The sequence below is a fragment of the Acinetobacter pullicarnis genome, assembly GCF_006352475.1.
GTDB classification, from domain to species: Bacteria; Pseudomonadota; Gammaproteobacteria; order Pseudomonadales; family Moraxellaceae; genus Acinetobacter; species Acinetobacter pullicarnis.
The window spans coordinates 519045-576715 of the sequence record NZ_VCMZ01000001.1 but is presented as its reverse complement, the minus strand read 5'-3'; the positions used below and the strand labels follow the sequence as shown (position 1 = coordinate 576715).

The following is a 57671-nucleotide window of genomic DNA, read 5'->3' as shown; positions in this document are numbered from 1 at the left end:
CCATAACAATTAATAAAAAGGTTTTCATTGAATCTGATCTATTCCAATGCCTGTATATTCGGCATATTTTCATAAGCGCGTAAAATTGTTTCATATGCAGTTGTGGTATGCCCCTGATCCCAGTAGACGATTTTCAGCCATGTAGCAGCATGACGATAAAGTCCCATTCTGAGCCAAGGTTCTTCTAAGTATTTACTTAGCATTACTCTACCCGCTGCTAATAACTCATTTACATTATATTTAGGTTCAAAATGGTTTCTACAAAGGACATAACCATATTCTCGTGCGCTCATTTTTTTCTTTATTGAAATTTCTTTTTTTCCATAATATTGCTCAAAACGCTCAACACCAGCCTTATATTGTCCACTTTGTACACATAGCTGCATAAAGTCATCTAAGAAATCTGTTTTTAATGAATTTTTTGCATACATCTTATATTTAGAATCAAAATCACTCCATAATTCGAATGCTTTCTGCCAATAGGCTGTTGCATTAATATGATCTGACATCCAAATCGCTAAAGCTTTACTTTTAAACAGGTTGGCATGATGAAAGATAAGGTAATCCCCTTCGCCTAATATTTCTTTTCTTTCAATCGCTATATCTAACCATTCATGCACTGTCGGTAAATATATATCGACCTCATCTTTAAAGTTAACCAAATAACCTGAAATAACATCATTTAACATAGATATTGCAAAATTCCCCACAGGATTTTTAAGATCAAATCAACTCAACGTATGCTGCATATAGTCAAAAGTAAATTCATGAAAAACTTCTCTCTTTCTTTTGGGATCAAACACTACAAGTGCTCCAGATTATTGACATACACGATTGACACAACTATAGATTACAGAATTTTTAGAGTTACCCGTTGCGGCGGTAGAGGTCGTAAAGGTTCCATCTTTAAGATTATTAATAGCTTGTTCTTTCACATATTATGTCCATTATCAGAATAGATGACTCCACTTAAGTTTTTACTCCAACCTTGTGATTAATAATCAGGTAGATCATCATTCCTGTAAAATAAATTACTTAAAGAATAGAACATGTTGTTTAGTGAAAGAATGGCTGACATGTCAGCTTGTCTTTAACTTCAGAGCCAAATGAACTCGACCATTTAAAAAAAGCTGATATTGGATATTTAGCGCAACGAGATATTGGTAGGTTTTAGAAAAATAATCAGTGTCTTTTCCCAACTGTTTTAATGTATAAAATGGCATTTCATCCATCTCTTATTTATTTAACTTTTTGAATTTAGCAAAGGCCCTCTGACTTGAGGGCTTCTTTATGGGGATGAAATACCTTTAAAATGCTGGTGTGTATAAGTGCAGTGTTATCCTCATTTTTGTCGATCCTCCTCCCATGAGAAAGATCGAACTATTGGGGTGAAAGTTCTTTTGTCTTAAATGAATTAAAAATAGGTTCAGAAATGGCTAATGATTCTTCTATCGAATCACTCCAATAATCCATAAAAGTTACTTTTATTAAAAATTTTTCAAAGATAATTACTTTTGTTGCTATGCGAAATAAATTATGTTCTTGCTGCTCAACCTGATCTAAATAAATCACAGAATAATCATCATTATGCTGCACACTCTGCTTTAAACATTCCCACACTGTCGTTACAGCTGGATAATGATCAAGTAAAGTGATTAGCGTAGATTCAGCATAATCCGCCCTACTTTGCGTATCCAAATCAATTCGATCCCATCCACCTATGAATAACTCTTTTTCAATGGGCGCATCATAACCTTCAGGTCTATAAAAATAAGCTATTTCTTCAACATCACCATGACTATATGTTTCACCATAACCTGGCGCTGATGTGTCAAAAGGTCGCGACAACCACCATTGAGAAAGCTCAAGCTCCCAAGAGGTTGTTTGCAGTTTTTTTAGTTGATTTAAATACAGATACATATTTTCAGGTGGTGCTTCTGCTTGCATATAAGCATCAGAAATTAAATTAAAATGAGGCACGCGAAAAGTGTCCGTATAATCTGTCTGCTTTTGAGACCAGATTATATTATCTTCTGAAAGCCCGATTAATTTACGCCGATCTGATCGAGGTTCATAATCTTTTTCTACTGAGTAAAAAGCATCATAGCCTAGATGAACTTTTACTTTTTCTCTAGCTTGATCAACTACTTCAGTCTGTTCGTATACATCTTGGACAGCAGCAGAAAGCTGAATATATACTGCTTTTTCAGATAACTTTTCCACCCTATACGCTGGTGTACTCATTAATATCTCTAATCCAAATAAGTTAACATAGGCTTCACCAAATACGACCCCCCAATACATATCACTTAGCCAATGCTTTAATACATGTGTACTTGGCGTAAAGTCAATCCATCCGAAATTAGGATGAACTTCTTGAACCCGATTCATATCAATAATTGCTAAATCAGCATTAAATTCGACAGATACTTTTTTAACATAGTTAATTAGTTTATCTTGATCTACCTGTTCTAATTCTGGTTGAATCGATTCCAGACTATGTGTTCGACCATGATACGACGGTGAAAACCCTCCCCAAAACCGAGTTTTTTTATTACGCTTGCACCACAACGAATCTGCAGCTCCACCACGATCATCTGGTATTAATGTCTCAATGATATCTGGTGAAAATTCAATTTTTAAAGGTTCCCAAAATCCACATTTTTCTGGGATAAGCTCTGGATAGTGCTCACAACGATATCTAATCCGCTGAAAAAAGTCCCGAGGTGCTGCGAGCACTGCAGGTGTGTATATCGTTACATATACTGGATGTTTAAATTTCATATTTTAACCTTTCTTTCTAAAATCAATAAAAATTTTCATTGTTTGGGTCTTCAAATCAAATTTATGAATTACACCTTTAGACCCCTTGATCTGCGCTATAACTGTTTTCAATTATTGAGTAATCACTTTTAATTTATTTTTTATTTTTTATTTTGATGAGTCATATTTTCCAGTTTAAAACTAGCACTATAGATTAAATAAAAAATACAACCCAACAGATTAGACTTTTAAAATCATTATAAAATATCAACACCACCCTCTCTAAAACTTCATATTTTAATATTTAAAATTAAATCTTTTTTTAAATTATTTTACTTGAACTTCCCATGTATCCAAGAAGATTTTTATTTGTTGAGCAACTTTAGGAAAATCACCAGCAATAATCATATTGCTACTGATTAAACTCTCTATATATAAATTTTTAGCAGGGTAATCTATATTTAAATTACAAATAGTATTCTGGTCCATGACCTCACTGTAACTGTGACATATTATTGTAAAAGGACCAAAATTTTGAATTTCTCCAATATAGTTATAGTATCTACCTTTATATTTGTAATGGCAGTTCTTAATATCAGACCACTCACAATTATTCCCATCTCTAACAAAGTTAATCTCTTCGCTTAAATTAGTTAAAACTTGTCGAGCCGTAACAGGTTGTTGATCTAGTAAGTACCATTGTATTTGTATAATATCGTGATTAAATCGACCAAAACGTTGTTGATTATCTGACTCACTTAAACCAGCTAAACTCGGCCAATTAAAATATGCAATCATACTGCCGCTTCGATCAAAGACCAGTGGACTTTCAACTGGCTGAGAAGGGCTATCAATATACTTCTTCGGTACTGCAAAATTTCGATCTGCAATAACAACCTGCACATTTTGTTCGCCCTCATAAACTTGCTCTAGTTGTGGCGAACACCCCGTTATAAAAGTTAATACCATAACAATTAATAAAAAGTTTTTCATTTAATCTGATCTATTCCAACGCTTATGATCTTATTCCATCCTTGTATGGTGGAAGTGGGTACGCTTTTAGCTATATAGACTAATCGCTCATAATCCTAATCATGATAATTTTTTATCTTTCCAACAACCACCTTCTAAATAAATACTTTGATATCCCACTGTATAACGTTGAAATAATAAAACTAAGCTTTATAAAAATTAATTTTATATAATTGAAAAAAACATACTAACCATATAACACCCTAAAGCTAATCCATACACCGTAAATATCTACCATCCTTTTAACAAAAACTCCCCCTTTACAAAAAAAGAAGTTATAAAAAATATAAAGTTAATAAATACACATAAATATATGTATAACAGCACTCCAAAAAGACCAGAAATAGCTCTATGTTCAATCCTAAATAACAATGAATCCATATCACTGTATAATAAAAACACTCCAATAAAAGCATTAACTCTCAAAAAAATAAGTTTACTTTTATTTGAGTCCTTATTTATAAACAAAAAGATAGGAAGCAATATATAAAATATAAAATATAAACTAATATTCCACCTGGGTTACCAGTAACAGTCATGTTACAACTCCATCTTGCAATCCAAGGCTGATTCTTTTATACCCTGCATCGATATACGCTTCGATATTTATAACTTTATCTACTTATACTTCGCTAAATAATTCACTCTATTTTTATTCACCCGATCGTTGCACTGTGTAATATAAAAAACAGCGATCATCAATAAGAAGGTTAAAACATAAATACCTATCAGATACTGAATGCTTAAAAACCAACTACCGCACCTCCCCCCTTTCCCCTTAAATCCATTTCAAAAACTTGATTGACCCGTCAAAAATACAACATAAATACTACTTCTGATAGCTTAAGCCTTTATAAATCCCAATTCACTATTAACTTGAAATGAATAATTAATCGCACACTAAAAGAGAAAAAGGCCACAAACACATTATTTATCAATTAAAATCAACAAGATAAAGCAAAATATTTTAATTAATTTTAACAAAGAAATCCATTTAAGTACATTTACTTAATAGAATAATTCAACTTATTCAACTTATTTAACTTATTTAACTTATTTAACTTATTTAACTTATTTAACTTATTTAACTTATTTAACTTATTTAACTTATTTAACTTATTTAAATATATATATAAATCTCTTAAAATTAACAATATTTATTTTAAATAACAGCGAACCATTAGAAACCACAATTCAATCACATAAAATAAGAATGACAAATTAAAATATGAGAAGTATTTTTCAATATTATAATTTTTTAAAATATAAATCAAAAAAAATAACTTATATGATTAAATCTATGACTATTTACACACAAACTAAATATTGAAGCAAGCTATCACATCAAAATAAAAACAACTAAACCATTATATTTAAAATAAAAATAAACTTCATAAAAAATCTTACTAATACATTATAATTCATGTATTTTATTATCACATGCATGTTACGTTGCATCAAAAAAATATAAATAAAAACAAATTATTTCAATTGGTTAGCGACCATATTAATGAACATAGCATTCCTTACGTTTTTTATAATCAGAAAAAGCCCAAGATAAAATCGTGCCATCAGGGGAAACAAGTAATGAATACTGGCATCGCTTACTCCAATTGAAAAAATAGCGCGTATTTGGAGGCTCCTGAGTTTCTTTATAAAGTAGCCCATCTTTCTTCGCTTTTTCAAAGTTTCGCCCACCCGTCACGTCTATCTTTGAGTTGTAAATGTTTTGACCAACATTTTCATCAATACTAGTTGTCCAGTAGAGATGATAGCAACCTGAAAGAATTTGAATACTAAATAAGATAACCAGCCATTTAAAGTAATATTTTCTTTTCATTTATTTCCTCGCCCAAGTTGATTTACTAAATAATAATACTCATTTGCTAATGCACTATAAGTTATCAATAATGCTGTGGCCATCATCGGAAGATTTCCTGCCTTAAATAGCAATTCACTTTTGTCCGTCATCCAATTTGCCCAAATATCATGTAAGGTCGCCATTCCATCCAGGTATTTGATTCAAGCCATTACTGATCCACTGTTCTTCACACAAGGCAAGACGACAACCTAGTCCCATCATTGCATTTAATCCAATATTATTAATAAAGCTGCCTCTAATTTGAGCCTGTGGTACGCCTGAACCTTCTACTTTCAATAAAGAAGAAGCTTCTAAACGTTTAACCCCAATCCGTAACAACCTTCAAGTTAAATGGATTTCCTAATTTATCCTTAAGCATTACTGTTTCCTTACCCCAATTTTGAGTTGTATTACTGATCCCCGCCAGAGCCATTGCAATTGCTAAATTTTTAATAGCACTTTTGCTTGTGACATCTTTAAGAATAGCGCTCAATTTTTCTTTGTTATTGACTGCACTAATTGATGCCTGTGTTGCTAAACTTGTCAATGCCGCATTAAGCATTACACCAGCAGTTGTGATAGTTGTTGCCTCCCCCACCGTTGCTATCGTAATACCACCAAAGGTTGTTACTGAACCACCACCCGCAACAGGTGTTGTCGTTCCTAATCCAGCAATCCCTCCATCAGCTTTAAAGGTTGGTAGAGTTGGGCCATTAAAACGTGGCAAATTAGCAGTCTCAGTAATAGAGCTTTTATCTTGCATTGCTTGCCAAACAACTGAGTTTTTCTCTTTTTTAAATAACTCAGTAATGCTTTTTTTTGCAGCAATCAACTCCAGTTTTCCACCAGCTTCAATTGTGGCACCCTTAAGATACTGAAACTCCGTTCCTTCTAAACGTGTATCAAAACCAGATTTCGTTCCAATATAATCTGCTTGTAGTATTGCAGGCAGCTTAGCCAGAGCATTCACCACTAATAAATACCCCACTGCACTTAAATCCGTTTCGAAAATTTGATGTAGCCATCAAAAGTACGGCATAAATGTCATTTATCACCGCATAAATCATCTTGATAAAGCCCAAATCCCTATTAACTTAAAATACATAATAAATCTCACTTTAAAATATATAAATGATAGCCACATATTATTAATCAATAAAATCAACAATATAAAATAAAAATAATCCAATTAATCTTAACAATCAAACTAATTTATGTATATTTACTAAATAAAATAATTTAGACCGTTTCAATCTGAAGCTTTTCAATTCAAATGGAATAAATGTGTAATGAATAATAAAAATATGATGACAATGGTGATTACCATCATGATCAGTGGCTATAGTGCGATTAAAGTTTCACTGAGTCAGAATTAAACCGATCAAACGCTTTAAATCCTAGCGTTAAATAAAGATTCCGAAATCAAGGTTGTGCCCTTTGCTCGAATTTCATTTAGCCAACAGCCAAAGATTATGATCAGTTTCGCAATGCATACCCGTTTTAAAAATGTCTTAGATAATCACAAAGAAACTAAACGTACGTATCATTACTTCTCGACCTATACCGCACCACTCGCTGCATGGGGTGAAAATAATAATGTACTGTTCCATAAAAAAGCGGCTAGTGCATATAAGGACCTCGCCAAAACTTTTGTTTTAGATGTCCAAAATCAACTCAATGTAAATAAATTCAGTGTGAGTGAACAAAATCGTGGTCAAACACAGTTCAATGCAACAAGCTATCGTTTTATAGATAATCCAAATCAACGCTGTATCGCGGTGCTTAAAAATCAAAAAGGACCAGTTATCGAAAATAATATTTACATTTTTGAAAGCAATCCATCCTAATATTGATCGCCCGTTTGGCGCTTTAGGCTTTCTCTCAAAGCTGGTTGGCAAACTGCTAAATCCCTTATCCCAAACACAAAAAAGCGAGCCGAGGCTCGCAATTTTAATCTTATTTTAAGTGCTTAAATTAAGCTTCAGCCCACTTGCCATTTTCATAATGTAAGCTCCATTTGCTGGCTTTGCCTTCAGCAGTTTCAGAACCCACATATTGGCACTGATTTTTACGGCTGAATTTCACAATGGTGGCATTGCCTTCAGGATCGGTATCTGGTGCTTCCAAGATAAATTGATACTTCGGATCAATTTGAGCAGCAACACTACGGAGCTCAGCCACTTTAGGGGCACGGGTTTCACGAATTTTCGGGAACTTACTTGCCGCTAAGAATAGTCCAGCAGCGCCATCTCTCAACACAAAATAATCATCGTGCTTGGTTGAACGCAGATGTTCCATTTTAATTGGATCGACACGTGGTGGCGCAGGTTGGCCATTTTTAAGCACTTTACGGGTGTTGTCACAGCTGGTACAAGAGAAATATGGGCCAAAACGACCGGTTTTCAATTGCATCTCGCCATCACACTTGTCGCAAGGAATGCTTGGGCCATCATAGCCCTTAATTTTAAACTCGCCTTCTTCCAGCTCAAAACCGTGACAGTCTGGGTTATTCCCGCAAATATGTAATTTGCGTCCACCATCAATCACATAGCTGTCCATTGCAGTACTACATACTGGACAGCGGCGTTTTGACATTAAGTCTGCAGTTTCAGCACCATCATCATCAGACAACACGGCCAAAGACTCAACCGGTGCCAGATTCAGCGTACCTTTACAGCGTTCTTTCGGTGGCAAGTTATAGCCTGAACAACCCAAGAATACACCTGTGGTTCCGGTACGAATTTGCATCGCACGGCTACACTCTGGGCAATGTACGGGTTCAACTTCAACCGGCATATTACGACGCATACCTGCTTCGCTTTGTGCATTGCTCAAACGTTTTTTAAAGTCACCGTAGAAACTATCGAGTACATCTTTCCAATCACGTTCCCCCATGGCGACTTTATCGAGCTGACCTTCGAGGTCGGCCGTAAAGGCATAGTTCATGAGGTTGTTAAAGCTTTCATCCAATCGGTCGGTGACGATCTCGCCCATTTTCTCGGCAAAGAGACGACGATTTTCTAATTTCACATAACCACGGTCTTGAATGGTCGAAATAATCGCAGCATAGGTCGATGGACGGCCGATACCACGCTTTTCTAACTCTTTCACCAATGAAGCTTCAGTAAAGCGCGCAGGTGGCTTGGTAAAGTGTTGTGATGGATCTAGTTTTTCAAGTTTTAGAATCTCACCGACTTTCACGGCTGGCAATAACACATCATCGTCAGATTTGTTGACACCACGAACACGGGTAAAGCCATCAAAGACCAAAGTACGACCTTTGGCTTTAAGTTCAACCCCATTGGCATTGACCAAAATTGTTGATGACAAGTATTCAACTGGTGTCATTTGGCAGGCGACAAACTGGCGCCAAATTAAATCATAGAGACGCTGTGCATCACGTTCAGCACCAGCCAAGCTATCGCCACGGAGTGCAACATTAGAAGGACGAATTGCTTCATGCGCTTCTTGGGCATTGGCTTTGTTGCCATAGAAAATCGGTTTTGCCGGCAGGTACTTGTCACCAAATTCAGTTTGAATATGATCACGCACCATGGCCACAGCGTCATTACTCAAAAAGGTTGAGTCAGTACGCATATAAGTGATAAAACCAGCTTCATACAAGCGCTGTGCCAACATCATGGTTTTCTTTACAGAGAAGCCAAGACGGGTACTTGCAGCTTGTTGCAGGGTTGACGTGATATACGGTGCGCTTGGATTAACCTTAGTTGGTTTATCTTCACGGCTTGACACTTCAAACGCTGCATCCTTAATTTGATTGAGGATCGCATCGGTTTGCGCTTTGTTGGTTAGCTTGAGGGTTTTGCCCGCTTGTCTAACCGCTTCTAAGCGAATTTCATCTTTTTGTGAAGTGGTATCTGCAAAAATTTGCCAATATTCTTCAGGGATAAAGGCACGAATACTGCGTTCACGCTCTACCACCAATTTCACTGCCACCGATTGCACTCGACCTGCCGATAAACCGCGGGCAATTTTTTCCCACAGCAATGGCGAAATCATAAAGCCAACCACACGGTCTAAGAAACGACGTGCTTGTTGCGCGTTCACTTTAGCAATATCTAGACGTTCTGGACGCTTAAATGCTTCTTGAATGGCATTCTTGGTAATTTCGTTAAATACAACACGTTGATAACGTGATTCATCACCGCCGATGACTTCTTTTAAATGCCAAGCAATCGCTTCACCTTCGCGGTCCAAATCCGTTGCGAGATAGATTTCATCAACTTGGGAGGCCAGCTTTTTGAGCTCAGCAACCACATGTTCCTTACCTGGCAAGACTTCATAATGCGCACGCCAATCGTGTTCAGGGTCAACCCCCATCCGATTGATCAAGGCATTTTGTGCTTTGACGGCTTTCTCTTCGTCCGTCAGTTTAGTGCGTGTCGCTGGTTTTTTTTCTGTTGATTTAGAACCACCTGTTGGCAAGTCGCGGACGTGCCCCACAGATGATTTCACAATATACTGTGAACCCAGATATTTATTAATCGTCTTCGCTTTAGCAGGCGACTCCACAATCACTAGTGCGCGTTTTTTCCCAGCAACCGGCGTTTCGTCTGCTGCTGCGTTGCTTTTGGATGTGGACCGAGGAGCTTTGGCCATAATCTACTGTTATTCCTGTTTATATCTAAATTAATGTTCAGCCAAAGAAATCAAAAATGCTTTCATAGCATCAAGCTGTGTGGCGCGGAGGTCACAAGACTCGTCCCAATAAATGCCGACACAGTTTGCCTGCATATCAATAGCATAAATTCCCTGTAATGCAATGAGAATCTCATTAAATTTCTCATCGCCCTGCACAACCTGTAACTGTTCATTCTGAATCAGCGCACGCATTAAAGGCAAACGTGCATCAGGAATCAATACACTATAGTAGGCCACCATGCTGGCACGATTTTCTGTGGCTTTTGGGATTTTGGTCCAATCAGGCGCAACAACTAAACGCGGATGTAGCCCTATTTTTCTGGCTTTTTCACGCATCAATCCGAGCGCCTTTTCTCTCGGGCTCACTCTTAGGCCAAAAATTGAACCTAATACAAAAACGACGATAATAATCGTTATCCAAAGCCCCATGCGTTCCATAATCCACTTGTGTCAATCCCTATTAGAGTTGCACAAGCTGAATATAAAACGCAAGTTTCAGCTTGAATTTAATTTAAAACCATCTCATGACTATAGATAACTTCGTGACCATTCCAGTATATATAGCCCTTCTCTAGCAATTCTTTGAGCAACATCCCAATATCAGACTCAGGAAACTCTGCCGCTAAAAAATCACGGAGTGCATAAATATCTTTTGGCTTTTCAGACTGAAGCTGATTGAGCTTACGCAGCACCGCGACTTGCACCCGATCCACTTTACTAAAATTTTGATAGAGCTTGGCTTGCACTTGTTCAAGACTCGGCTTGGCGGGCGCATGAATAACGTCTATTACGGCTGGTGCAGGCTCAGGTACCCGAGTAGGCGCGGGCTCTGCTTGTTGCATCAGACTTGGATGGTAACGCAGACTTTCCAACCAGCGGGACAATGGACGTAATGCATTGACCGGTTGCTGATGTAATTTATCAATACAGCGATTTAACAGTTGATCAACACGTGGATGCTGGCGAATCGGTTGTAATGCTTTGGCGACACTGGCTCTCGCTGCACGCTTAAATTCCTGCGCTGATTGAACCTGAACAGGAATTGACTCGCTCAACGGCGTGAGATGACAATTAAATTCTGCATCTTGCATCAACTGCAATAAAAGCGAGCAACTTGGCATCGCAGACAGTAATTCAACTTGGGTGTAGGCATCGACCAACGCCAGCAGTTGCCCAACCAACATCGCGTATTCATATTCTTTTATTGTCGACTTGGCTGTTTCTAAAATCACCACCTCGCCACTGCAAATCCAAGTCGCAAGTTCGGTTAAATCTGCCAATGCATAATGGAACTGACCACGGCAATCAAAGAGATACACCACATCATTTTGTTCGAGCAAGTCTCTAAGACTATGGGCAGTAGGAAGATGCTGTTCAAGATCAAGCAAGGCGACTTTATTCAACATGGTCTGAGGGTTCAATCAAAATCGGCAATTCAACATTACACCGAGCTTAATCATAAAGGTCAAATAAAATCACATGAATTTTGCAAAAAAAGTCATAATAGTCGCAGCCAAATATCAGCACAGTATTAATCGGCCCAAGTCACTTAAGCGAATGAACACACGGCTTTGACACATTAGGTTGATATATTGCGTTGATAGATTGGGTTAATACCGCGATATAGCAGCTCAAATGATGGCTGCGATCACGCGATTCACTGCGATTAATAATGGGGTGGTCGATCATTCGAAGGATCAAAGCTAGCAATACCATCAGAACGATCTGAACTATCGACGCGCTGATACAACAATTGCATTTGTTTCTTTAAATCGGCGATATCGGCACCCTGACGGGCAACTTCTGCATCTAATTGTTCGACTAAATCGTCCAAAAATGCAATTCGCACTTGCAAATCTTCTATGGGTGCGGAGAATGACGCCTGTTCATCAATATTTTTTGCTTCAGTCATTTTTAGTCCTCATTTGAGATTTCAGGAAACACTATGGCCTATATTACCCTAAGGGACGTCCAACTTGCATTCGGGGGACCTTCTCTTCTCGACGGCGCAAGTTTCAATTTAGAACGTGGCGAACGCGTGTGTTTAATTGGTCGAAATGGTGAGGGTAAATCGACACTCCTCAAACTCATCGAAGGTAGCCTCTTCCCAGATGCGGGTGAAGTCACCATTCAAAATGGTTTGACTGTTTCTATGCTTGCACAAGACGTGCCAGTTGATTCGGGTAAAGTTGCAGACGTGGTTGCTGAAGGTGCAGGCGAAGCCGCAAAAGTGCTCAAAGCCTACCACGAAGCCAATGATGCCTGCGTGCTTGGTGATATGCAAGCCTGTGAACGCATGGGTGATTTGCAGCATGAGCTCGATAAACACGACGGTTGGTCATTAGAAACCAAGGTCAATTCGATCCTCAGTAAAATGGGCTTAGACCCGGAAAGCGATTTGGCTGAATTGTCAGGTGGACGTAAGCGTCGTGTGCTTTTGGCCCAAGCACTGTTGACCCAGCCTGATGTGTTATTACTCGATGAGCCTACGAACCATTTAGACGTTGAAAGTATTGAATGGTTAGAGAAATTCTTACTTGATCAAAACAACTTAACGTTATTGTTTATCTCGCATGACCGTGCATTTGTCGATAGCGTTGCAACGCGTATTGTCGAACTCGATCGTGGTGTATTGCGTAGTTATGAAGGTAACTACACGCGCTATATCGAATTAAAAGCGCAGCAAATGGAAGCTGAAGAAAAACAAAATGCATTGTTTGACAAAAGATTGGCCGAAGAAGAAGTTTGGATTCGCCAAGGCATTAAAGCACGACGTACCCGTAACGAAGGCCGTGTTCGTGCATTAAAAGCATTGCGTGAAGAATCAAAAGCACGCCGCTCGCAGCAAGGCAAGGTCAATATGGGCGTGCAAGAAGCTTCTCGCTCAGGAAAATTGGTCTTTGAAATTGAACACTTGGGCGTTAGCTATGGCGACAACCAATTGATCAATGATTTCTCTGCAGTGGTGATGCGTGGCGATCGTATTGGTCTGGTCGGTGACAACGGTGTGGGTAAAACCACGCTGATTAAAGCGATTTTGGGCGATATTGAACATCGTGGTGAAGTGAAAGTCGGTACCCAGTTAGAAGTTGCCTACTTCGACCAACTGCGTAACCAACTCGAATTGAACAAATCAGTTGCAGATAACGTTTCTGAAGGTTCTGACTTTGTTGATGTAAATGGTCAACGTCGTCATATTTATAGCTACCTGCAAGACTTCTTATTCTCACCAGAACGCGCACGTACGCCAGTCAAAGCCTTGTCTGGTGGTGAACGTAACCGTATCTTGTTGGCCAAACTGTTGTTAAAACCGTCGAACCTGATTGTGATGGATGAGCCAACCAACGACTTGGATATGGTGACCTTAGAGTTACTTGAAGACATGCTCGGTGAATATAAAGGCACCTTGCTACTCATCAGCCATGACCGTGCCTTTATGGACAACGTGGTGACGTCGACTTGGGTCTTTGATGGTCGTGGTGGCATTCAAGAATATGTCGGAGGTTATCAAGACTACTTACAACAATGCCCGGATCAAACCGTGGTCGATCAAAAAAGTGATGTGAAAAAAGCCATTGCCAAAGCAGAAACCACTGCTGGTGATGCGGCCCCTGCCAAGAAAGTCAAACTTAGCTATAAAGATCAACGTGAACTTGAACAGTTGCCTGCTGAAATCGAAGCATTGGAAACTGAGCAAAGCACGCTCTCTGAAAAGCTTGCTGATGGTGCATGGTTTGTATCCAATGCAGATGCAGCGACAGCGGCCTCACAACGTTTATCAGAAATTGATGAACTGTTGCTTGAAAAGCTAGAGCGCTGGGATTTGCTTGAAAACATGACCAAAGCCTAAAAACCGCCTAGACACGCGTCTGCAATTCAAATTGCAAGACTGTGCCTTAGACAACAAAGCCCGCAAAGATTGCGGGCTTTGTCCATCTCCAACGCTTTTTTATTGTGAAAACCCAGCGAAATTGCATGTTTTTTCTAGCGTTCTGTATTTCCACAACACTATAATAACCTTGCTTAAAACTTATATTACAATGCGTTGAATAGCGCCACCAGCGCAGGTTTGTGCAGCTTATAATCGTGACTCACCATGTAAAACAAGACCATTGTCACTTTAAACCAATGCATCAGACCACGCTAAAACGGTAATGCAACTTCGAATAAAACCATACGCAGCAAAACAACAATGACAGTCATCACCGCAGCAGAATTTACAGCCCTAAAACCAGATAACAGCGCAGCGTCAAAGCAGTTTCACCGCGCAGATTGAACGGTTGTAAAAACTGTAAAATTTTTAAAATAAACGGTTTTAAATCGATTGATTGCTTCACGCTTTTGGTCTCGCAGCCATTGGATGTACCGTATCCATTCAACGCAAATCTCTTATCAAGAAGGAGTATTTGCTATGCAAGAATCATCAACACAACCACAAGATGTAAAAGATCACCGCTTAGCCATAAATGAAACCTTAGAAGACTATACCCTACGCTATGCCCCGCATAGCTTTAGACGTTGGAGCTCCAAAGTCGTTTCCATCACGGCGCTAGGCGGTATTGCCTATTTGGCCGATATGTCGATTGGCGCCAGCATTGGTTTGTCTTACGGCAGTGTGAATGCCATTTGGGCCATCCTTTTTGCCGCAGTGATTATTTTTATCACCGGCTTCCCCATCGGCTATTACTCTGCGCGTTATAACATTGACCTCGACCTGATCACCCGTGGTGCAGGCTTTGGTTATTATGGCTCGGTGCTCACCAGCCTGATTTATGCCAGTTATACCTTTATCTTCTTTGCGCTCGAAGGTTCGATTATGGCGCAGGGGCTATTTTTAGGGCTTGATGTGCCGCTGTGGGCGGGTTATCTGATCTCCACCATTGTGGTGATTCCCTTGGTGATTTATGGCATGAAAGCCTTGAGCCAACTGCAACTGTGGACCACCCCCATCTGGCTGATTTTAATGGTGGGGCCAGTCGCCTATCTGATTTATCAACAACCTGCCTTGGTACATAGCTTTGGTGAGTTTACTGGCACTGCTGGCTATGCACCGGGGGATACTGCCGCGATTATGCTGGCGGCTGGGGTGTGTTTATCCTTGATTATGCAGATTGGCGAACAAGTCGATTATTTACGTTTTATGCCCGCCAAGACCAAAGAAAATAACCGTGAATGGTGGATCTCGATGCTTTCGGCAGGTCCAGGCTGGGTGTTCTTGGCCGCGATCAAACAAATCATTGGCGCATTTTTAGGTTTTTATATTCTCACCAAAATTCCCGGAGTCGATAGCACTGAACCCGTTCGGCAGTTTAATGAAGTGTTTCACAACATGTTGCCCGATTGGGTTGCGCTGACGCTTGCGGTGATTTTGGTGGTGCTATCGCAAATTAAAATCAATGTCACCAATGCCTACTCTGGCTCTTTGGCATGGACCAGTGCCTATACCCGCATGCGTAAACATTATCCGGGACGCACTGTATTTGTCTTTATCAATTTGGCCATCGCCTTGGCCTTAATGGAAGGCAATATGTTTGCCGTGCTTGCCAATATTTTAGGATTCTATGCGAACTTTGCCATTGCTTGGGTCACCGTGGTTGCCACGGATATCAGTATCAACAAATATCTACTTAAACTGTCACCGAAACGCCCAGAATACCGTCGCGATATGCTCTACAACTTTAACCCGGTTGGTTTGGTGTCTTTTATTGCAGCAGCGGGGCTGTCGATTGCCGCCTTCTTTGGCTTATTAGGTCAGTTTTTATCATCCTACTCCCCACTAATTGCGCTGATCATTGCCTTTGCACTCACCCCGATTATGGGCATTATCACCAAGGGGAAATATTATATTAAACAAAGTGATGATGGCATCAAAGAACCGCGCTATAGCCTTGATGGCACCCCAATCGCGACGGTTTACTGTTGTGTGGTCTGTCATGAGAATTATGAACGCCCAGATGTGCTGATGTCTGCGAAGCATCAGGGAATCATTTGTTCTTTATGCAAAACCTTAGACCAGGACTAAACGGGAGCAACCGAATCCCGCCTCTCCTTTTCAAGATACAAGGCTGGGAGAGCTTCGTTCTCAAATCATCTTCAGCCAAATGGATAGTTTCGATAAAGCATACAGCGCTCAAAAAACATATAGCTACCGATTAGATACCGATACGAGGCAATGGAGGATTTTAAAAATCCTCCATCCATATTTGATCACCAAGACGGAATTTCGACATCAGGGTGCAACAACACGAACTTTCATACATTATTTCCGCTTCATGCTAAACTCAATCGCATTATTTACTAGATCAACTCCTCATCTGCCTAATGAGTCATACATCTTCCTATTCGCCGGGTCAATTTCAATGGTCTTTTCTACTTCCAAAGTATTGGGGCATTTGGATAGCCATCGTGTTTCTTATGCTTTTGGCGATTCTGCCGTGGGCGCTACAACATCGTCTAGCCACTTGCTTGGGAAATATTGCATTTAAGCGCCTCAAATCACGGCGCAAAACCACCATGCGTAATTTAGAAGTGTGTTTTCCTGAATGGTCTGCGCAACACGTTGAGGACAACGCACGTCAAGTCTTTGTCGATATGATGTTGGGTGTCTTTGAAACACTGAATGCTTGGTACAGCCCCAAATGGTTTCAAGGTCGAGTGAGCATTGAAGGACTCGAACATATTCAACAGGCACAAGCGGCTGGCCATGGTGTGTTATTGATGGGAACACACAGCACCTTGCTAGATGCAGGTGGTTATATTTGTTCACAATATTTTGATCCCGACGTGGTCTATCGACCACAGAACAACCCGCTGTTTGATATGCTGATTTATCGTTGCCGCCAAACTATTTATGGTGCGCAAATCGATCATGATGATATGCGTGGTTTGATTCGACGCCTACAACAAGGCCATGCCATTTGGTACAGCCCAGATCAAGACTTCGGTTTAAAACAAGGCATTATGGCGCCATTTTTCAATGTGCCCGCAGCCACAGTGACCGCACATCGACGCCTCCTTAAAATTTCTAAAGCCGTGGCGATTCCACTGTATTTCTATCGCGAAGGTGATGTCCGTGATCCGCGCTATCGTATTCTAATTGAGCCAGTCATTGAAAATATGCCGAGCCAAGATGAACTAGATGATGCGACACGTACCAATAAAATCATTGAAAATCAATTACGCATCGCACCAACTCAATATATGTGGTTCCATCGACGTTTTAAAACACGTCCAGAGGGGTATAACGAGATTTACTGATTTATTTTGTCTCAGTTTTGCCTAAGTAATACAGGTTTGGAGAAGCTGCTATTTAATTTGTATTTACTTCTTCACTTCTATTCGTTTACATTTACCGCTTTGGGCTTATCTTGGCCTGATCACTTCACTGCAACCCACCCAACACAAAAAGGCCCATGCTCATGAAAGTTATGCAATTACTTCCTGAATTAAATAGTGGTGGTGTTGAACGCGGGACCTTAGAAGTGGCCAAAGCCTTAATCACAGCAGGACATGAATCACTGGTTGTCTCCAATGGTGGACGTTTAGTCCCGCAGCTTGAAGCTGAGGGGTCGCAACACTTAAACCTACCGATTCAAAAGAAATCTTTGGCGAGCCTCTGGCAAGTTCGACCATTGCGCAGACTTATTTTGCAACATCAACCCGATATTTTACATGTGCGTTCACGTGTACCTGCATGGATTACCCATCTTGCTTTAAGAGGTATTCCTGTTGCAAAACGTCCGCACTTAATCAGCACAGTACATGGCTTTTACTCGATTAATCGCTATAGCGCCATTATGACCCAAGCCGAAAAAGTCATTGCCGTATCAAACAGTGTGGTCGACTACATCACCAGCCATTATCCAAATTGTCCACCTGCAGATATTGTACGTATTTATCGTGGAATCAATCCACAAGAGTTCCCACATGGCTATCAGCCTGCAGCACAATGGTTTCAGCAGACTTTTCATGATTATCCGCAGTTAGAAGACCGCTTTATTATTTGCCTGCCGGGCCGTATCACACGCCTTAAAGGCCATGAAAATCTGATTGAACTGATTGCAACCTTACGTAAAAAGTTTCCACGCTTACATGCCGTGGTGGTCGGTGGTGCAGACATCAAGAAAGCCGCCTACTTAGATGAACTTGAACAAAAAATTAAAGACAAAGGTTTAGTTGACGATATTACCTTTGTCGGTCATCGTAGTGATATTCGTGAATGGCTGGCGTTTAGCGATGTGGTGTTGTCATTATCCACTCAAGCGGAAACTTTTGGTCGTACTGCTTTAGAGGCATTGTCTTTGGGTACCCCGGTGATTGGGTGGAACCGGGGGGGTGTTGCTGAAATCTTATCGCAACTGTATCCACAAGGCTTAATCGAAGTCGACAATCAGGCGGCACTTCTCAATGCGATTGAACGACAAGTTCAACAGCCTGATTATATTCCTGCAGTCACACAATTTAGTTTAGATGAAATGTGTGGTCAGATTTTAGCCCTCTACCAAAGCGTGGTCGAGCGTAAATACTAACCATAGGAAGGAAAATTGACGGTATCACCGGCAGCTCAACACCTAAACCTATTTTGACCGTGCCATAAAACATAATCCGAGTTCTGCGTCCTGCAAAACTCGGATTTATGAGGTCATGTTTTTAACTTTTTTTATTGTGTGATTTCCATTTGCAATCATCATATCCCTGATGCGAATTCCCTCGGCGGTACAACTTCCATCATCGGGACTCTTCCATTCCCATGTCCTTGTGCCGATAAAACAAGAATAGTTGGAATATCAATCATTGCCTAGCCACTTAATGCTTAATTCAATGTAAGTATATACTTACAATAATTATGGCCTTCGCGTATTTAAATTTAGCGATGCTCAGGCTGTACAATTGGATCAGTGACTGGTTTTTCTTCAAGCTCTGCTTTTTCAATGCCATCTTGAATCGCTTGCTGTGCATCTTTTTCATCTTCAGCCGTTACCGTGAGTATCTCTTGGCTTTGCTCAAAAACTTTTCCAGTTTGTAATACTGTATAAATCGGGAAATGGTCTGATCCGATATGTTCAAGCCTCTCCATATGCACCAATGCAAAATCTCGGCTATGGAAGATATGGTCCAGAGACCAGCGCAATAAAGGATAATCGGCATGGAAAGTATTAATATATTTACGACCGACTCGTGGATCTAGCAAACCACTCATACGTTGAAATAATCGAGTGGTACGTGACCATGCCACATCATTTAAATCCCCCATGACAATACAACTCTCATCATGATCTTTAATCGTACTCCCAACTATAAGCAGTTCAGCATCTCTTAAGGTCGAATCTTTAGCTTCAGTCGGACTGGGTGGCTTTGGATGTAAACAAAATAAACGTACAGGCTGTCCTGAGCGTAATTTGACCGTAGCATGTATAGATGGAATTTCATCACTCAAAATAAATTTAACTTCTGTTTCCAACAGCGGCAAACGACTATATAAATGCATGCCATATAAGTTATCTAAAGGTACAGCAACCCGATATGGATAATCAGTATTTAATATGGATAATGCATTTTGCCAAGCTTGATCACTTTCTAACGTTAAGACCAGATCAGGTTGTAACTGATTAATTTGTGCTATGAGCAAATGATATTGATCATTCGGTGTCAGTACGTTGGAAACCAATAATGAAATTTGTTTACTATCTTGAATTTGCTCAGGTTTAACTTGATATACCTGTTTTTTCCAGACAAATGTATAAGGCAATACCATATACATCTGATAACCCAATGCTGTCATTAATAAAATAAGCAAACCGATACGCCATATATCCCATGCTGCTGGCCAAAACAACATAAACAATAAGCTAATCAATCCAAATGCTAGTATTTGTAATCGAGGAAAATCCGCAATTCTAAACCACCACTCATCTCTTGGAATAAGTGACCAAAAACTGAAGAACACGACTACGAATGCACATAAATTAATCAACACCATAATCTGTTCCCTTTTCTAATAAATAAAATAATCTAGTTCAAAGATATTACGGCCAATGATTTTGAACCTACATAGAAAAAAAAAATTTCACAAGAATATTGCTGTTTTGATTATGTAGTACTTGCAGTTATAAGTGCTTTTGATACACTCAAGCCCCCTTTTTTATTTTTTAACGCACCGAGGCACAATGACATGAAAGTAGGTCTGGTCGGTTGGCGCGGGATGGTTGGTTCCGTCCTTATGCAACGTATGGTTGAAGAGAATGATTTTGCTCACATTGAACCATTCTATTTTTCTACCAGTAATGCAGGTGGTCAAGCCCCTGCATTTGGTGGTAAGACTGCCCCAGCACTTATGGATGCAACGGACATTAGTCGTCTGAAGCAAATGGATGTCATTATTACCTGCCAAGGTGGTGACTATACATCTGAAGTCTTCCCAAAACTCAAAGCTGAAAATTGGAATGGCTATTGGATTGATGCAGCATCAACCCTGCGTATGGATGATGAAGCCATTATTGTGTTAGACCCAGTCAATCTCAACGTCATCAAAGATGGCTTGAGCAATGGCAATAAAGTCTTTGTTGGTGGTAACTGTACCGTATCCCTGATGTTGATGGGTGTTGGCGCATTGTTCCAAAACAACGCTGTAGAATGGTTATCCGCAATGACTTATCAAGCGGCTTCCGGTGCTGGCGCGCAAAATATGCGTGAACTCATCACTGGTATGGGCTACCTTTACAACAGCAGCAAAGATTTACTCGATGATCCTAAGACCCCCATCTTAGACATCGACCGTAAAATTGCTGAGTTACAACGTGGCGAAGGCTTCCCTTCTGCTAACTTTGGCGTACCACTGGCAGGTTCTCTCATTCCGTATATCGACAAACAGCTTGAAAGCGGTCAATCGAAAGAAGAATGGAAAGGTCAAGTTGAAACCAACAAGATCTTAGGCAACGCACAAATTGTGCCGATTGATGGCCATTGTGTTCGTATTGGGGCAATGCGTTGTCACTCTCAAGCACTCACCATCAAGCTGAAAAAAGATATTCCATTGGATGAGATTGAAGACATGATTCGTCAATCAAATCCGTGGGCAAAAGTGATTCCAAATACCCGCGAAGCGTCAATGACTGACTTAACCCCTGTTGCAGTAACAGGGACATTAAGTGTTCCAGTCGGCCGCTTGCGTAAACTCAACATGGGCAAAGAATATCTCGGTGCTTTCACTGTTGGTGACCAATTGCTTTGGGGTGCTGCTGAGCCATTACGTCGTATGCTTCGCATCTTAATTGAGCATAAATTGGGCTAAGCCTGCGCTCAAACAGCTGCGATTGAAAAAAGTATTTCATTCAGCACAGTGAAGCCTACGCTATTAAAATTCAAAGTTGCCAAGCCGATCAAATTTGATCGGCTTGTTTCATTTCATCCGTGTTAAAAAGTCGATTTGGGCCAAATGAACTGCGTTATACTTTCGCAAGAACCGTAAGCATCACACGCTGAACCATGATGAGCACCCATAAAAACTTGAGATTCCCCATCTTTATAATCATGCTTTTTGCGTCAAAGCATAGCCTTGCAATTAGTTTTGAACCGATCCAACTTCAATCCAATCCCAGTGAATTATTTTATGCAGAAATAAAATACCGCAATGTTGAACCGCGAACGGTGCTGGAAGTCAGCCTTGCCAATGCTGAAGATCTGAGTTCGCTGAGATTACCCGATCAAAATCACCCACATTTCAATATTTACATCCGAAAAACTGGCGATGGTCGTCAGGGCATCATTGTCTTGACTGCATTACAACCCATCCCCCACAGTCAGCTCAATCTACTCCTCAAAATCAAAGTCGATAATGTCATTCATTTTCAACAAGTAAACTGTGACCTAAATCAATTGCGATCCACTTCATCAACCTCAATAAATGAGCAAGTTTTTCTGCCCCAAAGCATTGCGCACGAAAGTGAAATTGCATTAGACCTCCCCAATACAACCTCAAGACAATCTCAGCTCAGTACGGCCTCCTTTGAACCGCTTTATCCCGCAAATGCAGCCGCAATGACGGCTTTAATCAGCAGCGAGCCCCTTGAGCAACCTTCATCTGAAAATGAACCCGAAAATCAGCCGATTGAGCCATACAGCACCAAAGCACTCAATCCCGACATCAATTTAAATACAACAGCAGACCCCGACGATGGTCTCGAAGCCATACCACAAAGCTATCTGGTTCGAGGCAGCCAATCCCTTTCACAAATTGCAGAGCAAATCGCACGAAGTACCCATCAAAAGACCAGCACAGTCATGCAAGAACTGAAACGAAATAATAGACATGCTTTTATTCAAGGAGACCCAGACCGATTACGCAAAGGCGCAACGCTACACTTTTTTCTACCAGAAAAACCGATGCATTCAATTACGCAACCGTCCACAGAGCAACTTAGAAGCACAACTGAAATCCCTTAAAGCAGTCAATACACTCCAATTTCCAAACAGCTAAAACACAATAAGGAGAATTTACTATGAGCTACATTATTGTTTTTATGGTGTTATTACTGGTTGTACTGATTATTAAAAGACAGCGAGCGCAATCAAAACCAGCACAATCTAGAGCGGTACAACAGCATTCACATAAAAGTACGGAGCGACTCTCATTTTTAAGTCAAAAGCTTAATAAAATCCCGGTGGTCGCTCAAGCAACACGTGCACGAAAACTCATTACGGACGCTGCGGTGGATGATGATTTCTCTAAAGATGAATCCGTACTTGAATTGAAAAATGATTTTGCACAAGAAGCTCAGCTCAATATCGCCTTAAAGAAGGATCCCACTCAATATCCTTTGTATCTTGAACTCCTCAACTTACATTTGAGCCATCAAAATCATCTTGCGGTACAGCTGCTCTTATTACAGATTGAAAAAGTTTCACACCCTGACTTATATCAACAAGCACTTGAGCTACAACGTATCGATCAATTGCAGCACGCTCCCCAAGTCAGCCCACTCGCGACTCAGATGGAGCCCCAACGACCAGACGCAAGTGATGCCACCTCAATTGCTCTGACCAATCCAAGCGAAGAGGATCTAGAAATCGTATTAACTGCACCTCAAGCGGGTAAAACCACAGATGTTGCAGAATATTCATCCAATCCAATCAATGCACTCTATATACAAGGGTTAGATCCAGATCCTAATGCAATGACATCCCCCCAGCATGCTACGGCTGAGACTGAACTTGAATTAATTGAATACTTTATCGATCAAGCACATTCAATTAAACCCAGCGCCAAAATTAGGGCAGTCGATCAAGTCCCCCAAACCACTGAATTACCACCGATACCTCCCTATACTCCTGAACAAGCTCACCCACTGAATCCCAGCACGCGAGAACAAACTGCGCTCAAAACCAGCTTCTCCGAACCACCAACTTCGGCAGAAATACAGGCAGCAGATGCCGCCTTAGTACTTGAGATTGAAGAGCAGTTTAAATCCAATATGATCACTCCAGAGACAACAATAGTCGCGGCTACCTCCCCGATTGATCTCTCCTTTCAGGATCAACACGCCACACTCGAATTTGATTTCCCAGAAATAAAAGGCACCACTGAAATAGCTCAAGATCAAATCATTGCGTCTGAAAACACAAACTTATTTAAAATTGAGTTTGATCCATCTGAAGTGGAATCACACCTACAAACATTGAAAAAGGAAGCTAAAAAATAGCATCCGCAGCACTTTGCCACTAACATAGGTCATCACTATAAAAAGCTGGCAATGTCATGCAAAAAATAGCGTTAATTTATATGGGTGGTACCTTCGGTTGCGTCGGTGAGCCCTTAGCCCCAATGCCTGAATCGGCATTTTTAAAGCAATTGAAGGCCTATCTCCCACAACACGCACATATCGATTGCTTTGCGGCGATTAGCATTAAAGACAGTAGTGCTTGTACCGCAGTAGATTGGTTGTTGCTGATTCAACAAATTCAGCAACTTCAAACTGAATATCAATACTTTGTGGTGATTCATGGTACAGATACCATGAGTTATGCCGCTGCGACCTTGGCACGATTTTTACAGCACAGTAGCCACGTGGTACTCACGGGAAGCCAATATCCTCTGCTGCGTCCTGAGGGCGATCAGCTGCTGCAACCAAGCGATGCTTTAGACAATTTAAATTTTGCATTCGAACAAGTACTGCAAGTCAATGCGGGCGTGTATTTAGCATTTGATCAGCAGATTTTTTATGCAGCGACCAGCCTTAAGCAACATACCACGGCCTTAGATGCATTTTATGGGCAGGTGTATGATGCCCAATTGCAGACGAAGGCTGTTGCCGCATTCCAAGTCGAAGCACAACATATCGAACAAGCCAAACAGCTCAATATACTCAATTGGATGTTACAACCCATTGAAACAGATAAGTTGGCTAAAAATCTTGAGCAGCTTGCCCTAGACCCACCTCATTTTCTTATTTTACAAGGCTATGGCATGGGTAATATTGCAGCCAGTGCCGCACTTTTAGCGGCCTTGCAACAACTTAGGCAACGCGGATGTATCTGCATACTCACCACTCAAGTTCCACATGGTGGCCTTGAGCAGCGTTATGCCATCAGTCAGTGGCTGCTTGAAACCCAAATTAAAATCACCGATTGCCAAGGTCATGCCGATCTTTATGCCAAAATCCTCAAAATTTATTTACAATACCGCTCTCCCGATCAATGCACTGCGCATTGGTATGATCATTTTGAATAGAGGTTCCTATGCAACGTTTCGCAATTGGTATTGAGTTTAGTGGTGTCCGTTATCGCGGTTGGCAAACTCAACAAGCTGGCGTACGTAGCGTGCAAGAAACCATTGAAAAAGTGCTCAGTAAAATTGCAGATGAACCGATAATTTTGCATGGCGCAGGTCGAACCGATGCAGGTGTGCATGCCACCAATATGGTCGCGCATTTCGATAGCTCAGCCATTCGAGAAGAACGTGGCTGGTTGATGGGTTCAAACAGCCAATTGCCAAAAGACATTGCGATTCAATGGATTCTGCCCATGGAAAATGACTTCCATGCGCGCTTTAAGGCACAGGCACGGCGTTATCGCTATGTCACCTACATCAATCCCTATCGCCCTGCTTTACTGCATAAACAGGTCACGCACGCCTATTATCCACTCAATGTTGAATTGATGATCGAAGCTGCAAAAAAATTTGAAGGCACACATAATTTTGAAAGTTTCCGTGCCTCATCATGCCAATCCAAGCAACCGGTGCGTCATGTAAAACACTGTCGTCTGATTCGCCACGGTGCCTTTTTAGTCTTAGATATTCAAGCCGATGGTTTCTTGCATCATATGGTACGCAATATCATGGGTTGCTTACTTGAAGTAGGCCAAGGCTTATATCCTGTCGAGCAAATTGATGCCATTTTTGCAGCAGAAGACCGTAAAGCTGCGGGGATTACCGCTCCGCCAGATGGCTTGTATTTTATTCATGCTGACTATCCTGAACAATTTCAGCTTCCCAAACTTCCGCTTGGCCCGCATTGGTTAAACATGCCCGATTAGTCTGTATGCCCACTGTATTACCCTAAAAGATTTAGATCTAACAAAAAGCCCCGAATATAATAATTCGGGGCTTTTTACGATCGAAGACTGAATACGGTATGTTAAGCATTTACCTTCGCTACATTTTCAATGCAATCTTGTGCTTAGCCAATCTCTAACTTAACGCTGTTTACGTTTGCGGTACTCAACGGGTGTCTCACTGGTCCAACGTTTAAATGCACGATAGAAAGTACTCGGCTCAGAAAAACCGGTCAGATAAACAATACGCTCAACGCTTTCATTGGTTCCCGCCAGTAATCTTTTGGCTAAACGACAACGGTAGTCAGATAAAATTTGCTGAAAACTGGTATTGGCTTCACTCAGTTGAGTACGTAAACGTCTTGGGGTAATACTCAGTTGCGCCGCAACGGTTTCTAAGGTGGTTTCGCCACTCTCCAACGTTGAGCCAATTGCACGACGGACTTCACCTACCAAGTCATAACGTGCCAACTCTTGTAACTTCTCAATCGCCAGTTGCTCGTGCAGCTGCAACAGCTCAGGTTCAGCTTGCCAGAGCTGATATTCCAAAATAGTCGGATCAAAATACAAGCGAGTTTCTTTTTGTCCGATACTCACTGGGCACTCATAAACACGCAGATATTCATCTGGCATGGCGCCATTATTAAAGTCAAAGTCGATATAAATCGGTGCAAAACGACCTTCAGTAATAAACTTAAAAAACCTTAAAATTCCAGTCATTGCACACTCTGAGAAGTGTCGGTTCACCAAACTATCCGACCAAGATTGTACACCGTTGCTGAGATAACAACGATCTTCCTCAATCACCAATTTGGCATGAAAAGCATCACTAATCAGACGTTGATAAGCCAAGGCACGTTTTAGGCCTTCACCAAAATTTTCACTACTAATAAAAAGATGTTCAATCACTTGACCACGATAAAGTGGCAGATGCTCACCTAAGTGCAAACCAATATCAGGGTCTTTACTGACCTCTTCTGCAGCCACCCAAAAAGCGTACTGCGCATTCAAAGGTGTCCGTGCATTTTGATCTACTTGATTTAATGCGACACCAGCCTTTGTTAAAATTTCTTCTGTAGGCAAACCTGCACGACGGATCGCTTGATAGCCTAATCGTAAAATAACCGAAGCATCAGTTAGCTGACTCACGCTATGCCCTTCCTTGTATGTCTTTAATTTATACTTGAAAATAGTGGATTTAGATTAACGTCGATTGACCATACTGACAACGATTATACGCAATTTTTTGTTGAAAATGTTTAAAGTTATGTTCGCTCAAATTAGCCACAGATGGTGATTACAAGTTCATCTTGATCTTGTGTTTTTGTAAAAAATTGCCTATAATTTGCGCCTTTCCAATTTGATCATCAGGTAGGCTATGGCCAATAAAGAGGAACTTATCGAGTTCGAAGGCGTTGTCACCGAGACGCTTCCTAATACTATGTTCCGTGTACGTTTAGAAAACGGTCACGAAGTTGTTGCGCACATTTCTGGTAAAATGCGTAAACACTACATTCGTATTTTAACGGGCGATAATGTTAAGGTCGAAATGACACCTTACGATCTCACAAAAGGTCGTATTACATATCGCGCACGCTAAGTTTTAGTGTAAGCAAAAAGCCACCTTTTCGTGGCTTTTTATGTTTCTTTAGGTGATGTCTGTGAATTAATCGGCCAATGCCGTGCTTTTACAGCCAATCGTTTGACATTCACGTATGCGCTCGCGCAACCAATTGTTTCGCTGCTGTGTGGTCGTTAGTCTGCACTGCACATCTACGCCTGTATCCGTAGTGCACTCTGCATCTCGCGCACGAATCCAACCCAGCTGTGATTTCTTTAAAACAGCTTTTTGATTGGTATTTAATTTTGATCTTAGGGTTTGATAGTTGTTATTTAGCTCTAGATCCGCACTGGCATAAACCTTATTGGTGCAGTAGATATCATCATAGGTATTCCGTGCATTGTCACAGTTATCGGCAAATGTGAAGCCAGATAGACTTAGCAATGTCAGACAAAATAGTGTTTTTTTCATTGTGAGAAGCTCCTGATTCTTGATCGAATAAAACTTAAATTTTAGTTTTTATGTTAAATAGCACGCATTCAGTATAAATAACAACCACAACCTAACTTAAATGCTAAATCTAAAACAACTTTCTGCATCTATTTCTTCAGTGTATTTTTAAATCTTCTCGCATTGGTGATATTACACAAAATCCAACTGCACATACCGTCACCAATTTGCCGATCTGACAGGAGTATCTAATTCATAGATCTCCTAAAAAGCAGATATAAAAAATGCAGCCGAAGCTGCATTTGTAAATTCAACGCAAGACCAATATTAGCCCAATGCAGCAACTACAGCAGCACCCATTTCAACGGTACCCACTTTTTGCATGCCTTCAGACAAAATATCTGCGGTGCGAAGACCTTGATCAAGTACATGACCAACCGCGTCTTCAATTGCTTTCGCAGCAGCCTCTTGATGGAAGGTATAACGTAGCATCATTGCGACGGACAAAATCGTTGCCAATGGATTGGCAATATTTTGACCTGCAATATCTGGTGCTGAGCCATGACAAGGCTCATACATGCCTTTGCCTTGCTCATCCAATGACGCAGATGGCAACATGCCGATTGAACCAGTCAACATCGCAGCTTCATCAGATAAGATATCGCCAAATAAGTTACCGGTCACAATCACATCAAACTGTTTCGGTGCGCGCACCAACTGCATTGCCGCATTATCAACGTACATATGTGACAAGTTAATATTTGGATACTGTTCTTGTTGTACCGCTGTGACGGTTTGCTTCCAAAGCTCAGTGACTTCCAATACGTTGGCTTTATCGACAGAGCAAACTTTACCACCACGTAGACCGGCAAGATCAAAAGCAACTTTGGCAATACGCTTGATTTCAGACTCAGCATAGACATCCGTGTTGTAGCCTTGCTTTTCACCATTTTCAAGTACACGAATACCGCGTGGTTGACCGAAGTAAATACCACCCGTTAGTTCACGTACAATCAGAATATCTAAGCCAGCAACCACTTCTGGTTTTAAACTTGATGCATCTGCCAATTGCGGATACAAAATTGCAGGGCGTAAATTTGCAAATAAATTCAATTCACTACGAATTTTTAAGAGGCCACGCTCTGGACGAATTGAACGTTCGATTTGATCCCATTTCGGACCACCAACAGCCCCCAATAAAATTGCATCGGCTTGTTGCGCTTGCGCTGCGGTCACTGCTGGGTAGGGTTCACCATGTGCATCAATTGCAGCACCACCCAATAGGCCATGTTGCCAAGTCAAATCCAGTGCAAATTTTTCATTGACACGCGTAAGTACTTTTTCAGCAGCGGCAACAATTTCTGGACCGATACCATCACCAGCGAGGATTAAGATTTGTTTAGACATTTTTTATTCCAGATCAACACGCAAGCCCCAATGGACTGCTCAATAATAAATTCGTTGTTCAACAAACTCCCCCATTCCCGTCATCACATTATAAGGACGACAAAAACGGCGAATTGGTCGTTGCTCTTGCAATAGATCAACACATAATGGTGATGGGGCTGAAACGTTAAACAGACTCCCTGCACCGATTTTGCGTTTACGATACATTTTAAAGTGATAGCGCTGATTGGCTTTAAACGCATGAATCACATGAAAAACTTCAGCATGCTGTTCAGAAATAGGATAAAAGCGAATCACCATTTCGTGCTGTTGTGCCGGAACAGTCAAATACAATCCGCTATCGGTTAGCATATGACCTGTTAATCTCACCCAGCCTTTTTGTATGGCTTCGGGATTTACCCGTTTGGTCTGATCATTCACAATCACGACTTTATTCAAGCGTTCAAATTCGCAATTTTCAGCCCCTTCACAATAAATTTGAACATTATTTTCAGGGAATGTCGCTGCTTGCTTAATTTTCAAACGATCTGTGGTCTGTTGTGTCACCTGACACGCACTCAACATAAAGCCTGCCAAAGCAATTAAAATATGCCGCCTGAAAACCTTGATCATTGTGATTGCCTTACTCCCGCTTACGAAACGATCTATACAAATCCGTTTTGCATGTTAGCAAGACTAAGGCATTGATGCTATGGTTTTAAACGCGCCTGTTTACGCTTTAAGTTCTTGAAAAACCCAAGGACGAGATTGGCGTGTTTTTGCTTCATAGGCACGAATATCATCAGCAACTTCTAAAGTTAAACCAATATCATCCAAGCCATTCAACAAACAATGTTTACGGAATGGATCAACTTCAAAGGCAAAGCTTGTACCGCTTGGTGTAGTCACCTGTTGCGCTGCCAAGTCAATATTCAATTGATAGCCTTCGTTTGCATCGCACTCTTTGAATAACTGGTCGATTGCATCTTCTGCTAAAACAACAGGTAACATGCCATTTTTAAAACAGTTATTAAAGAAAATATCAGCAAAACTCGGTGCAATCACCGTGCTAAAACCAAATTCACTTAATGCCCAAGGCGCATGCTCACGGCTCGAACCACAACCAAAGTTTTGACGTGCCAGTAATACGCTTGCGCCCTGATAGCGTGCTTGATTCAAAACAAAGGCAGGATTTTTAGGGCGAATACTATTGTCTTGACCTGGATAACCTTCATCAAAATAACGTAACTCATCAAATAAGTTATCACCAAAACCTGTGCGCTTAATCGACTTTAAAAACTGCTTTGGAATAATTAAGTCGGTATCAACGTTCGCACGGTCTAAGGGAGCAACAATTCCCTGCTCAACGGTATAGGCTTTCATCTATGACTCCACAAATTAGAATGAACGAACATCAACAAAGTGACCGGCAATTGCTGCAGCAGCAGCCATCGCAGGACTAACCAAATGGGTGCGACCGCCATTGCCCTGACGACCTTCAAAATTACGATTCGAGGTCGAAGCACAATGTTCACCGGGTTGTAATTTATCGGCATTCATTGCCAAGCACATCGAGCAACCCGGTTCACGCCATTCAAAACCCGCTTCGGTAAAGATTCTATCTAAACCTTCTGCTTCTGCTTGCTGTTTCACCAAACCTGAACCTGGCACAATCATCGCCTGTTTAATACTTTCAGCAACTTTACGCCCTTTGATCACTTCAGCCGCAGCACGAATATCTTCAATACGTGAGTTGGTACATGAACCAATAAAGACGCGGTCAAGCTGTACATCCGCCAAAGACTGGCCTGCATTTAAGCCCATATATTGATATGCACGCGTCCAATCATTGCGCTGTACGTCATTTTTAGCTTGTTCTAAAGTTGGTACAGCTTGTGAAACGGCAATCACCATTTCAGGTGAAGTTCCCCAAGACACTTGTGGCTCAATCTCTGCACCATCTAAGACTACAACGGTATCAAAATGTGCATTGGCATCAGAATGTAAAGTATTCCAGTATTCGACGGCGGCATCCCACTGCTCAGCTTGCGGCGCATAAGGGCGACCTTTCACATACTCGATGGTCTTGTCGTCAACTGCAACCATTCCGACACGTGCACCCGCTTCAATCGCCATATTACATACGGTCATACGTCCTTCAATCGACATATCGCGGAATACTTGTCCACCAAATTCAATGGCATGCCCCGTACCGCCAGCAGTACCAATTTCACCAATAATCGCCAAGACCACATCTTTCGGTGTTACGCCAAGGCCCAACTGGCCATCAACGCGCACCAACATATTTTTCATTTTCTTTTGAACAAGACATTGCGTTGCCAAAACATGTTCAACTTCAGAAGTACCAATACCGTGTGCCAAGCAACCAAATGCACCATGCGTTGCCGTATGTGAGTCACCGCAAACCACGGTCATACCTGGTAAAGTTAAACCTTGCTCTGGTCCAACAACATGTGCAATGCCTTGACGAATATCATTAATATCAAACTGAACCACATTGAAGCTTTTGCAGTTGTCATCTAAAGTTTGTACTTGAATGCGAGAAGTATCGTCCTCAATGCCCGAAATCCCTTGTTCGCGTTCTTTTTTAGACGTTGGAACGTTGTGATCTGGTGTTGCAATATTGGCACTTAAACGCCAAGGCTGACGCTGCGCCAACTGCAAGCCTTCAAAGGCTTGTGGAGAAGTCACTTCATGTAATAAGTGACGATCAATATAAAGTAGGCTTGAACCATCATCACGTTGTTTTACTAAATGGTCATCCCATAACTTGTCATATAATGTTTTTTCAGTTTTAGATATGCCTGCCATGTCGTCATGCTCCATAGGACTGGGTATTGCCGTTTTGATTCATTATAACCATGATTTTATATTAATCTAATTTATCATTTTTATTAATTAAAAAACTTATAGGAATGTATTAAGTGTTTTTCCAAAAAATAATTTATGAAGATTGATCAAATAGGTCTATACAATACATATGATAATGATTATCATTTTTATATTGGTTTTAAACGATTGGTGTCGCAATGTTAATTATTCAAAATTTTATCCGTTTCAATCGACGGACCTTAAAAAAAACCTTCAGTTACTATCTCATGCATATTGTGGTGGCAATGATTGTTGCTTACTTTGTCACTAAAAATCTGTGGATGGCCATGACTCTCAGCTTGCTTGAGCCAAGTGTGCAAGCCATTGCATTTTTCTTTCATGAGAAAATTTGGAACAGAAAGGAACAACCTCAAACGACTGAAGCACTTCACTAAACACCTGTACTGTGCTCAATCTAAGTTTAAAACGACAACTCAAATACGCCAGCTTAAAACCCCTAAACAATAGGTCAGGCAGAAAGACATGCAAAAATAATAACAGACGTGGCTCGCATCACTTGGCGAGCTCAGCAATCCCCTCTCTTGGCACAACAAAAGTAGTTGTGCCAAGGCAGGCCCAATGGCTTTTCGTATATTTCATTTGCTTAATTTAATTTTTGCTAAATAATAGAATTCGTATAAGAATTTGTTATGAATGGAATCGTCATGAACCTTGCTGCCTTTGAAGCATTTACCAAAGTTATGGAAACGGGCTCAATCTCAATGGCTGCGGAACTGCTGTTCATTACTCAACCTGCAGTCACCAAACGCATCCATACCTTAGAGGAGTATTTTGGAGTTAAGCTATTTGAGTCTGCTGGGCGCGGTATACAAGCAACCCATGCGGCCCATTCACTGCTACCCAAAGTTAGAAGTTGGCTCAATGACTTAAGTGATATTCACTACACCCTCAGCCATGAGCAAAATCAAGTCAGTGGAAAATTAAAAATTGGGACCAGTCATCATATTGGGCTACACCACCTCCCCAAACATTTAAAAAACTATGTACAACAATATGCTGATGTGGTGCTTGATGTGCATTTTGTTGACTCAGAACAAGCACATGAACAAGTCCTCTCCAGTGATTTAGAACTTGCCTTTTTAACCTTGCCCCCAGTATTAGACCAGCGTCTTAGCTATGTCACGATTTGGGAGGATCCTCTGGTATTTGTGGTCGCCCCTTTCCATCCTCTGGCACAAAAAAAAGATTTACGCTTAGAAGACCTTATCGCCTACCCCAGTTTATTGCCTGCGGTACAAACCTATACCAGTCAAATCACACTGGCTGAATTTGAGAAAAGAGGCTTAAAGCCCAAAGTCAGTATGAGTAATAATCCACTCGAGTCGATTCGAATGTTGGTCTCAATTGGCCTCGGTTGGTCTGTATTGCCAAAGACTTTGCTCAACCAAGATTTGCAACAACTTCACATTCCAATTCAGATGAACCGCCATCTCGGCATGGTTTGGCATCCTGGACGAACACAATCTCGTGCAGCGCAAGAACTCATTCAAATGATGAAATAGAAAGCGCTTTAATTAAAAGATAACGGATGATTAAAGTTCTGTTTATTCGCTCTGCAAAAAATAAAGCACCAAATCAATTTGGTGCTTTATTAAATAGGTACTCGACCATTGCTCGATTCGGTCTAATTCCTATTTTCAGAGTTAAATCCGTTAAGACTTAACGGAGTCTTCATGTAAAGCTTCATTGAGTTGATCGACGACAATTGCCCACTCGCCATCTGAACTTATTTTTTCTTGCAGAAACTGCCGCTGCGCATCTGTCCAAAAATGAGCATCCGCAATGAGCGTATCAGCAGACAATTGATGTGAGTCAATAAACTGTACAATCGCAGCTTCAGCTGAATCTAAACCCAACTGTTCAAATAGATTTGTCATTCTAGGTCTAACGTCACTCATTTTATTTCTCCGTCTATTTGTTTTCACTAAACAAGAACATAGCACCTTCATATGAAAAATAAAATTAAGTTGCGTAACTAGGCAAGAAATATAAAACTAAGCAACAGAACCATAACGACGAATATGCCACATGCAGCCACGATACTGGTTCGTCCCCGTTTTATCAGTTCATGTTCCAAGTTATTTGTTGCCAAGCTTTCAATTTTTCTAATCTTCTGCTCAACAAAGGCCTTATAAACAGGATTGGCATACATTCCTAGAGCAATCGCGATAGGCAATGAGAATAAAAAAATCTGAAATTCCAAGTATTCACTGATGGTGCCAACGCACAACATCAGTAAAATCACAAGGCATCCATAGACATACATTTTGCGATAAAAAAACCAGAGAAAACAAAAAAAGAAAGCACCGAAATTAAATCCAGAAGCTGCATTATTTTGGTCGATTTTAGAAAATTTCCCATAATAATACGTTGTAAATTTAGGACCGATAAAAAGCGCACGTTTACGATTGTCAGAAATGCTCATGCCTCGACGATCAACATGGCTACCGTGATGAGGAAACACTGGTACACTATTGTTTTGACTCATATTATTCCTATTCTTTTATTATTCAACGACCCAAGCCGTGGTACAGCATCCCTGCGCAACACCCTAGCCAAGCATATTGAGTTTTACTTTGAATAAAAAATTGAGTGCGCTCTGGCAATAGAATAGATCAAATTACAATGGTTATTACTAAGCCCTAAGCAGCAACACACTCAACTTTTTAGAATTATTTTAATAACGGTCTTGAGCATACTATTTCAATAAAAAAAACAGCGTATAAACGCTGTTTGTAATTCATAACGGTGTGAGCCAAGCATGTAAACTTTCTTATGGCTTTAGAGCGACCAATCTTGGATGACCCACTGACGTTCCTCAGCCAAAGCAGCTAAGCGATCATCAGGTGATACCACAATGGCATGATCAGCATATTCAAGTAAAAAACGGTCATTAATAGAATCGGAATAAGCCCATGACTCAGTCACTTGACGTCCATTTAACCATTGCGCCAAACGTTCAAGTTTGCCTTGTTGATAACAAGGTATGCCAGCCACTTTACCGGTATAGCCATCTGCGTGTAACTCAGCCGTGGTCGCAATCACCTCAGTAATACCAAATTCATGGAAAATCGGTGCAGTAATAAAGTCAGAGGTTGCGGTAATACCCACTAAGGCATGGCCTGCTGCACGATGTTTTTCAATTGCCGCAAAACCTTGTGGTCGCATTTGTGCACGAATAACTTTTTGCATAAATTGTTGATGTAACTGCTGAAGTTCGGCTAAATCGTGTTGAGTTAAAAACTCAAATACAAATTCGTTATACGCAATCGGGTCAAGCTGCCCAGCTTTATAATCTTCGTAAAATTGATTGTTCATTTGACGATGTCGAATCGGATCAACTAAACCTTCATTGACCAAAAATTCACCCCAAGAATGGTCAGAATCTGTATTTAGTAGGGTGTGGTCGAGATCAAACAACGCCAATTTCATGAAAATATCCGTTCAAACTGAAATTTAAGAAAAAAAATGTAAATCTATCACCGCTAGTCGATAGAAATTCGTTAAGATCATAGCAATTTTAAAACATTATTACTTTGAATATTTCGAGATGGACAATGCAAGCCTACGTCCCCGAAGCCAAGGTCAACAATTTTAATAGATTTTAGGTAGCCAAATGATCGATTCAGAAGGTTTCCGACCGAATGTCGGGATCATTTTGGCAAATGATGATGGACAAGTTCTATGGGCAAAACGCATTGGCCATAATGCATGGCAATTTCCTCAAGGTGGTATTCATGTAGGAGAATCTCCCGAACAAGCATTGTTTCGGGAACTTCATGAAGAAGTCGGATTATTGCCAGAGCATGTTCAAATAATTGCGCAAACTGAAGGTTGGTTGCATTATCGTTTGCCACATCGGTACATTCGGTCTGATTCAGACCCAATATGTATCGGACAAAAGCAGAAATGGTTTTTATTAAAACTGACTGCTTCAACACAATTTATTCAGCTCAACTCGTCTGATCCGCCAGAGTTTGATCAATGGCAATGGGTAAGTTATTGGTATCCTCTTGGACAAGTCGTGAATTTTAAGCGTGATGTTTACCGTAAAGCGATGGTGGAACTGTGTATGCAATTGCCTTTGCAAACCAGAGGAAATTCATTGTGATGGCACATGTTTTTTTATAAGACTACTGTTATAACTATATTTTATCTTCAGATATTAGAATTTTAAGGAGTTGGCTTAAATGTCAAACATGCAACTGGATACCCTGAGACGAATTGTTCAAGAAATCAATACGTCTGTCAGTTTGCATGAATCCTTAGAAATCATGGTGACTCAAGTCTCTGAAGCCATGCAAGTTGATGTCTGTTCCATCTATTTATTAGATGAACGTAATCAACGTTATTTACTCATGGCGACCAATGGATTGAATCCTGAATCTGTAGGCAATGTTTCCTTGCAACTTGGTGAGGGTTTAGTTGGCTTGGTTGGGCAACGTGAAGAAATCGTCAATCTCGATGATGCAACCAAGCATGAACGCTTTGCTTACTTCCCAGAAACAGGTGAGGAGATTTACAACTCATTTCTGGGCGTACCTGTCATGTATCGCCGCAAGGTGATGGGTGTCATGGTGGTGCAAAATAAAAAGACCCAATTCTTTAGTGAGGCTGCTGAATCGTTTTTAGTAACGCTTTGCGCGCAATTGTCTGGGGTGATTGCACATGCCCATGCGGTTGGAAATATTGATGTTTTCCGTAAACCTAACAATGCTGCAAGTTATAAAACCTTTCAAGGTGCTTCGGGTGCAGGCGGGATTGCACTCGGACGTGCCATCATTCTGTATCCGCTTGCCGATTTGGCCGCTGTGCCAGATCGTGAAGTCGATGATATTAGTGAAGAACTCGATTTACTTGATCAAGCCATCGAAGCTGTTCGTAAAGAAATTCAATCGCTTGATGAGAAAATGCTCGATTCATTGATGTCTGAGGAACGTGCTTTATTTAGTGTGTTCCTGAGAATGCTCGATGAAAATGCGCTTCCTGCAGAAATTAAAGAACATATTCGCGATGGTAACTGGGCACAAGGTTCAGTGAAGCGTGTCATTGATCGACATATCGCACTATTTGCGCAAATGGAAGATGACTATTTACGTGAACGGGTTTCAGATTTAAAAGATCTTGGACGACGCATTTTAGCAGCATTACAAGAGTCTGATTCAAGTCATAAAGAACTCAGTTCTGACAGTATTCTGATTGGTGAGGAAATTAGTACAGCGGCATTGGTTGAGCTGCCTGTAGGCAAAATTGCGGCCATTGTCACCTCTGAAGGTGCAGCCAATTCGCATATGGTCATTGTTGCGCGTGCGCTCGGCATTCCGACCGTGGTTGGCGTGACTGAACTTCCAATCAATAGCTTAGATGATGTTGAGCTCATTGTAGATGCCTATCAGGGCCGCGTTTTTGTCAATCCACCACGTCGTTTGCGTCAACGTTATAAAGAAATTCAAAAAGAAGAAGAACAAATTGCCAAAGACTTAAAGCAATACGAAACCAAAGATGCGATTACCCCAGATGGCGTTGCTGTGAAACTCTACGTCAATACTGGTCTGATGATTGATGTGGTTCGCGGTGTACAACGTGGTGCTAAAGGCGTTGGGCTCTATCGTTCAGAAATTCCATTTATGTTGCGCGAGCGTTTCCCAGGCGAAGAAGAACAGCGTGCGATTTATCGCCAACAGCTCAGCCATTTTGCCAATAAACCCGTGGTCATGCGTACCCTAGACATTGGTGCAGACAAAGACCTGCCCTATTTTGCCATCGAAGAAGAAAACTCTGCTCTCGGTTGGCGTGGTATTCGCTTTACCCTCGATCATCCTGAGATTTTCTCTTCACAAATTCGTGCCATGCTCAAAGCCAGTATTGGCTTGAATAACCTGCATATTTTATTGCCGATGGTTACTAGCGTGAGTGAAGTCGAAGAAGCGCTGTATCTTTTAGAGCGCGACTGGATTGCAGTGCAGGAAGAAGAAGAAGTTAAGATCACCAAACCTAAAATTGGGATTATGGTTGAAGTACCTAGTGTACTGCTGCAAATTGAAGAGTTTTCCGAATTGGTCGACTTTTTCTCAGTCGGTTCCAATGACTTAATTCAATATTTATTGGCGGTCGATCGTAATAATCCACGGGTTTCTAGTGTTTATTCACACTTCCACCCTTCGGTGTTGCGTACCCTACAACGCCTAGTGAAAGAATGTCATAAGTACAATAAGCCAATTAGTATTTGTGGTGAAATGGCCGGTGATCCCCTATCTGCGATTTTGCTAATGGCAATGGGCTTTAATACCCTGTCCATGAGTTCAAGTAATATTCTGCGGGTGCGTAAAGCAATTTGTCATATCTCAATGACGGATGCGCAAGCCTTATTAGAAAAAGTCGTAAAAATGAATAACCCACTCACGGTGCAAAGTTGGATGGAATATCATTTTAAAACCCACGGATTGGCAGATATGGTGAAATCTTCAAGAATGCTAACTGTTTAACCTATTGTTTTTATTTAATATTGCTTACTTATTGCTCGTTTTTCAATATGCGTTGTTTAATATTGATTAGATGTTTGCTTGTTTTAAGCGTGATTGGTTGTTTAGTTCGAAAAATTAATGTTTAAGCATAGACTGTTGAAAGCATAAAAGTAGACAAAGAAAAAGGGCGATCTTCCTGAGAATATCGCCCTTTTTTATGTTTTTCATAACCACGTTTTAAATCTTTCTTGCGGTCTACAAATACCTGACTTTGATTGACTTCGTGCATGTGTTTGGCAACGAAATTGTTTAAAACCAATGCTGGTTTTTTCTTGGCTTTGGCCATCGTTTCACCTATCTATTCTTAGCGGTTATTGCAGCAGCCGAACAGTTGCTGCAATGCAAGATTGTATGCCGTTTAAACTAAATTGCAAGTGGCTGGATCAAACGACGCCAAGTCTCTGCTCTTGCGCCGTATCTAGACCCGCTTTTTTAAAGTAACAAACCTCATGGTCTAGCATCAAACCGCAAAGGCGCGATTTAAGATCTGTTCAACATCAATATCGACGCTGCTCATCATGCCGACGACCCAGCCATTAAAACCGCTATAACGCGACTGAATAAATGCCGATGCAACAAAGTCTGGCGCATGCTGTTGTAGTAAAACTGCTTGAACTAAAATCACCAAACGACTGACTAAACCCCGCGCCATAAACTGCATTTCGGTTGGGTCTAGGCGAGTAAATAAACTTGATAAATCATTCAGTTCGTCTTGCAGAATTTGATCATGTTGGGTCACTTCAGCCAGAGAGTTAAACAGCACGCTGATCAATTCGGGATCACGTTGTACCGCGCGCAATACATCGAGACACATGACATTGCCAGAGCCTTCCCAAATGGTATTGACTGGGGCTTCTTTAAAAATCCGCGCCATGATGCCGGTATCGACATAGCCATTGCCACCAAAGACTTCCATCGCCTCCCCGCTGAGTTCCACCGCACGTTTACAGATCCAAAACTTGGCTGCTGGAGTCATGATCCGTCGCCATGCCAAAGCCAGAGCATCCTCACGATCATAGCAATGCGCCAAATAAAAACTCAATTGCATGGCAGCTTCTGTTTCCAAAGCCAAATCAACCAACACTGCTTGCATTAACGGTTGTTCAGCCAGTGTTTTACCAAAAGCCTGACGTTGTCGGGTATAGGCAATGCACTGCACCAACGCCTGACGCAGCATGGCGCTTGATCCGACTGAACAAGTCAAACGGGTGTAGTTGGCCATTTCAATAATGGTGGGAATCCCTCGGCCAGCCTCGCCCATCATGATGCCCCACGCATCTTTGAATTCGACCTCAGAACTGGAATTGCTCTGGTTGCCGACCTTGGCTTTTAAACGTTGAATATGAATTTGATTTTTACTGCCATCCTCTAACCAGCGCGGCACATAAAAACAAGCCAAACCATCATGTTCGGTTTGTGCCACCACCAAATGTGCATCCGACATCGGTGCGGAGAAAAACCATTTATGCCCTGTCAGCAAATAGGCCTGACCACGCCCTGCGGCTGCAACAGGTCGTGCAAAAGTTTGATTGGCACGCACATCGGAACCGCCCTGCTTTTCTGTCATGCCCATTCCGATCCAAATCGATTTTTTCTGAGCGATGGGAAGGTCACGTGGGTCGTATTCTGTTGATAATAATTTTTCGCCCAACTGCTCCCACAGTGCAGATTCGCGCTGAATCAAGGAAATACTGCCTAAAGTCATGGCATTGGGACACAAGTTTCCGCTTTCAACTTGGCCACTGATAAAGAATCGCGCTGCCCAGTCGAGCCAATGTTGCTGCCGGGTTTCCGCTAAAAAGGGATGTGCATGTACACCGTAACTGCGGTTTAGTGCCATCCAGTGATGCCATGCAGGATGAAATTCGAGCACATCAATGCGGCGACCACGCGCATCAAAATTGTGTAATATCGGTGTGTGACGATTGGCCAAATCGGCATATTGATAATAAATATCAGAACCGACCACTTGCCCCAACTCAGCGAATATCGGTGTGGATTGACTACCATAACGCTGCAAAATTTCTTGCAGCACTTGGTCGCTCGCAAACAGGTTATATCCGCTCAGTTCGTCAAATTGATTTGAAATATCATGTGTTTGCCATACCTGCATATCAATTCCCTCACTTGTTATTTTATTGAATACCGATCAGTATAGGTTAATTTTTGTCTGTTTATGTTCGGGTTCTAGCCATGACTATTTCACCCATCAAAGTACGACGTAAGCCACTTCAGTCAAGATCGCGTATGACACAAGACGCGCTGATTGAAAGTTTTGTTCGGCTTTTACAAGAAAAATCTGCAGTAGAAATGACCATTCGTGAGATTACCGATATTGCGGGTGTCGGTTTAGGTACTTTTTATGAATACTTTAGCCAAAAAGAAGACTTGATCGCCCTGACCATCCATCAATTCATAAAATACAATGCGCGACTCCTACAACAGCAAGCGCCCTTACTGATCAATCATGGCCATCTTCCGCTCAAATCGTATGTCCAGCAACTGTTACAATCTCAGCTTGAACAGATCAAAAGCCAACAGGTGATTTGGGCCAAACTATTTTTATTAGAGCGCCAAGTTTCAAGCCCAGAAGCCTATCAAAAGCATTATGCGTTGATGGTGGATACTTGGCACACCACGCTGAGTTTGTATGCCAATGCCAACCATTCGCCACTCAATTTAGACTTTGCCGCATTGGCGTTAAATATTCATCGCATCAGTTATAGCTTTATTTCACAAAGCCTTCTATGCGAAGCACAATTTTCACAGTGGTCACAATTACAAGCCGATATCGCTATAGCCATAGATGCATTTATACCGCACGCAGTCTCGTCCCCCTCAATGCCTTCAACATGATTGAGAAAAGTGATTAACTTCAATTTTTAAATCGATTTGAGTTATGAACTAGTTTGGATTAGATTTGAGTTCAGCATTTATGTTCTACCTTATTTTAATTTAGGACATCAGTCTAAGACTGAGCAAATGGCAATGTGATTCAGTCATATTTAACTGCGCTATAACCGATTTGATCATGACTTTTATGTTCAAAAAACAGCCTTAAAACTTGCATTTGAGTTAACATTTATCCACTGTATTAATGTTACGCAGCCAGATAATGTAGCGTGGTTCAGCCAATTTTATTTTATGCAAATCCATACACTTACTTTTAAATAGCATTATGAATAATATGGAGAAATACAATGAGCCAAGACCCTAGAAAATGTCCAGTCACCCATCTCACCACTGATTTTGGCGCACCTGTTGCCGACAACCAAAACAGCTTAACTGCAGGTGCACGCGGGCCGCTGCTTGCCCAAGATTTGTGGCTCAATGAGAAACTGGCAAACTTTGCACGTGAAGTCATTCCAGAGCGTCGTATGCATGCCAAAGGTTCGGGTGCTTTCGGTACATTTACCGTGACTCATGATATTAGCCAATACACCCGCGCCAAAATTTTTAGCGAAATTGGTAAAAAAACTGAAATGTTTGCCCGCTTTACCACGGTTGCTGGCGAACGTGGTGCAGCAGATGCGGAACGTGATATTCGTGGTTTTGCCCTGAAGTTTTATACCGAAGAAGGCAACTGGGACATGGTTGGGAACAACACACCTGTGTTCTTTATGCGTGATCCAAGAAAATTCCCAGATCTAAACAAAGCAGTTAAACGTGATCCGCGCACCAATATGCGTAGTGCAACCAATAACTGGGATTTCTGGACGTTATTGCCAGAGTCATTGCACCAAGTCACTATTGTGATGTCAGACCGTGGTATTCCAAAAAGCTTCCGTCATATGCATGGCTTTGGTAGCCACACCTATAGTTTCATCAATGCACAAAATGAACGTTTCTGGGTAAAGTTCCATTTCCGTACACAGCAAGGTATTGAAAACACAACCGATGCTGAAGCAGAAGCCATTGTTGCCAAAGACCGTGAAAGCAACCAACGTGATTTGTTCAATGCCATTGAAGAAGGCAACTTCCCGAAATGGAAACTCTATGTGCAAATCATGCCTGAAACCGATGCAGATAAAGTCCCTTATCACCCATTCGATTTAACCAAAGTTTGGCCGAAAGGCGATTACCCATTAATTGAAGTCGGTGAATTTGAACTAAATCGCAATCCTGAAAACTTCTTCCTCGATGTGGAACAATCGGCCTTTGCACCAAGCAACTTGGTTCCAGGGATCAGCGTTTCGCCAGACCGCATGTTACAAGCACGTTTGTTTAACTATGCAGATGCACAGCGCTACCGTTTAGGTGGTAATTATCAACAAATTCCAGTCAATGCTGCACGCTGTCCGGTATTCTCCAATCACCGTGATGGTCAAGGTCGTACCGACAGTAACTATGGTGGTCTGCCACACTATGAGCCAAACAGCTTTAACCAGTGGCAAGAACAACCGCAATACCAAGAGCCACCACTAAAAATTACAGGGGATGCAGCGCATTGGGATTTCCGTCAAGATGATGCAGATTACTTTAGCCAACCGCGTGCCTTGTTTAATTTAATGACTGCGGAACAACAGCAAGCCTTATTTAACAACACCGCAGGTGCAATGGGCGATGCACTTGATTTTATTAAGTATCGTCATATTCGTAACTGCTATGCCTGTGATCCGGCCTATGGGCAAGGGGTTGCCAAAGCACTTGGCTTAAGCGTTGAAGATGCACAAGCAGCACGTGCAACCGATCCTGCACTTGGTCAAGCAAGCTTACTCTAAGCTACTGATTAGACCGCAATAAAAAACCACCTTCGGGTTAATACCAGTCAGTTAAGGGATTTTGTGGTTTAAAAGCACCCTCTTCCCAGCCTTCTCCCAAAGGGAGAAGGGGCTTTCAGATGCAACTGATCAATCAAAAACAGTTGTATTTGTCTTAACTGATTGGCATTAACCTTCGGGTGGTTTTTTAGTTTTTGCGCAAACGTCATATCATGGGCTTAGACCACGACTTTCATGCCTTCTCGAATGCAATAGAATGGGTTCATTAGTTTTGAAGAATGTTTCATGGCTTGATACAAGTCCTTTTCAGGTTGATCACGCATTTCATCCGTCAACTGAAAAGTCCGATAATGAATTGCCAGTGAGCGCTTGGCCTGCAAATCCAAATGTGCCTGAAATGCATCTTGCGGATTCATATGCATATAACGCATCAACTCACGTGGCTCATAGGCACCAATCGGTAACAGCGCAATGCGCGGTGTACCTAAGCGTTTTTGAATTTCTTTAAAATGCGGTGAATAACCGGTATCTCCTGCAAAAAAACAATGCCCCTGCTCGGTCAACAAAGAAAAGCCACCCCACAACGCGGCATTTTGATCACGCATACCACGACCTGAACCATGTTGGGCAGGTGTATAAATCACTTTAATGCCATGAAAGAGTTCGGACTGCCACCAATCCATCTCAATAATATGAAATGATTTATCCATGTAACAGCTATTGCCCAAGCCGGTATAAATTGGCATGGCAAATTTTTCATGTAACCAGCGCAGACTAGCAATATCCATATGATCGTAGTGATTATGGCTCAGCAGTACCGCATGAATTTGAGGTAAATGTTCTAAGGCGATGCCAGCAGGACACACCCGTTTGGGGCCCATCCCTTGTCTTGGACTGACATGGTCAGCCCATACCGGATCGGTCAAAAAGTTATAGGGACCGATTTGAATTAAGGCAGTGGCATGTCCAACAAACCAAACTTTCCAATCATCCATATCCGCATCTGGGCGGTTTTCTGGCAGCTTGGGCTTAATCGCGGCAAAGAACTTTGTCGTCTCTTGCTCGCTATCTACCTGCCAAGTCTGCGACTTTCTAAGCATAATCCATTTGACCAGATCCCAACGGGTACGACCGTCTGGGCTTGGATGCTCATTGAAAAACTGCTTACCATTGTGATGTTTACAGTTGGTAATCGGATATACAGGTGCAAACCAAGTATGCGTCAAACAATTGACGGTACGCAGGCGGTAATGCAAGATTGGGCTTGGTTTAGGATGGTCTATTTCGGATTGATCAATGACAAGATCAAGATTCGGATCAGTCCCCACTTTATTCGGCATGGTTATACTAAACACTCTTTCATGGGTTTAACTTCAACTCAAAATCACACAACATATGTCTAAAAAACCAATCAATGACAGCGGTCGCCATTGATGAGATTGCAACATCGCCAGCAAAACATGACGATTTAACGGTGAAGGAAAACAGTATAAAATACACCAATTTAATTACTTCTTGCTTATCTCTCTAAAAATTTCCCACTTTGACTGTGAAGTAAATTTTGATAAAACAAACTTAAGTTAAGTGTAACATGTAAAAAAGCACTTCTAAAATCAATCATTTTTATTTCAGCATCCAACATGGCCAGCCACATTCAAACTGTCGAAACACATTCAATCCATAGGTTCAGCAGTTGCAGCTCAACTTACCTCAATTCACGGAAATAAGCCATATTGACAATGCAGCTTGAATATTAGCGTAACGACTTTCAATTTTTATTTGGCTTTTTGTTGTTCGAGTTATAGGCTTTTACATCCCCTAAACCTCTAAAAAGCACAAGAAAATCCCCTCAATTGCTGGCACGCTTGCCAAAAAAATAAATGATCATTCCCAGCAATACCAATACCAAGCCAAACATCAGATGCGCGCTCATTGGCTCTGCATTCAAAATCACGCCTAAACTCAGTGCAATGCCTGGCGTCATCAGGTTACTTAAGGCAAAAGTCGATGCGGGTAGCCGTGGGATCAGCCAGAAATAACACAGCATCGCAACGATAGATGACATCAGCACTGTAAATAAAAAAGCGAACCCACTCTGCATACTCGGAATTTGGGTGGGTGCATCCTCCCAAATAAAAGGCAAAAACAACAGCGCAGCCAAAGCTGAAATCACCAAAGCACCTGTGGCTTGAGACATTGGGCTTAAGTTCGCATTGATTTTTTTCACCCAAAAAATTGAGCAGATATAACAAAGGACACTGATAAACATCAACAACACCCCGAATGGATCAGGTGCAGCTTGGCCTTGTTCTGTCAAAATAAAAATTAAACCACTCAGCGCGACCAACATACCAAGCCATTGACGTAGCTGTAGTCGATTACTTTTTAAAAGAAAATGCTCAATCAGACCGGCAATTAATGGTGCAAAAGCATAAATTAAAACCATCATGCCTGAGTGCAGCGTGGTTGCAGCCAAATAGATAAATAACTGTGCCCCAATCAAATTGAGACTACCCGCCAAATAACTGGTTAAAGACTGCCGATCGGTCGCCAAACGTTGTTTTATCAGTAACAACAAACTGAGCATGATCACGCTGGCCATCAGATAACGTAGCAGTAACGCCCACAATGGTGCGAGCTCTTGGGTGGTCCAGACCACAGCCAATGGGGTGGTCGCCCAGATTCCCACCAAAAGCGCATAAATAAAAATAATGACCAGCAGCGAATGAGGAAAATGCATGTTTTTTATATCCATATTGAAAACGAGGCCACATCAACATCGCGTACTGAATGTACATCGGTGAGAATAAAAGCATGACACAAAAAAAACCACTGAACTGGGTATTCAGTGGTAAAGTCAAAAACAGAGTCCCTGCTGACGAAGCATTAAGATCAATCTTAAAATCTATTTAAACCATTTTACGAAGCTGTTGAGTTGGGTCTAAATGCAACTCGGTTGAAAATTGACTATGTCCAGCAACCATTTTTTTCACATGGCGCATTTCTTTGGCGGCATTCACGGTGATGCCTGCAACAATAATCTGATTTGAAACCCCAAATAAAATAAATGAAGGGTTCTGAACAGAATGATCCATTTCCCCACGGATGTACCATTCATCCGCCCCCATGTCGCCAACAAACTGATAGTTGGTGCCGAGTTGATCACTCCAGAACCATGCAGGATTGGCTTGTGGATGCGCAACGCCCATCACATGCCGTGCAAAAATAGCAGCCTGCAAATTGGCATTTTCCCAAGTTTCCACACGGCGATACTGTCCATCACAACGTAGCTGAGTAGCGACATCACCCGCAGCATAAATATCTGCAACTGAAGTTTGGCAATTGGCATCGACTTGAATCGCACTCATGCCATCAACAGCCAAACCCGCAGCAACGGCCAATTGGCTATTGGGTACAATGCCAATCCCATAAATAATGGCATCTGCACGTAAGACTTCAACATCACCACGACTATTGCTAAGCTGAAGAACCAGCTCATCTCCTTCGAGTTGACACTGTTTAATCTGGGTATTTAAGCGTACATCAATGCCGTGCTGGCAATGCTGGGTTAGCAAATAATCCGCTAAAATTGCAGGTGTAGTCCGTCCCATCAAACGAGAACCGACTTCGAGCAAGGTCACCTGACAGTCTTTGGCACGTGCCGAAGAAGCCAACTCCAAACCAATCACCCCACCACCAATTAAGATAATCCGACGATTAGGTTGTAACACTTGAATCAAAGCTTGTGCATCTTCAAGCGTGCGCAAGGTATAGACCTGTTGATTGAGTGCATCAAGATCAGGTAAACGACGTGCCGAGCCCCCCGTTGCCAACAGTAATTTATCGTAGCCAATCACGTCACCATTGTGCAGATGCACTTGATGCATATTTGGCTCAATCTTCACTACCGCTTGTCCAGCAAGATGCACTACGCCCAATTCCAACAACTTTTCTGCAGATAGAATTTCAAGCTTGCATTGTTCAGGCGTTAAAATTGCATCTTTTGATAATGGCGGACGTTCATACGGTAGATGCTGTTCATCGCCAATCAAAATAATTTTGCCCTGATAGTGTTGGGCGCGTAATTCTAAAATGGCACTGGCACCTGCTTGGCCGGCACCAATAATCAGCACAGTTTCAACTTTTTCGATCGACATACGCTTGTTTTCCTTATTTTAATTCAGCTGAGACAATGCCAAAACCAGCAATCCACTCACTAATCGCTTCATAGCAATGTAGCGTCATCTGGTATTCACCCAATTCCGCCAAAGCCGCAAATGCAGCCATCCAGCAGCGAACTTCTTGTCCACCCCGACCACCGTCTACACGAATTTGCGCTTCGGTCATATTTTCAATGGCTTGGAAATCGGCTTGCTGAAAAATTTCGAGCAAGGCACGATCCCAATCGGCATTTAAAGGTACGGCAACGGATTGATCGCCCGCAGCAAGTTTTTGTCCAACCGCAATCACTTTGGCTTGACGTGCCTGACGTGCTTCAGCACTTGGATGCCGGCCAGAAATCAAAAAAGCTTCCACTTCAGGTGGAACAGCTCCCATTTGTGGCGTCGGTGGATCATGTGATAAGCCGCCCGTTCCTAATATCAGTACGCGCTCTTTTTCTAAATCAAGGCTTTGAATAAACTGGCCAATCGCCCGTCCCAATGCCACGGTTCTTTTGGTGGTGGGTAACGGTGCAGCAGCACTGTTAATAAAAATAGGAATCACAGGATAACGATCAAGTTGACCATCACATAAAAAGTGTAATGGTTGGGTCACCCCATGATCGGCTTGCATTTGATAGGAATATGCCAAGTCCACACCCGCATCGAGTACCTGCTGTACCATGGCAATGGCGGTCGGTTCAGGCACATTGAGCTGACCGGGACCATAATTCCAATCGCCTGCTGCACTGGCACGAATCCCAGCACAAAAACTTGGCATCAAGTCATAAAAGAAGCCATTAAAGTGGTCTGGGCCAAAGGCAATGATCAGCGTTGGGTCATAGTCTTTGACTTGCTGTGCCAACAATTGGAAGGTATCACGCACCTTGCGCTCTTGGGCATGATCTTGTGGAGTCGCAAACTCCATCAACGGGCTGTGCGATGCACAAATCAGCTTTACCGCCATGACTTACTCCTGTAGGGCGGACTGTGGGAGAACAGTCCTGTTATTCCATTGACTTGATTGATTTATGACGCACTTAACGGATATTTAAGCCTCGTCAAAAAAACCTGCGCGTGGCTTACGTAGTCCACGAATACCCAAGCCACAATCGGCATTGATCAATACACCTGTCAACGGTCGATTGTTTTCGCGTGCTGCCAATAACACATAGCAGCCCGTCATATCTTCAGCTTCAGGTAAAAAATTCAGTGGCATGCCTTGTGCCAAAACAGACATATCGCGACCATCAAGCAGCCCAACATTTTGCTGCCCCAAAGATGCCGCGCCTTTAATGTTGACGTTCATGCCCGATGGTGCAACCGCATTGACCCGAACTTTCGGTGCCAATTCATAGGCCAGCTCTTTCATTACCCCAACACCCGCATGTTTCGATGCGGTATAAATCGGCCCACCGCCACCCGAATAAGAAGCCGCATTGGACAGGGTCAGAACGATCGAACCTTCAGATTTAATCAATTCATCTAGTGCTGCTTTCGCACCTAAAATCAGAGACTTACTATTGATTGCCATGATTTCATCAAATGCAGTTTCGAGTTGTTCACCTGACATGTTGACGATGTCAGCATAATGATCCCAAATCCCCGCATTGGCGATAAAACAATCCAGCTTACCAAAGCGTTGTACTGTGGCTTCGACTGCACGGACATTGTCTTGATAACAAGTTACATCCCCTTCAACCACCACAATTTCATCGCCAAAGCGTTGCTTTAATGCCGCTACTTTTTCAGCTGAGCGCTGCAAGACCGCAACTTTTGCTCCTTCATTTAAAAAGCGCTGCACCAGTGCTAATCCCAAACCAGAGCCACCACCGGTAATTAGCGCCACTTCGCCCTGTAACCATCCCATGCTTAGGCTCCTTCCATCTGCACATACAACCCATCAGCTTCGATACTTACCGGAAAGGTTTGAATGGTATCTGTTGCAGGGAGGCATAAAGCCGTCCCGGTTTTTAAACAAAATCGTGCCGCATGCAATGGACATTCCACCGTACCATCGTCCTCAAGATAACCCTCTGACATTGAGGCATTACCATGTGAGCAACGGTCATTCATGGCAAAAAACTCACCTGCCAAATTGAACACTGCCAACGCTTCAATGCCATTGACACCGCATTCGACGCGGAGTGCTTCACCCTCGTCTATTTCGTCGATTTGACATAGAAAAATTTTATTCATTAGAAGAACACACTCAAGTTATGCGAATTGTAAGTCACCTGATCTAAGGTGATTTTACGGTTGAAAATTTGCCAACCAAGCCCTGAATCAACTCGACGAAGCTTGTCCAAGCGCTTGCCCACATAGAAAGTCACATCTTTTTCTTTCTGGGTGCGATACAACAAATAGCAGACATGTACATCATATTCGCCTTCAACATCAGTGGCTTCAGCGCGAATATTGGTCACCATATGGGTGGTGCGTGATGGCGGCTCTTCGGCCCAAGCCATTCCCGTTTCTAAACGTGCGACACGACGTTCAAGTAAATGCTTGTTATCGTTAAACACCCATGTGGTCGGCAATTCGAGTGCACGACGACGATCACGGGTTTGCGCATTGGGCGTGGTACGCAAGGTATAAGAGATATCTTCTGCAAGCACATCTAACCATTCACGAAAACGCCATTCATCCAACAACGCGGCTTCCTGATACAAAAACTGACTGATCTGATGCTGTAATTCCATGCTGACAAGCTTCATTTCAATAACTCCTGCTCATAAGCATCGGTGGCTTTTTCAACGTCTTCCCAAGTTTCATGTATCAGTAAATCGGCCCAACGACGGTACATACCACGCGCAGCGGTTTCTGAAAAAATATAGTTGGTAATCCCTGGAATACCATCTTCACGGACTTTTTCGTTGCCCAAGCCCATTTCCATCAACAATGGATTGTTACGTGCTTTATAACCACGTAACACTTTTTGGATTTCAATCCAGTTTTCGGAGTCATCTTGCTCAAGAAAACCGGCTGGACCAAAGGCACGGGTGGCGGAACGTTCAAAGGCTTCTTTTACTTCTTGTGAAGCTTCAGCATCGGCAATACAGAATGCCCAAACTTCAGTTTTATTGGGACCACGTGGATGCCAAACACGCAATGTTGCCGTACCGTTCAACCATGACATGGTCGGGAACATGTTGTTGTGTCCTGCCAAACGTAAGGCACGAACATCACCTAAACGCTCTTTTACTTCATCGTAAGTTTCACGGAAATAGTTGGCGACCTCACCATCAACCCACACGTTGGCATCAGGTTTTTCGGTAAAGAAGAAACCTGAACCATGGCCACGCTGACCGTATTGAATGGCATCTTTGGCCGTTTCCCAGACTGGACGCGCGGTTTGTGCATCACCAAGTTTTTTACTGCTGTCATCATCGGGTTTTGCACCCAAAACTTGAATCGCAGAAGCATGTGAGAACAATGCATGGTATTGATCTGATGCAAATTGTTCTGCCGCAAATTTCCAGTTACATTCGATTTCCCACTTATGTACACCACCGATAATCTCGGTGCCGCCCGGTCTGCGGTCTAAGACACCATCTAAATACCAAGCGATATCGCCCATATAATCCAATAGGTCTGGGGTGGTTTCATCCCAGCAACCAAAGATCAAACCTTTATAGGATTCAATACGATTGACTTCAATTAAGCCCCATTTTTCTTTGCAAGCGCCTTGCGGAAAAGCACGATCTTCCAATGGGATATCTTTGAGTTGCCCATCCACCCCATACGACCAACCATGATAAGGACAGGTAAAGGCACGGGTGTTGCCGCAGTCTGCAAAACTGACACGCATTGAACGATGTCGACATTGGTTTAACAAACCTTTGATCGAGCCATCTTTTTGGCGAGTAACGATGATTGGGTCTTCACCCATATAAGTATTAAAAAAGTCGCCGGCTTTGGGAATTTGGCTTTCATGGCATAGAAATAACCATGTCCGACCAAAAACACGCTCAAGTTCGAGATCATATAATTCTGGGTCGGTATAAATAGATGGCACAATGCGACCATTTTTAGCGTCAACTAGGCGATCAATTTCCTGCAGATTAATTCTATTTTTCATCATTACTCTCCATAGCGTCAGCATCCATAAAATCAAAATGGTTCATTTACGGGCTAATATGGATTCAACAATCATGAATGAGAAATATTATTTATATATGCTGCTATAGATGATGCCGATTATAAAGATTAGCTTTAAGTGATTTAAATCAGATATGCTGCAGTTTATTTAAACTTAACACCCTGATTAATTAAACTACAGGATGAGAGAAATGGAATTACGTCATCTTCGTTATTTTGTGACTGTTGCTGAAGAGCTAAATTTCAGTAAAGCCGCGCAAAGATTATTTACCGCACAACCATCACTGAGTCAGCAAATTAAGTATTTAGAAGAAAAATTAGAAATTAAATTATTTAATCGTACCAAGCGTAAAGTTGAGCTCACCGAAGAAGGGCTTAATTTTTTACCTTATGCCCAAGCGACTTTAGCGCAAGCAGAGTTAACCATTAAAAAAACCCAACAAGTCGCCAATGAACAAAGCAATTGTTTAAAGATTGGCTTTGTCCCTGTGGCTGAGCTAAAAGTCTTCCCCGTTATTTTGCCCAATCTTCGATTTGAAAACCCACATTTAAAAATCTCATTGCAGAGTATGAATGAGCTTGAACAGCTAGATGCATTAAAATCGGGCAGCATCGACATTGGTTTTTTACGAGAAAATATTAATACCGACCAAATCAGTAGTAACTTAATTTTCAGAGAAAAAATGATTTTCTTACTGCCAAAAGATCATCCGCTGTGTCGATATGAAGTCATTCCCGTTGAAACCCTCAATAATGAAGCTCTGATTATTGCATCGATTGAACATGCACCAACCTTACATAAATCGGTGATGCATTTTGCCAAAAAAAATAATATCAAGTTCAATCTGATTCAACATGCAGGCAATATTTTATTTAATATTAACTCGGTCAATATGGGGCTCGGTTGTGCGATTTTACCTTGTTATATCGAGCCGATTATTCAAAACCAAAACAACATTACCACACGACCACTCAGTATTGAGTTGCCCTTACTCGACTTATTTATGAGCTATAACAGCAAAAATAATCTAAAAAATATCGAAAAGTTCATTCAGTCGATTCAGAGCAGAATCTAAAAACCTAAGCCGAGTCATGCTTTTTAAGATTTTAAAACGATGACTCGGCTCATAAATTATATTAGTGAAATTTTTTAGATTAAACCATGATGCTGCTATCTCGTTGGAGAAACTGTATCCAAATTCTATGGATATCTCCCCCTTGCCTATTCGCAACTGAAAGGACCTTATATGTGCGCTATGGACGTTCCAAATTATAAAACTGATGCATTTTTCGGCCTCGAAGATCAATGGTTAGAAACTGCCCCTGGCGAACTAACCCATTATCATGAGGTGGGTGCTGGTGCACCGATTCTCTTTTTACATGGTTCAGGGACTGGCGTTTCTGCTGCGGCGAACTGGTGGTTAAACCTAAACCAGATTGCTGAAGTTGGGCATTGCTATGCCATTGACTCCATTGGCTACGGTCAAACTGTGGTTGCCGATGGGACCGCATACGGTATTAAAGCGTGGGTTGAGCATGCGATTCGCTTTTTAGATAAAGCTGGTATTGAAAAAACCTGGGTGGTCGGTAACTCATTGGGCGGTTGGTTGGCTTTTCAAATGGCACTCGATTATCCTGAACGTCTGCTCGGTATTGTGTCGATGGGCACAGGTGGCGCCAAACAAACCGCAGCCTTAAAACAACATGCCAATCCTGAGTTATCACTTGCGGGTATTAAAAAAACCCTCGAAATGTTTGTGGTCGACAAAACACTGATCACCGATGAATTGGTCAAAGTCCGCTTTGAAGCCGCAAAAAATGATTTTGCCTCAGACCGTTTATTAGAAGTGGTGGGCGCACGTGATCGTGATCGTTTTGCATTACCACTCGACTTTGAAAAAATGAAAAATATCGACCTCCCCGTTTTGTTAATCCATGGCGTCCAAGATGTGGTGATTCCTGTTAGTCGTAGTTGGGATATTTTAAATACAGTGCCACATGCCGATGCGCATATTTTCAATCAATGTGGTCATTGGTCTCAAGTGGAAAAATCGGAAGAATTTAATACGATTATCTGCAACTACTTAAAACAGCACGGTTGTTAAATACAATTTCCAAATAGAATGGTTAAAATAGTTCCAATCTGTTTCCAGCGCTCGCCTTAATATAAGGCGGGCTTTTTTATAATAAAATAAAACAGAAAAATTAGAATTCACAAACAGCACTCTCAAATAAACACCTCATAAACTCATCGCAAAAAAACAGTTATAACGATTATAAAAACCAGCATCTTTAATATGAATTAGTATTAAAAAATTGCCTGTTTATAATTTAATTAAAAGTTAAAAGGACTTTTTAATCATCTGTTTAGGAACGAACAATGAACAAAACTCAACTTTCACTACTCATCATTTCGACGTTTAGTATTTATAGCCACGCCAATAGTTTTATTGATGACAGTTCAGTAAAACTGACCACACGCAACTTTTATTTAGATCGAGACTTTACTGATTTTAAAGCCATACCGGGTGCCAAGGACTGGGCCCAAGGTTTTATACTCAACATTCAATCGGGTTATACCCCAGGCACAGTTGGCTTTGGTTTAGATGTACAAACGCTAACCTCAGTGAAACTGCAAGGAGATGAAAAATATCTTGGCAGTGGTTTATTACCCACAGATCCAAAGACCCGTGAGCGCTCCAAAACGGCCAGTGAAATTGGGGTAACGGCCAAAGTTAAATATCAAAAAACCGAGGTTAAACTGGGTACTTTGCAGCCGTGGACGCCTGTAATCTTTAGCTCACCCTCTCGATTACTGCCACAAACCTTTTTAGGGGGCATGCTGCAAAGCCAAGCACTCTCAGATTTTGATTTGGTTGCGGGTTATATCAACAAGGTGAATCATCGCGATTCAACCAATTATGAAAAGATGACCAATACTGCATTTAATGGCCGCTTTAAAATGGCAGAAACAGATTCTTTTTCCTTTGCTGGTGGAAAATACAATCTCTCTAAAAACACCCAAGTCGGCTTATATTATGGAGTAGCCGAGGATATTTATAATCAAACGGCATTCACCTTTAAAAATAATATGGCACTTAATGATCAGAGTAAGTTGATCACGGATATTCGACTTTGGAACAGCAGTGAAAATGGTCAAGCACGTGCAGGTAAAATAGACAATACGCTTGCAACTGCCAATTTAGGACTGAATCACAATAATCACACGCTTACTTTCAGTACCATGCAAAACTATGGTGATACTGCACATCCCTATTTATCTGGTGGTGAGGTGCTGATTTTTATTGATGGTTGGAGTACCGATTTTTTAAACCCCAAAGAACAGGTTTATGGCCTACGCTATGACTATGACTTTAAGGATTACTTACCCGGTCTGAAGTTTATGACCCGTTACAACAAAGGCAGTCATATCGATCTGCCCCATTTGGGTGGCACTAAGCTTAAAGAGGATTCTTGGGATTTTGATCTGCAATACACCCTACAAACAGGCATGCTCAAAGGCTTAGGTTTAAGAGCGCGTTATGCCATGTATGACAATAACTTTGCCCAAAATGCATCGTTTAAACCCGCAGATGAAACCCGCGTCAATATTGACTATACCTGGACCTTTAAATAAACCGTTCAACGCTTGATTCAATCATCACCTTAACTGTATAAGCCTCCTTGCCAATATTCGCGAGGAGGCTTATACAGTTGGGCAAAGCAAACTCACAGGCTGCTAGCGATTTTTCATTTTCTTAAAGTTTTCAATTAAAGTATCCAATGATGCGGTATTTTTGGTGTTTTTATAATTGAGATACAGCTTAATCTTGGGATTAATATTGGTAAACTTTTTAATGACTGTATTACTGGTGGCAATACCATGAATAAAGTCAGGCAAAATTGAAACTCCCATGCCCATATTGACATAGCTCATGGTGACAAAAGCATTTTCTGATTCCATCACTACATTTAACTTGATATTGTTTTTCGCCATAATCTCCAAGACCAGTGCTCTTAATTCGGGTGCATGCGTTTCAGCGGGCAACAGAAAATCGACGCCATTCAATTCTTTTAAGGGAATATAAGAGTACTTATTCAATGGATGGTTTTTAGGCAAGACCAACCAGAGGTCTTCTTCCAAACACTCTAGGCTGCCCATTTCTTCATTTTGAATATTATTGCGAGTGAAGGCTAAATCAATCTCCCCCTTTTCGAGTTTTTTAATGAGTACGGGACCCGTATCGCTAATTAACTCAACTTTAACCGAAGCGGCTTGGTCCTTGATCGCATCTAAAATAATATTGGGGATTTTAACTTCTACCCCATTCAGCACCCCGATTTTTACAGTGGCATATTTCGCATTGAGCTTTTTGGCATAGTTACGTGCCTTTTCAGCTTCAACCAGTGTTTTTCGGGCTTCTACTAAAAATACTTCACCCGCTTTGCTGAGCTTGAACACCCGACCACTGCGTTCAAATAATTCAACCCCAATATAATCTTCCAAATCTTTCATTTGTTGACTGAGCGAGGACTGTACGGTATTGAGTTTTCTTGCGGCAGAAACAAAACTTTTTTCTTCACAAATACTCAAAAAATACCTTAAATGTCTTAAAGCCAGCATGATTCATCTTCCTTAAAATGCTGAAACAAATCATTCGATTTGCTTCAAAACCAAGAAGTCACCTCGAATCATTCGAAGTCACTTCTTAACCTCATACAAGGGATAGAACTTATGATGAAACGGCTTGGTTTGCAGGATTCAGCTGTTGCGGTTTCTCAAGCTTTCTTGACAGCAACATCATAATGATCGCTGCCAACACAATACCTGGAATCGCGGCAGTAAAGACGCCTGATGCACCAGCACCTGAAGCAATAATCATCCCTGCAACTGTCGGCCCCAACATCGCACCAACGCGGCCAACTGCAGAAGCAGCCCCCACACCTGTTCCTCTTAAATGTGCTGGATAAACAAAACTGCCGTAGGCATATAATACGCCCTGCCCACCAATGGTAAATGTTCCTGTTAATGCCGCTGCCATATAAATCGTTGTCAGTGTGGTTGCTGCATTTAAACAGAGTAATCCAGCCAATATCCCCAAATACATCATGCCAATGACCAGCACTTTATTCCAGCGATCAATGAGTATTCCAAGTATAACGGTTCCAAAGAAAGCACCGATCATAAAGAATACTTGCGCCATACTGCCTTGTTGACGACTGAAGCCCAATTCCATAAATAATGAAGGCAACCAGCTCAACATAATATAAACCACCATTAAGGTGAAGAAATAGCTCACCCAAAGTAATAAAGTGCGAGCAATATACGGTGCACTGAAAATTACTTTAAAACCGGCTTCTTTTACTTTATTGGCAACTTTGTCTTTAACGGACTGTAGGTATTCTTTCGATTCCGGGAGGCAATAAATCATTAAAGGAATCGCCAATAATGGCAAGATACCGCCTAAATAGAATACGGTTTTCCAGTCACCGCTTTGATCAAAAGCAGACCATGTTGACAACAACAAGGCACCAACTGGCATACCGCAATACATCAAGCCAACTGCTCGACCTCGGTTTTCAGCTGTCGTGGCTTCTGAAGCCAAAGTAATCAAATTAGGTAAAGCTGCGCCCATGCCAACGCCAGCCAAAAAACGCACGGCAAGTAAGCTATAGAAGGAGTTGACCCAAACGGTCATGAGCGTAAATACTGCAAATATTGCGACTGACCAAATCAGGACTTTTTTACGCCCGACTTTGTCGGCATAGCGTCCACCCAATACCGTTCCCGGTAAGAGGCCTAAAATGCCTGCACTAAAAAAGATACCCAGTTGCTCTGGGCTTAACGCGAAATACTGTTTAATACCTGAAGCAGCAATACCTGCTGCCTGTAAATCTGCTCCTTCAATCACTGCAATGATAAAGCAGATAAGTACGGTGATTGGCGAAGTGTTTTTTTGATCTTTGATTTGATGATCCATGTCGACT

The 57671-nt window shown here is 41.6% G+C and carries 52 protein-coding genes and 1 pseudogene (1 of these 53 only partly in view); 20 read left to right on the top strand and 33 right to left on the bottom strand.

Annotated elements, in window-relative coordinates; all coding sequences use genetic code 11:
- The 7 genes and pseudogenes from FD716_RS02485 to FD716_RS02460 all read right to left on the bottom strand — a co-directional run.
- Positions 1-28 carry the 5' end (the start) of a hypothetical protein gene (locus FD716_RS02485; RefSeq protein WP_139850792.1) on the bottom strand. 647 nt of this gene lie to the left of the window's left edge, so 28 of the gene's 675 nt are visible here — the first part of the coding sequence; the start codon lies at positions 26-28; its stop codon lies beyond the left edge, outside the window.
- Positions 29-38: 10 nt separating this feature from the next.
- The gene (locus FD716_RS02480; protein ID WP_228714897.1) at positions 39-689 is read right to left on the bottom strand and encodes a hypothetical protein; all 651 of its coding nucleotides are present in this window, start codon (positions 687-689) and stop codon (positions 39-41) included.
- Positions 690-1380: 691 nt separating this feature from the next.
- Entirely contained in the window at positions 1381-2784 is a 1404-nt protein-coding gene (locus tag FD716_RS02475; RefSeq protein WP_139850791.1) for a hypothetical protein, read from the bottom strand.
- Positions 2785-3090: 306 nt separating this feature from the next.
- Positions 3091-3756, bottom strand: coding sequence for a hypothetical protein (locus FD716_RS02470; protein WP_139850790.1), 666 nt, complete (start codon positions 3754-3756; stop codon positions 3091-3093).
- A gap of 1546 nt (positions 3757-5302) precedes the next feature.
- Positions 5303-5635: a hypothetical protein gene (locus tag FD716_RS02465; protein WP_139850789.1), complete on the bottom strand. Its 333-nt coding sequence runs from the start codon at positions 5633-5635 to the stop codon at positions 5303-5305.
- A 147-nt stretch (positions 5636-5782) separates the two neighbouring features.
- Positions 5783-5995, bottom strand: a complete 213-nt coding sequence (locus tag FD716_RS18960; RefSeq protein WP_215895443.1) for a hypothetical protein — start codon at positions 5993-5995, stop codon at positions 5783-5785.
- A 22-nt stretch (positions 5996-6017) separates the two neighbouring features.
- Positions 6018-6617, bottom strand: a pseudogene (locus tag FD716_RS02460) (DUF637 domain-containing protein); the annotation flags it as partial.
- 526 nt (positions 6618-7143) lie between these two features.
- Here FD716_RS02460 and FD716_RS02455 point away from each other — a divergent pair.
- Complete coding sequence (locus tag FD716_RS02455) at positions 7144-7503, top strand: hypothetical protein (protein ID WP_139850786.1); 360 nt, start codon at positions 7144-7146, stop codon at positions 7501-7503.
- Between the two features lie 127 nt (positions 7504-7630).
- On the opposite strand, the gene topA is transcribed toward FD716_RS02455, so the two are convergent.
- The 4 genes from topA to FD716_RS02435 all read right to left on the bottom strand — a co-directional run bounded on the left by topA (position 7631) and on the right by FD716_RS02435 (position 12230).
- A complete protein-coding gene (gene topA, locus FD716_RS02450; RefSeq protein WP_139850785.1) occupies positions 7631-10276 on the bottom strand; it encodes a type I DNA topoisomerase in 2646 nt (881 codons plus the stop codon).
- 30 nt (positions 10277-10306) lie between these two features.
- Positions 10307-10756 (bottom strand): ammonium transporter, encoded by a 450-nt coding sequence (locus FD716_RS02445; protein WP_139850783.1) that lies wholly within the window; start codon positions 10754-10756, stop codon positions 10307-10309.
- A gap of 68 nt (positions 10757-10824) precedes the next feature.
- A complete protein-coding gene (locus FD716_RS02440) occupies positions 10825-11724 on the bottom strand; it encodes a hypothetical protein (protein ID WP_139850781.1) in 900 nt (299 codons plus the stop codon).
- Positions 11725-11984: 260 nt separating this feature from the next.
- A complete protein-coding gene (locus tag FD716_RS02435; protein ID WP_139850780.1) occupies positions 11985-12230 on the bottom strand; it encodes a SlyX family protein in 246 nt (81 codons plus the stop codon).
- Between the two features lie 33 nt (positions 12231-12263).
- Between FD716_RS02435 and FD716_RS02430 the strand changes: the two genes are divergently transcribed.
- From FD716_RS02430 to FD716_RS02415, 4 genes are all read left to right on the top strand, one after another.
- The gene (locus FD716_RS02430; RefSeq protein WP_139850779.1) at positions 12264-14168 is read left to right on the top strand and encodes an ATP-binding cassette domain-containing protein; all 1905 of its coding nucleotides are present in this window, start codon (positions 12264-12266) and stop codon (positions 14166-14168) included.
- A 561-nt stretch (positions 14169-14729) separates the two neighbouring features.
- Entirely contained in the window at positions 14730-16340 is a 1611-nt protein-coding gene (locus FD716_RS02425; protein ID WP_139850778.1) for a purine-cytosine permease family protein, read from the top strand.
- A gap of 299 nt (positions 16341-16639) precedes the next feature.
- On the top strand, positions 16640-17575 hold the full coding sequence (locus FD716_RS02420) for an LpxL/LpxP family acyltransferase (protein WP_139850777.1): 936 nt from the start codon (positions 16640-16642) through the stop codon (positions 17573-17575).
- Between the two features lie 161 nt (positions 17576-17736).
- Entirely contained in the window at positions 17737-18846 is a 1110-nt protein-coding gene (locus FD716_RS02415; protein ID WP_139850776.1) for a glycosyltransferase family 4 protein, read from the top strand.
- Between the two features lie 338 nt (positions 18847-19184).
- Here FD716_RS02415 and FD716_RS02410 read toward each other — a convergent pair whose 3' ends face one another.
- Complete coding sequence (locus tag FD716_RS02410) at positions 19185-20297, bottom strand: endonuclease/exonuclease/phosphatase family protein (protein ID WP_139850775.1); 1113 nt, start codon at positions 20295-20297, stop codon at positions 19185-19187.
- A 192-nt stretch (positions 20298-20489) separates the two neighbouring features.
- Between FD716_RS02410 and asd the strand changes: the two genes are divergently transcribed.
- The 5 genes from asd to truA all read left to right on the top strand — a co-directional run bounded on the left by asd (position 20490) and on the right by truA (position 25849).
- Entirely contained in the window at positions 20490-21608 is a 1119-nt protein-coding gene (gene asd, locus FD716_RS02405; protein ID WP_139850774.1) for an aspartate-semialdehyde dehydrogenase, read from the top strand.
- Between the two features lie 239 nt (positions 21609-21847).
- Positions 21848-22759, top strand: a complete 912-nt coding sequence (locus FD716_RS02400) for a type IV pilus assembly protein FimV (protein ID WP_139850773.1) — start codon at positions 21848-21850, stop codon at positions 22757-22759.
- A 56-nt stretch (positions 22760-22815) separates the two neighbouring features.
- On the top strand, positions 22816-24015 hold the full coding sequence (locus FD716_RS02395) for a hypothetical protein (RefSeq protein WP_139850772.1): 1200 nt from the start codon (positions 22816-22818) through the stop codon (positions 24013-24015).
- A gap of 56 nt (positions 24016-24071) precedes the next feature.
- Positions 24072-25043 (top strand): asparaginase domain-containing protein, encoded by a 972-nt coding sequence (locus tag FD716_RS02390; RefSeq protein ID WP_139850771.1) that lies wholly within the window; start codon positions 24072-24074, stop codon positions 25041-25043.
- Positions 25044-25051: 8 nt separating this feature from the next.
- Complete coding sequence (gene truA / locus FD716_RS02385) at positions 25052-25849, top strand: tRNA pseudouridine(38-40) synthase TruA (RefSeq protein ID WP_139850770.1); 798 nt, start codon at positions 25052-25054, stop codon at positions 25847-25849.
- A gap of 159 nt (positions 25850-26008) precedes the next feature.
- Here truA and FD716_RS02380 read toward each other — a convergent pair whose 3' ends face one another.
- Positions 26009-27016: an AraC family transcriptional regulator gene (locus FD716_RS02380; RefSeq protein WP_139850769.1), complete on the bottom strand. Its 1008-nt coding sequence runs from the start codon at positions 27014-27016 to the stop codon at positions 26009-26011.
- 229 nt (positions 27017-27245) lie between these two features.
- Here FD716_RS02380 and infA point away from each other — a divergent pair, with 229 nt between their 5' ends.
- Entirely contained in the window at positions 27246-27467 is a 222-nt protein-coding gene (gene infA / locus FD716_RS02375) for a translation initiation factor IF-1 (RefSeq protein ID WP_139850768.1), read from the top strand.
- Positions 27468-27533: 66 nt separating this feature from the next.
- Here the strand turns inward: infA and FD716_RS02370 are convergent, their stop codons facing one another.
- From FD716_RS02370 to leuC, 5 genes are all read right to left on the bottom strand, one after another.
- Positions 27534-27899, bottom strand: a complete 366-nt coding sequence (locus FD716_RS02370; protein ID WP_139850767.1) for a lysozyme inhibitor LprI family protein — start codon at positions 27897-27899, stop codon at positions 27534-27536.
- Positions 27900-28205: 306 nt separating this feature from the next.
- Positions 28206-29285 (bottom strand): 3-isopropylmalate dehydrogenase, encoded by a 1080-nt coding sequence (gene leuB / locus FD716_RS02365; RefSeq protein ID WP_139850766.1) that lies wholly within the window; start codon positions 29283-29285, stop codon positions 28206-28208.
- A 39-nt stretch (positions 29286-29324) separates the two neighbouring features.
- Positions 29325-29897 carry a hypothetical protein gene (locus tag FD716_RS02360; RefSeq protein WP_139850765.1) on the bottom strand — a complete coding sequence of 191 codons (573 nt, stop codon included), beginning with the start codon at positions 29895-29897 and terminating at the stop codon, positions 29325-29327.
- Positions 29898-29996: 99 nt separating this feature from the next.
- Positions 29997-30647: a 3-isopropylmalate dehydratase small subunit gene (gene leuD, locus FD716_RS02355; RefSeq protein ID WP_139850764.1), complete on the bottom strand. Its 651-nt coding sequence runs from the start codon at positions 30645-30647 to the stop codon at positions 29997-29999.
- A gap of 15 nt (positions 30648-30662) precedes the next feature.
- On the bottom strand, positions 30663-32096 hold the full coding sequence (gene leuC, locus FD716_RS02350) for a 3-isopropylmalate dehydratase large subunit (protein ID WP_139850763.1): 1434 nt from the start codon (positions 32094-32096) through the stop codon (positions 30663-30665).
- Positions 32097-32314: 218 nt separating this feature from the next.
- Between leuC and FD716_RS02345 the strand changes: the two genes are divergently transcribed.
- A complete protein-coding gene (locus FD716_RS02345; protein WP_139850762.1) occupies positions 32315-32551 on the top strand; it encodes a DUF2061 domain-containing protein in 237 nt (78 codons plus the stop codon).
- Positions 32552-32821: 270 nt separating this feature from the next.
- On the top strand, positions 32822-33679 hold the full coding sequence (locus FD716_RS02340; RefSeq protein ID WP_139853591.1) for a LysR family transcriptional regulator: 858 nt from the start codon (positions 32822-32824) through the stop codon (positions 33677-33679).
- 150 nt (positions 33680-33829) lie between these two features.
- Here the strand turns inward: FD716_RS02340 and FD716_RS02335 are convergent, their stop codons facing one another.
- The 3 genes from FD716_RS02335 to FD716_RS02325 form a co-directional block, all read right to left on the bottom strand.
- Positions 33830-34075, bottom strand: a complete 246-nt coding sequence (locus FD716_RS02335) for a DUF2789 domain-containing protein (RefSeq protein ID WP_139850761.1) — start codon at positions 34073-34075, stop codon at positions 33830-33832.
- Between the two features lie 77 nt (positions 34076-34152).
- The gene (locus FD716_RS02330) at positions 34153-34665 is read right to left on the bottom strand and encodes a DUF2628 domain-containing protein (RefSeq protein WP_139850760.1); all 513 of its coding nucleotides are present in this window, start codon (positions 34663-34665) and stop codon (positions 34153-34155) included.
- A 293-nt stretch (positions 34666-34958) separates the two neighbouring features.
- Entirely contained in the window at positions 34959-35609 is a 651-nt protein-coding gene (locus FD716_RS02325) for an HAD family hydrolase (protein WP_139850759.1), read from the bottom strand.
- 184 nt (positions 35610-35793) lie between these two features.
- On the opposite strand from FD716_RS02325, the gene FD716_RS02320 reads away from it, so the two are divergent.
- Positions 35794-36288 carry an RNA pyrophosphohydrolase gene (locus tag FD716_RS02320; protein ID WP_139850758.1) on the top strand — a complete coding sequence of 165 codons (495 nt, stop codon included), beginning with the start codon at positions 35794-35796 and terminating at the stop codon, positions 36286-36288.
- 79 nt (positions 36289-36367) lie between these two features.
- Positions 36368-38662, top strand: a complete 2295-nt coding sequence (ptsP, locus tag FD716_RS02315; RefSeq protein ID WP_139850757.1) for a phosphoenolpyruvate--protein phosphotransferase — start codon at positions 36368-36370, stop codon at positions 38660-38662.
- A 121-nt stretch (positions 38663-38783) separates the two neighbouring features.
- On the opposite strand, the gene FD716_RS02310 is transcribed toward ptsP, so the two are convergent.
- Both FD716_RS02310 and FD716_RS02305 read right to left on the bottom strand, forming a co-directional pair.
- The gene (locus FD716_RS02310; RefSeq protein ID WP_139850756.1) at positions 38784-38987 is read right to left on the bottom strand and encodes a DUF7230 family protein; all 204 of its coding nucleotides are present in this window, start codon (positions 38985-38987) and stop codon (positions 38784-38786) included.
- Positions 38988-39161: 174 nt separating this feature from the next.
- Complete coding sequence (locus tag FD716_RS02305) at positions 39162-40814, bottom strand: acyl-CoA dehydrogenase family protein (protein ID WP_139850755.1); 1653 nt, start codon at positions 40812-40814, stop codon at positions 39162-39164.
- A gap of 80 nt (positions 40815-40894) precedes the next feature.
- Here FD716_RS02305 and FD716_RS02300 point away from each other — a divergent pair, with 80 nt between their 5' ends.
- On the top strand, positions 40895-41557 hold the full coding sequence (locus tag FD716_RS02300) for a TetR/AcrR family transcriptional regulator (protein WP_139850754.1): 663 nt from the start codon (positions 40895-40897) through the stop codon (positions 41555-41557).
- 344 nt (positions 41558-41901) lie between these two features.
- Positions 41902-43422 (top strand): catalase, encoded by a 1521-nt coding sequence (locus FD716_RS02295; RefSeq protein WP_139850753.1) that lies wholly within the window; start codon positions 41902-41904, stop codon positions 43420-43422.
- 218 nt (positions 43423-43640) lie between these two features.
- Here FD716_RS02295 and FD716_RS02290 read toward each other — a convergent pair whose 3' ends face one another.
- The 8 genes from FD716_RS02290 to hcaE form a co-directional block, all read right to left on the bottom strand.
- Positions 43641-44762 carry an MBL fold metallo-hydrolase gene (locus FD716_RS02290; protein ID WP_139850752.1) on the bottom strand — a complete coding sequence of 374 codons (1122 nt, stop codon included), beginning with the start codon at positions 44760-44762 and terminating at the stop codon, positions 43641-43643.
- A gap of 509 nt (positions 44763-45271) precedes the next feature.
- Positions 45272-46162 carry a DMT family transporter gene (locus FD716_RS02285; protein ID WP_139850751.1) on the bottom strand — a complete coding sequence of 297 codons (891 nt, stop codon included), beginning with the start codon at positions 46160-46162 and terminating at the stop codon, positions 45272-45274.
- 169 nt (positions 46163-46331) lie between these two features.
- Positions 46332-47573, bottom strand: coding sequence for a 3-phenylpropionate/cinnamic acid dioxygenase ferredoxin--NAD(+) reductase subunit (hcaD, locus tag FD716_RS02280; RefSeq protein WP_407641912.1), 1242 nt, complete (start codon positions 47571-47573; stop codon positions 46332-46334).
- 19 nt (positions 47574-47592) lie between these two features.
- Positions 47593-48549 (bottom strand): 3-carboxyethylcatechol 2,3-dioxygenase, encoded by a 957-nt coding sequence (locus tag FD716_RS02275; protein ID WP_139850749.1) that lies wholly within the window; start codon positions 48547-48549, stop codon positions 47593-47595.
- 84 nt (positions 48550-48633) lie between these two features.
- Positions 48634-49452 carry a 3-(cis-5,6-dihydroxycyclohexa-1,3-dien-1-yl)propanoate dehydrogenase gene (hcaB, locus tag FD716_RS02270; RefSeq protein WP_139850748.1) on the bottom strand — a complete coding sequence of 273 codons (819 nt, stop codon included), beginning with the start codon at positions 49450-49452 and terminating at the stop codon, positions 48634-48636.
- A gap of 2 nt (positions 49453-49454) precedes the next feature.
- A complete protein-coding gene (hcaC, locus tag FD716_RS02265) occupies positions 49455-49781 on the bottom strand; it encodes a 3-phenylpropionate/cinnamic acid dioxygenase ferredoxin subunit (protein ID WP_139850747.1) in 327 nt (108 codons plus the stop codon).
- Complete coding sequence (hcaF, locus tag FD716_RS02260; RefSeq protein WP_139850746.1) at positions 49781-50299, bottom strand: 3-phenylpropionate/cinnamic acid dioxygenase subunit beta; 519 nt, start codon at positions 50297-50299, stop codon at positions 49781-49783. Before hcaF ends, hcaC begins: the two co-directional genes overlap by 1 nt.
- Positions 50296-51663: a 3-phenylpropionate/cinnamic acid dioxygenase subunit alpha gene (gene hcaE, locus FD716_RS02255; protein WP_139850745.1), complete on the bottom strand. Its 1368-nt coding sequence runs from the start codon at positions 51661-51663 to the stop codon at positions 50296-50298. The genes hcaF and hcaE overlap by 4 nt, the downstream gene beginning before the upstream one ends.
- A gap of 211 nt (positions 51664-51874) precedes the next feature.
- Between hcaE and FD716_RS02250 the strand changes: the two genes are divergently transcribed.
- From FD716_RS02250 to FD716_RS02240, 3 genes are all read left to right on the top strand, one after another.
- Positions 51875-52759 carry a LysR substrate-binding domain-containing protein gene (locus FD716_RS02250; RefSeq protein ID WP_139850744.1) on the top strand — a complete coding sequence of 295 codons (885 nt, stop codon included), beginning with the start codon at positions 51875-51877 and terminating at the stop codon, positions 52757-52759.
- Between the two features lie 171 nt (positions 52760-52930).
- Positions 52931-53788 carry an alpha/beta fold hydrolase gene (locus FD716_RS02245; RefSeq protein ID WP_139850743.1) on the top strand — a complete coding sequence of 286 codons (858 nt, stop codon included), beginning with the start codon at positions 52931-52933 and terminating at the stop codon, positions 53786-53788.
- Between the two features lie 275 nt (positions 53789-54063).
- Entirely contained in the window at positions 54064-55320 is a 1257-nt protein-coding gene (locus FD716_RS02240; protein ID WP_139850742.1) for an OprD family outer membrane porin, read from the top strand.
- A 102-nt stretch (positions 55321-55422) separates the two neighbouring features.
- On the opposite strand, the gene FD716_RS02235 is transcribed toward FD716_RS02240, so the two are convergent.
- Both FD716_RS02235 and mhpT read right to left on the bottom strand, forming a co-directional pair.
- Positions 55423-56307, bottom strand: a complete 885-nt coding sequence (locus FD716_RS02235) for a LysR substrate-binding domain-containing protein (protein WP_139850741.1) — start codon at positions 56305-56307, stop codon at positions 55423-55425.
- Between the two features lie 109 nt (positions 56308-56416).
- The gene (gene mhpT, locus FD716_RS02230; protein ID WP_139850740.1) at positions 56417-57664 is read right to left on the bottom strand and encodes a 3-(3-hydroxy-phenyl)propionate transporter MhpT; all 1248 of its coding nucleotides are present in this window, start codon (positions 57662-57664) and stop codon (positions 56417-56419) included.
- Positions 57665-57671: the final 7 nt, after the last annotated feature.

Bases quoted from the DNA above. Each gene is read 5' to 3' on its own strand.
- leuC (WP_139850763.1), bottom strand. From the start codon at position 32,096: ATGGCAGGCATATCTAAAACTGAAAAAACATTATATGACAAGTTATGG.
- FD716_RS02295 (WP_139850753.1), top strand. From the start codon at position 41,902: ATGAGCCAAGACCCTAGAAAATGTCCAGTCACCCATCTCACCACTGAT.
- FD716_RS02400 (WP_139850773.1), top strand. From the start codon at position 21,848: ATGCTTTTTGCGTCAAAGCATAGCCTTGCAATTAGTTTTGAACCGATC.
- FD716_RS02360 (WP_139850765.1), bottom strand. From the start codon at position 29,897: ATGATCAAGGTTTTCAGGCGGCATATTTTAATTGCTTTGGCAGGCTTT.
- FD716_RS02345 (WP_139850762.1), top strand. From the start codon at position 32,315: ATGTTAATTATTCAAAATTTTATCCGTTTCAATCGACGGACCTTAAAA.
- FD716_RS02275 (WP_139850749.1), bottom strand. From the start codon at position 48,549: ATGGCGGTAAAGCTGATTTGTGCATCGCACAGCCCGTTGATGGAGTTT.
- hcaE (WP_139850745.1), bottom strand. From the start codon at position 51,663: ATGAAAAATAGAATTAATCTGCAGGAAATTGATCGCCTAGTTGACGCT.
- FD716_RS02310 (WP_139850756.1), bottom strand. From the start codon at position 38,987: ATGGCCAAAGCCAAGAAAAAACCAGCATTGGTTTTAAACAATTTCGTT.
- FD716_RS02330 (WP_139850760.1), bottom strand. From the start codon at position 34,665: ATGAGTCAAAACAATAGTGTACCAGTGTTTCCTCATCACGGTAGCCAT.
- FD716_RS02410 (WP_139850775.1), bottom strand. From the start codon at position 20,297: ATGGTGTTGATTAATTTATGTGCATTCGTAGTCGTGTTCTTCAGTTTT.
- FD716_RS02465 (WP_139850789.1), bottom strand. From the start codon at position 5,635: ATGAAAAGAAAATATTACTTTAAATGGCTGGTTATCTTATTTAGTATT.
- FD716_RS02445 (WP_139850783.1), bottom strand. From the start codon at position 10,756: ATGGAACGCATGGGGCTTTGGATAACGATTATTATCGTCGTTTTTGTA.
- FD716_RS02335 (WP_139850761.1), bottom strand. From the start codon at position 34,075: ATGAGTGACGTTAGACCTAGAATGACAAATCTATTTGAACAGTTGGGT.
- FD716_RS02305 (WP_139850755.1), bottom strand. From the start codon at position 40,814: ATGCAGGTATGGCAAACACATGATATTTCAAATCAATTTGACGAACTG.
- FD716_RS02440 (WP_139850781.1), bottom strand. From the start codon at position 11,724: ATGTTGAATAAAGTCGCCTTGCTTGATCTTGAACAGCATCTTCCTACT.
- asd (WP_139850774.1), top strand. From the start codon at position 20,490: ATGAAAGTAGGTCTGGTCGGTTGGCGCGGGATGGTTGGTTCCGTCCTT.
- FD716_RS02235 (WP_139850741.1), bottom strand. From the start codon at position 56,307: ATGCTGGCTTTAAGACATTTAAGGTATTTTTTGAGTATTTGTGAAGAA.
- truA (WP_139850770.1), top strand. From the start codon at position 25,052: ATGCAACGTTTCGCAATTGGTATTGAGTTTAGTGGTGTCCGTTATCGC.
- FD716_RS02475 (WP_139850791.1), bottom strand. From the start codon at position 2,784: ATGAAATTTAAACATCCAGTATATGTAACGATATACACACCTGCAGTG.
- FD716_RS02300 (WP_139850754.1), top strand. From the start codon at position 40,895: ATGACTATTTCACCCATCAAAGTACGACGTAAGCCACTTCAGTCAAGA.
- hcaB (WP_139850748.1), bottom strand. From the start codon at position 49,452: ATGGGATGGTTACAGGGCGAAGTGGCGCTAATTACCGGTGGTGGCTCT.
- ptsP (WP_139850757.1), top strand. From the start codon at position 36,368: ATGTCAAACATGCAACTGGATACCCTGAGACGAATTGTTCAAGAAATC.
- FD716_RS02435 (WP_139850780.1), bottom strand. From the start codon at position 12,230: ATGACTGAAGCAAAAAATATTGATGAACAGGCGTCATTCTCCGCACCC.
- FD716_RS02470 (WP_139850790.1), bottom strand. From the start codon at position 3,756: ATGAAAAACTTTTTATTAATTGTTATGGTATTAACTTTTATAACGGGG.
- FD716_RS02250 (WP_139850744.1), top strand. From the start codon at position 51,875: ATGGAATTACGTCATCTTCGTTATTTTGTGACTGTTGCTGAAGAGCTA.
- topA (WP_139850785.1), bottom strand. From the start codon at position 10,276: ATGGCCAAAGCTCCTCGGTCCACATCCAAAAGCAACGCAGCAGCAGAC.
- FD716_RS02420 (WP_139850777.1), top strand. From the start codon at position 16,640: ATGAGTCATACATCTTCCTATTCGCCGGGTCAATTTCAATGGTCTTTT.
- FD716_RS02240 (WP_139850742.1), top strand. From the start codon at position 54,064: ATGAACAAAACTCAACTTTCACTACTCATCATTTCGACGTTTAGTATT.
- FD716_RS02415 (WP_139850776.1), top strand. From the start codon at position 17,737: ATGAAAGTTATGCAATTACTTCCTGAATTAAATAGTGGTGGTGTTGAA.
- FD716_RS02320 (WP_139850758.1), top strand. From the start codon at position 35,794: ATGATCGATTCAGAAGGTTTCCGACCGAATGTCGGGATCATTTTGGCA.
- FD716_RS02245 (WP_139850743.1), top strand. From the start codon at position 52,931: ATGTGCGCTATGGACGTTCCAAATTATAAAACTGATGCATTTTTCGGC.
- leuD (WP_139850764.1), bottom strand. From the start codon at position 30,647: ATGAAAGCCTATACCGTTGAGCAGGGAATTGTTGCTCCCTTAGACCGT.
- FD716_RS02325 (WP_139850759.1), bottom strand. From the start codon at position 35,609: ATGAAATTGGCGTTGTTTGATCTCGACCACACCCTACTAAATACAGAT.
- infA (WP_139850768.1), top strand. From the start codon at position 27,246: ATGGCCAATAAAGAGGAACTTATCGAGTTCGAAGGCGTTGTCACCGAG.
- FD716_RS02430 (WP_139850779.1), top strand. From the start codon at position 12,264: ATGGCCTATATTACCCTAAGGGACGTCCAACTTGCATTCGGGGGACCT.
- FD716_RS02455 (WP_139850786.1), top strand. From the start codon at position 7,144: ATGCATACCCGTTTTAAAAATGTCTTAGATAATCACAAAGAAACTAAA.
- FD716_RS02480 (WP_228714897.1), bottom strand. From the start codon at position 689: ATGTTAAATGATGTTATTTCAGGTTATTTGGTTAACTTTAAAGATGAG.
- FD716_RS02285 (WP_139850751.1), bottom strand. From the start codon at position 46,162: ATGCATTTTCCTCATTCGCTGCTGGTCATTATTTTTATTTATGCGCTT.
- FD716_RS02390 (WP_139850771.1), top strand. From the start codon at position 24,072: ATGCAAAAAATAGCGTTAATTTATATGGGTGGTACCTTCGGTTGCGTC.
- leuB (WP_139850766.1), bottom strand. From the start codon at position 29,285: ATGTCTAAACAAATCTTAATCCTCGCTGGTGATGGTATCGGTCCAGAA.
- FD716_RS02425 (WP_139850778.1), top strand. From the start codon at position 14,730: ATGCAAGAATCATCAACACAACCACAAGATGTAAAAGATCACCGCTTA.
- FD716_RS02290 (WP_139850752.1), bottom strand. From the start codon at position 44,762: ATGCCGAATAAAGTGGGGACTGATCCGAATCTTGATCTTGTCATTGAT.
- FD716_RS02395 (WP_139850772.1), top strand. From the start codon at position 22,816: ATGAGCTACATTATTGTTTTTATGGTGTTATTACTGGTTGTACTGATT.
- hcaF (WP_139850746.1), bottom strand. From the start codon at position 50,299: ATGAAGCTTGTCAGCATGGAATTACAGCATCAGATCAGTCAGTTTTTG.
- hcaC (WP_139850747.1), bottom strand. From the start codon at position 49,781: ATGAATAAAATTTTTCTATGTCAAATCGACGAAATAGACGAGGGTGAA.
- FD716_RS02370 (WP_139850767.1), bottom strand. From the start codon at position 27,899: ATGAAAAAAACACTATTTTGTCTGACATTGCTAAGTCTATCTGGCTTC.
- FD716_RS02340 (WP_139853591.1), top strand. From the start codon at position 32,822: ATGAACCTTGCTGCCTTTGAAGCATTTACCAAAGTTATGGAAACGGGC.
- mhpT (WP_139850740.1), bottom strand. From the start codon at position 57,664: ATGGATCATCAAATCAAAGATCAAAAAAACACTTCGCCAATCACCGTA.